This is a genomic window from Occallatibacter riparius, from assembly GCF_025264625.1.
GTDB classification, from domain to species: domain Bacteria; phylum Acidobacteriota; class Terriglobia; order Terriglobales; family Acidobacteriaceae; genus Telmatobacter; species Telmatobacter riparius.
The window spans coordinates 1,151,656-1,209,326 of sequence record NZ_CP093313.1; the positions used below are offsets into that span (position 1 = coordinate 1,151,656).

A 57,671-nucleotide genomic window follows, 5' to 3' on the forward strand; every position below is an offset into this window, starting at 1 on the left:
ATACGAAGGGCACGGAACTCAACATAAAGCCGAATACCATTCACGGTCCCCACACGACCAAGACGGGATGCTCCCTTCTGGTCACGTTCAGCTATCCATCCGTTGTTGACGATTTCAAGTTGGCTTAGCAGTCTGTAATTTCAAGAGGGATGATGAGAGCGGAAGCCGTCTGTTGAAGTTTCTCAGGCGGCATCCTCTCAACCATGCGACGACGTGTCATTGTCCTCTCGAGAGTTTGACCTTGAGTGGGCAGTTCCAGCTGCAACGCCAGGGCTCTTTTTAGAACCCGAGACAGCCATGACTAAATCAGAGCAGCAGACCCGCGGCTCGAATGATAGCGGCGAGAGGGAAAGGTATTGTGCTGGATTTCATAGGCAATCTGGAACGGACGCACATGTGCGGCACGCTCCGTGCCGCGGATGCAGGACAACCTGTTGTCGTAATGGGTTGGGTGAACCGGCGTCGTGTCCACGGCAGCCTGATCTTCCTCGATTTTCGCGACCGCTCAGGTATCTGCCAGGTGGTGCTGGACAAGGAAGTGACCCCGGAGGGTCACGCGAAAGGAGAGGCGGTGCGACCGGAGTATGTGGTGGCGGCGCTGGGGAAGGTCCGGCTGCGGGCTGCGGACGCCATCAATCGCAAGATGGAGACGGGCGAGATTGAGATTGAGGCGACGGAACTGCGGGTCTTGAACGACTCAAGATTGGCGCCGTTTTCGCCGGCAGAGGATGCGATCGAGAACGAGGAGACGCGGTTGAAGTATCGGTATTTAGATTTGCGGCGGGAGGAAATGCAGCGAAAGTTCCGGCTGCGGCACGAGATTACGCGGGCGATTCGCGAGAGCATGAGCGAGCAAGGATTTCTGGAGGTCGAGACGCCGCTTCTCTGCATGTCTACGCCGGAGGGGGCGCGCGATTTTCTGGTGCCGAGCCGGGTGCATCCGGGCCAGTTCTACGCGCTACCGCAGTCGCCGCAGCTTTTCAAGCAGATTCTGATGATTTCGGGAATTGATCGGTATTTCCAGATTGCGCGATGCTTTCGCGATGAAGATCAGAGAGCAGATCGTCAACTCGAGTTTACCCAGGTCGACCTGGAGATGAGCTTTCCGCGCCAGGAGCATGTGTTCGCGGTAGTGGAGAAGTTTCTGGTTGCGGCATTTGCGGCGGCGGGGATCGCGCTGCCGACGCCGTTTCCGAGGATCACCTATGACGAATCCTTGCGGAGGTTTGGGAGCGACAAGCCCGACATGCGGCTGCCGGAGATGACGGACGTGCGGGCGGCTTTTCCCGATGAGGCACTGGCCACGCTGCAGATCGATCCCGAGCTACCGGTGGTGGCATTCCGGATTGCGGCGGTGGGCTCGCTGAGCCGTGAGGAACGCGAAGACAATCACCCGATGTTCGACAAGCACAAGGGTGCGAAATTCATCGATGACTTCAAACGGCTCGCTAAGGGATTTTCGGGGGCTGCGGCGAAAGTGCGAGAGCTGGTTGGCGCGAGCGACAAGGATCTTGTGGTCATCGTGGCTGGCGATCCGACGCACCATGTCAAGGCGAGCGACACGAAGTTCGAAGGACGGCTGAGCGAGCGCGAGATCAACGTCTATGCTGCTGCAGGAAACTTCCGCTCGAAGCTGGCGAGGAAGTATGCGGAGCGCCACAAATGGTTCGAGGTGACCGAAAGCTGTGTAGAGGAAGCCGATCCGAAGAGCGGGATGGTCATCGACGGGTCGAAGGCGTTCCAACCGATGTGGATCGCGGATTTTCCGATGTTTGAGTATGACCTAGCGACGAAGCGCTGGGTGCCAGCACATCATCCCTTCACGGCTCCGCACGAGCATGACATGGCGAATCTGGAGAGCGATCCGCCAAGCGTGCGGGCAAATTACTATGACCTGGCGATGAACGGGCTTGAGTTGGGATCAGGGTCGATCCGTATCTACCGTAAGGACGTGCAGCAGGTGATATTCAAGGCGCTGGGCATCAGTGACGAGGAGGCTCACGAGCGATTTGGATTCTTCTTGGATGCTCTGGAGTACGGGGCGCCGCCGCACGGGGGGATCGCGCTGGGCCTAGACCGCATCGTGATGCTGGTGTCAGGGGCGGCGAACCTGCGCGAGGTAATTACATTCCCGAAGACGGCGAACGCGATTGATTTGATGGCACACGCTCCGGCTACGGTCCCGGAGCAGCAGTTGAAGGAACTGCATATCCAGGCGGCGAATGGCTAAAGGTGTGCGCGGCCGTCCTTGTTTCTGTAGGGAGGTTCAGGATGACTACTACCGGAACGGTTGCGCTACCCGCTGAAAACCACGGCGAAGGGAACAACATTTCCACGGGACTCGGCCAGAGGTGGGCCTCGGCACACCAGTGCACCTAAATGGATATGGACTGACGGATTCGGGGTCTCCGCGAAGGAACTGTTCGGACAAGTAAGTGCAGTCTGAAGCCAATTTCGCGTCGAGTCGCCTCGTGAGCGTGCTCCCTGGAGAGAATGGAGTGTACTAGTGTGAACAAGAATGATGTTAATGAGAGCTACTTAATTATTATTGGAGATTTGTTGTATACGAACCAGTTACTTCGGGACGCAAATGCCTCGAAGGACGAGGCGATCGAATTGATCATCAGTCATTTGAAAAATGCGGCTACAACCGCTTGCTCGTGTGGTGTTGCCGATCAACTAACTTTTATTCGGAATACGATCAAGGATCGGGATCTTGAGGTAGCACGTCGAAAGAGGTACTGCTTCAGCGAATTCTTCAATATCGCGAAATAACCGATCGAGAATGCAGCAAAATCCCTTGGGGCGCGGCGATCAGAGCTGCAGAAAAGTAGAGGTCAACTCCTATGATTTCGGGTGTTTCTGAATCATAATGCACGGCCTAACATAACCTATAACGCGCCCTCGTTTGACGGCGGTAGAGCGACCCATTAGGAGAAGACATTCCTATGAAACTGAGATGGGACGGCAACAAAGGACAGAGAGACTATCTTGAAGGCAAGAAATCGACACAGAGAGGTGACCGATGAAGGCAATGGTGGTGACAGATCAGGCCGCAGGAAGGGGCGGGGTAAAGCTGGTGGAACGACCCGAGCCGCAGGCATCGATAAACGATGTCCTCATCAAGATCCATGCGTCGGGATTCACAGGGGATGAGTTGACGTGGCCCTCGACCTGGACCGACCGCGTGGGCCGTGACCGTACCCCTTCAATTCCCGGACACGAACTAGCCGGAGTGGTCACCGCTCTCGGCTATGGAACGACGGGCCTGTCGATTGGACAAAGGGTTTTCGGTCTCACGGACTGGTATCGTGACGGCACACTGGCGGAGTACGTGGCCGTCGAGGCTCGCGACCTTGCGCCGCTGCCGAGCGACGTTGACTTCACTGTGGCAGCCGCCCTCGTGATGCCCGGCTTAACCGCGTGGCAGGGGCTGTTTGAGCACGGTCGACTTACGGCCGGGCAGAGCGTTCTCGTACACGGTGCAGCCGGTGTAGTGGGTTCGATGGCGAGCCAACTCGCGCGTGATGCCGGCGCGTACGTCATCGGGACCGGGCACGGGAGCGCTCGTCAGACAGCTCTCGACTTCGGCGCACAAGAATTCGTCGACCTCGATAAGGATGCCCTAGAAGACATCGGGGAAGTCGATCTGGTTTTCGATGTCCTCGGCGGCGATATCGCGAAACGGTCTGCAGGCGTCGTTCGCGCCGGAGGCACGCTGGTGACGGTCACCGGCCCGACCGAGGCGCGGCCCTCTCACGGCCAGGTTATCGACTTCGTCGTCGTATCTGATCGCGCTCAATTGGGTGAACTCGTCCAGCGGGTCCGGAATGGTCGGTTGCGGACGAATATCGGCAACCTAGCCTCCCTCGACGATGCCGTTGCCGCCTTCAACCGGACCGAACGGATCAGGGGAAAGACGATCATCCGCGTTCATCCATGAGGACTTGGGGATTCCCCATCTCCCACGGCTGTTATCTTCCGCGGATTTCTGCGAATGGTGCTTGAGCATCGTATATGCGTTAAGCACCTCGTCAGATCCTGTTTATGGATAATTGCGCCAAAAACTCGTGTTCAACATGCCAAGTGTCCTTGGGGGGGAACAGACTGCGATAGACCAGGATCTCCAAGGAATAGCCGACACCAATCCCTTGCGCACAGCGGCTACGAGATGGCGTTGCGGTTTCTACGGGTGAATCAAATGTTGATCGAATCCCCATTAACGAGTTGACATCCTAAGGCGCGATCGATGTCGTAGCCCAAGGCGAGCCAGCTCGCTTGCAATGAGTTGGGAACACGTCCCACGTACCACGAATGACGTTCCCCGGACGTGAAGCTTAGAGAAGGCAACTTAAGCGGTCAACGAGTACTGAGCGCACCCCGCTAATTAGCGGCCGACAACACTTGGCGGAAGTTCTGACGTTCACAGGAGATCAAACCATATCAACCTACCCGGAGACGACATGGATAGCACTATCACAAATAACACGGCGGAATCCGGAACCGGCGGAGGCTCCGCCAGACACGCACGAAAGCTTTACGCGGGCATTGCAGCTCTGGCCTTGGTTGCTGTGGCCATTGTGGCCTTCGGATCGAAATCATCTCGCGAAGCGCCTGTTGCGGCAGCCGTCCCCGCAAACGTAGTCACAGTCGCTCAGGCGCTGGAACGTGATCTTCACGGACGCCTGCAGTTCTTGGGACAGTTCTCGCCTGTGGACCAGGTCGAATTGCGAGCGCAGGTCGGGGGCATTCTCACCTATATCGGCTTCAAGGATGGGGATATAGTCCGAAAGGGCGCGCTCCTGTTCACAATTGATCCAACTCCTTACCGGATCAAATTTGACGAGAGCACCGCTCAAGTTGCCACGGCTCGGGCGAGACTCGAACTGGCAAAGACCGAACTCGCCCGCGCTCAGACCCTACAAAAAACAGATGCCGGAACTCTTGAGAATGTCGAGCAACGTTTTGCGGAGCAAAGATCCGCCGAGGCGGCATTGGACGAGGCCGAAGCGCGGTTCCGCGACGCGAAATTCGACCTCGATCGAACCCAGGTGTATGCACCATTCTCGGGGCGTATGGGAACGCACCTCATTTCAGTGGGGAATCTTGTCTCAGGAAACCGAGGCGGCGGAGGCTCCACCACGCCCCTAGCGACCATCGTCTCAATCGATCCGATCTATCTCAATTTCGACATGAGTGAGGGTGACTACCTCAATTTTCAGCGCGACAGGTCGTCGAAGAAAAGCGTGTTGGGGAACAGGGTTGATATCGCATTGAGCGATGAGGATCAGTTCGTGCGCAAGGGCACATTGAACTTCCTTGATAACAGCCTAAACCGTGCGAGTGGCACCATCCACGCCCGCGCCACTGTGCCCAATCCAGATTCGTTCTTGACTCCGGGGGAGTTCGGTCGTGTTCGAGTGAACCTCCAATCATCACACCGAGCGCTACTTGTTCCCGACGCCGCAGTATCTGTGGATCAGACGGATCGCGTGGTTCTAGTTGCTGGAGAGGATGGTGTACTGAAAGAAAAGAAGGTGCAAACAGGCGGTCTGCGTTACGGATTGCGTGTGATCTATTCGGGACTTGCTCCTTCGGACCGAGTTGTGATCGGAGGACCGCCGGTAACACCAGGGACAAAGGTATCGACCAAGATAGGCACGATTCTTGCTGGTTCAGATGAAGGGAGCAACTAGAACAGCCATGATGCTTGCTCATTTCTTCATCGAACATCCGCGTTTTGCGATTGTTCTCAATGTGTTCATTGTATTGGCCGGATTAGCGACCATGTTCTCGTTGCCCGTCACGCAGTATCCAAACATTGTTCCCCCGACGATCAAGGTCACGACACTATATCCCGGTGCTTCCGCGGATGTTATTGCTCGTACCGTTGCAACGCCGCTTGAACAGGCTATCAACGGTGTGGAAGGCATGGAGTATATCAGCAGCCAGTCCACAGGCAATGGGCAGCTTACGATCACCATTATCTTCACAATCGGAAGCAATGCTGACAATGACCTGCTGCTTACCCAAACACGCGTACAGAATACACTCGCGCGCTTGCCTCAGGAAGTTCAGCTTCAAGGCGTGCAGGTGAAGAAGACGATCGATGACCTCCTGCTAGCCGTACACGCCTATTCGCCGGATGGCTCGCGTTCGCCTCAATACATTTCTAATTACATGATCCACATTCGGGATGAAATTGCTCGCCTGCCCGGTGTCGCAGATTTTCTATTGTTCGGCGATCGGCAATACGCCATGCGTATCTGGATCGACCCGGATAAGGCCGCCGCATACAACATCAGTGCGACTGAGATTCTTGCAGCGCTTCGCGCACAGAATGCCCAAATATCGGCAGGCGTTTTGAATCAGCCGCCGGTAACGACGAAAGGCGCTTATCAATTTAACATCGAAGCGTTGGGACGTCTCCGCACTCCTCAGCAGTTCGAGGATGTGATTGTGAAAACGGACGCCCAAGGCCGCATTACCAGAATTCGCGACATTGGCCGTGCTGAAGTTGGCGCCGCGGACTACAACTCATTGGCGTATGCAGATAGATACCCGAGTGCCCAATGGGTGGTAGTTCCAACACCGGACGCAAATGCCGTGAGACTGGAAAACACGATCTGGAGGCGAATGGCCGAACTCAAGAAGACATTCCCGCCAGGTGTGGACTACTTGAAGATCTACGATCCCGCCACATTCGTGAGTCAGTCGATCAACGAAGTCATCGTAACGGTCTTTATTGCCATAATACTCGTTGTTTTGGTCGTCTATATCTTTCTTCAGAGTTGGCGCGCCACGATCATTCCTGTCGTAGCAATTCCGGTCTCACTGATAGGCACATTCTCGATGTTGACGATACTGGGCGGGTCAGTCAACAACCTGTCTCTGTTCGGATTGGTGCTTGCCGTCGGTATCGTCGTCGACGACGCCATAGTGGTGGTTGAGAATGTTGAGCGCAACATGGCGCGAGGCATATCGCCACGTGACGCCGCACACGAGACAATGACCGAGGTGTCAACCGCGCTCATTGCAATTGCCTTGACGCTCTGTGCAGTCTTCGTCCCAGTCGCCTTCATCTCGGGCATCCCGGGACTATTCTTCAAGCAGTTCGCAATCACGATCGCTGGTTCGACGATCATTTCCTGTTTTGTTTCGCTTACTCTCAGCCCGGCGCTTTGTGCAATCCTTTTGAAGCCACATGACGAGGGATGCCTGCACTGCGAGCCGACAGGGCTCACCTCACTGCTTCGCCCCTTTTTCGATAGATTCAACAGGGCATTCGATTGGTTGTCGAGAAGTTACGGCAATCTGACGAGCCGCTTTGTTCAGATAACCGGAGTAATGTTTCTGATCTACCTCGCTTTAATCGGCCTGACAGGTCTCCGCATGTTTCGGATGCCCACCGGTTTTATCCCCCAGCAGGACGTCGGGTATCTTGTACTCGTCTGCCAGCTACCTCCGGGATCGAGCCTGGAACGAACCGATGAAGTCGTTCGCCATGTGAATGAAATCGCGCTGAAGACATACGGAATCAAACACACGTCCGCAAACCCTGGATTAGATATAACGACGAATACAATCGCTCCGAACGTTGGCACGGTCTTCATCACGTTACCATCGCTTTTTGGAGAGCACCTGAAGGGCGTCAATGCCGCGTCCATGGTGGCGACCCTCCGCAAGGAGTTTGCTGGTTTCAAAGGCGCGAACATTCTTGTGGTGAACCCGCCAGCGGTAAAGGGACTTGGCACGGCCGGCGGATTCAAAATGATGCTTGAAGATCGCGCCGAATTGGGCCCTCAAGCCCTTGCGAACGCGACGAACAAACTCGTTGCCGCGGCTAGGAAGGATCCCGGATTTGCCGCCGTCTTCACACTCTACAACGCTGGGTCTCCGAGCGTTTATGCGGATATCGATCGCGAGAAAGCTGAGAAGGTCGGCCTTTCCACCGCCGATGTCTTCCCGACTCTTGAGCTGTATCTAGGATCACAGTATGTGAACGATTTCAATCTCCTGGGACGCACCTATCCGGTCTTTGTGCAGGGCGATCAACAATTTCGTCAGACCCCGGAGGAGATCGCACGATTGAAGGTTCGTAACGCAACGGGCGAAATGGTGCCAATAGGCACAGTGGCGACTTTCAAAGAGAGGACCACCCCTTACCGTATTCCTCGCTATAACCTCTATCCCGCCTCGGAAGTGATGGGAGAGGCCGCTCCGGGTGTGTCGTCCGGAGAAGCGCTCAAACGCATCGAGAAGTTCGCCAAGGAGAATCTTCCCCCCGGTATTACCTTCGAATGGACGGACCTAGCGTACCAGCAATCTAAGACAGGTATCCCAACAGCTGCAATCTTCGGTGCTTCGGCACTATTTGTGTTCCTGGTGCTTGCTGCACAGTACGAAAGTTGGAAGATCCCTCTGGCGATCGTGCTGATCGTACCGATGTGCCTTCTCGCGGCAACGACGGGGCTCAATCTTCGAACATTGCCGATTGACATTCTCGCGCAGATCGGCTTTGTTGTGCTGCTCGGCTTGGCTGCCAAAAACGCGATCCTGATCGTCGAATTCGCCAAACAGCGGCAAGATCATGATGGGGTGAATCCTCAGGAAGCGGCTGTGCATTCGGCCCATGTGCGTCTTCGGCCAATCCTGATGACATCTATTGCTTTCATCGCAGGCGTGGGGCCGCTTACAGCTGCCCATGGCGCCGGCGCGGAAATGAGGCAATCGCTTGGAACGACAGTATTTTTCGGAATGCTAGGCGTGACCATCTTTGGACTCCTATTTACCCCAGCCTTCTATGTGCTCGTGCGAAAAAGCAAGGTCAAGACAGAACGGGCGACCCAAGCAACCTCTCTGACGACCGCAGCGGGTCTCCTATTGTTGCTGACTACATTTCTCCAGGGCTGCTCCGTTGGCCCGAAGTACAAGGCTCCCCAGCCGCCCGGATCGGAGCTTGCTCTTTTTCACAACAAATTGGAAGTGCCGAATTCCCACGACACGCCCGCTCCATCGCTCGACCAGTGGTGGACCGGGTTCAAGGATCCGATGCTCGTGACGATCGTGCAGCGGACCTTGAGTCAGAACCTTGATCTCGCCGCATCGCTCGAACGAGTCAACCAGGCCCGGGCCATTGCTGCAGGGGCTGGGGCAAGACTGTTTCCGACTGGGGAACTCGACGCCTCCGCAACTGCCATCCATCAAAGCCTGGAGGGAAATCTAGGCAACATTGCCCGCAATGACCCAGCTTTTAGAAGGAACATTCACGAATACACAATTGGGACGGCCGCGAGTTGGGAACTCGATGTGGCGGGCGGGATTCGGCACAACGCCGCGGCGGCTCGAGACGAAGTGCAAGCTGCCGAGGCGAACCGGATCGGGAGCCGTATCATCATTGCCGCTGACGCTGCCGACGCCTATTTGCAGGTCCGTGGCTATCAGGCTCGAATCGCAATTGCAAAAGCCCAGATCGAAACGGACGAACATCTTCTAAAACTCGTGCAGGACCGCTTCGATGCCGGCGCTGCGACGAAGCGTGAGATCGAACAATCGCAAGCTCTCTTGCAGCAGGCCCGCTCCACGCTTCCGACGCTTCAATTGGCCCTCGAGAAGCAGTTGAATCGTCTAGACGTCTTGGAGGGTGTGCAGCCCGGCACTTACGCACACGAGCTCGATAGTTTGACGCCGGTACCATCCATTCCCGGAATCGCTAATCAGGAACCGACAGATGTTCTGCGCCGCCGGCCAGACATCATCGCAGCCGAGAGGCGGCTCGCCGCCTCGAACGAGCGCATAGGAGTAGCCATTGCTGAGTACTATCCGAAGATTTCTCTAGCGGGCGTCCTTGGCTTCGACAGTCTTAACTCGGGAAGTCTGTTCACTTCAGGTGGTTTCCAGCCTGCTGCTGTCGCGGGTTTGCGGTGGAGACTTTTCGACTTCGGCCGCGTGACTGCAGAAGTCAATCAAGCTCGGGGCATAAATGCGGAGGCACTTGTCGACTATAGGCAGGCTGTGCTGAAGGCCGCCGAGGATGTTGAAAACGCGCTTGCATCGCTCTCCGAGACCGAAGCTTACAGCGTGGAGGTTCAAGCCGAGGTGCTGTCGTTGAAACGCGCCCGCGATCTCTCACAAGATGCTTATCGGGCTGGGTCGATCACCCTTACTGATGTTTTAGATGCTGATCGTCAGCTGCTAACGGCGCAGGATCAATTGGCCGCAAGTCGAGCCGATGCAGCACGCGCTGCCGTAGGTGTGTTCCGTTCGTTCGGAGGTGGTTGGCAACCTCCGAAGTAGTGTTCGCGGTGATTTGGAGTTGACCTCATCCGTCTCGCCGTCTTTGTCTTACCGGAAGAGCTGAACTCTTCCCGGACCGCTGGAAGTTTAGCCATCCGCCAACTGCTCTGAGTCTGCAAGTTGCTGAAATCAGCAACTGCGTCGGATTTCTCATTTTCATACGGGAACTCCGCCACATCTCACAACGATCGGGAGAAGCGCATGACGAATCTTGATCGAAAGAGACGCATGGAAACGGGGCCCGACTCCGCGGGACAAGGTGGGGCGACCCAGCAAATTTCGGACACTCCGATGGCAGATTTCGAAAGTGTGGAGGAGTTGTTAGAAGAAGGTAATGCATTTGAAGCGAATGTCTTATACGGCGTCGAAACTGCGAGAGATCGAGGCATGTCAGAAGTGACCACTCACGAAGTTCCGGTGGACGATGTGCCAGGCGAATACCTGGGAAACGACGAGCATCCAAGGTAGGACTGCCATCCCCCCGTCTTCGGATGAAGGGGGTGGATGAATTATCTCGAGTGGTGCGGATCGCTTGTGAGGACGTGGATGCCGCCTGCCGCCGGGTAGAAAGGTGGAAATGTGGATACAAAATACCTTTCGGTTCTTTTCGCCGTCGTCCTTGTTGCCACAGGGATCATCGGTGAAGTCTCTGGTTTCCGGGCGTTCATCTGTTCCCGAAACGCTCATGGCCTCGGACGAAGATTAGTGCTGATTGTCGGCCCCTATCTGGCTGTGAGCGTTTTGCTCGCATTTCTCCTGACGCGGCTCATAACGTTAGCACACCCCAGATAAGTTGAGTGATGGCGGCAGCAGGCACCTCGTTTTGCTTCGCAGTCAGAGATTCGGAGGAACAAACGCGATGAAGGTCATTCACTGGAAGACATTAACGCTCCTTGTTGTCTTGATATTGACCGGGCTTTGGTGCGTTGGGCTAGTCAGGCATCTGGATGTCGAAGCACACGATACACAAAGCATTCTCGGCAGTTCACCGTTATACAGCTTGACTGGGGCCAATGGATGGATCAACTCCAAGCCGCTGTCACCGAGAGACCTAAAGGGGAAAGTTGTTCTGGTGGATTTTTGGGACTATTCCTGCATCAACTGTATACGAGCAATTCCGTATATTCGTGCTTGGGAAGACAAGTACAGGAACAGCGGTCTTGTAGTGATCGGAGTGCACACTCCCGAATTCGACGTTGAGAAGCAAATGGCTAACGTCGAAAAGGCGGTAAAGAGATTCGGAGTCACCTATCCAGTCGCTCTCGACAGTGACTACAGAATATGGAACGCTTTTCACAATCAATATTGGCCTGCAAATTATTTCATCGACTCCCGAGGGAAGGTTCGTTACGAACACTTCGGTGAGGGTGACTACGACCGATCGGAACGTTGGATCCAGGAGCTGCTGAAAGAGGCGAGCTCGACACCGCTGCCGGCAAGCCCCGTAACCGCCAATGGCCAGGGCGCTGAAGCAGCAGCCGACCTCAACGATGTCCGCTCTCAGGAAACCTACATTGGATATGCGCGAGCCGACAACTTCGTATCTCGTGGTGGGATTAGACGTGACACAGAATTCTCCTACACTGAACCGACTCACCTGCGACTCAATGAGTGGGGGTTTTCAGGGCAATGGCTCGATCAGAGGCAGGCCGCTGTACTCAAGGCTGCTGGAGGCAAGATCATCTTCCGATTCCATGCCCGTGACCTGCACCTTGTCCTCGGTCCCAGCACTCTAGGACGGGCCATACGTTTCCGAGTGACGGTCGATGGCCAGGCTCCAGGACCGAATCACGGATTCGATACTGATGCGCAAGGCAATGGAGTCGTGACAGATGACCGCCTCTACCAGTTAATCCGGCAGAAAGGTTCGGTGAGGGATCAGACCTTTGTCATCGAATTCCTCGACCCAGGAGTCCGTGCATTTTCCTTCACGTTCGGATAACGCCGGATCCCTGAGTGCGTGTCTCACTGTGTTGGTGGTCGATTTGAGCAGCGCATGGAGGGACGGGCAGGCATGATAGAGCCTCGATCAGTCGAACTGTCTGGAGAAATTCACAGGTGAACTGCCGTCTATTTCATTGGTTTCGATGAGCGCTGCTTGCCGTAGAGTCGAAGCTTACCGTTGGCGCATAAACATGGTTGAATTGTCGATTCCGAGGCAGACAAATTGACTGACTCCCAAAGCTCCAAATCGCTTCCGAAGGTCATCATCCTGGGCGCAGGATTTGCCGGGCTGAAAGCCGCCAAGACCCTGGGCTCCGCCCCCGTCGATGTCACGCTCATCGACCGCAATAACCATCACACGTTTCATCCGTTGCTTTACCAAGTCGCACTCGCCGTGTTAAGTCCCGGGGATATTGCACAGCCAATCCGTTCCATCCTCAGCAACCACCATAACGTCGAAGTCCTCATGGAGGAAGCGTGTCAGATTGATGTGGTCGCGCAAACTGTAGGCCTGAAGACCGGTATCACACTTCCTTACGATTTTCTAATCGTCGCCACTGGCTCAACCCACAGCTACTTCGGGAAGAATGAATGGGCCGTACTTGCCCCAGGCCTCAAAACCATCGAAGACGCTACTGAGATCCGCAGGAGGGTACTGCTAGCGTACGAACTCGCAGAGCGACAGATGGTGGAGACCGGCACGCATGCTCCGCTGAAGTTCGTCATTATCGGGGGTGGTCCGACGGGGGTTGAGCTCGCCGGAGCCATTTCCGATATTGCGAACCTGTATATGCTGCGAGACTTCCGGCACATCGATACATCCTCGACGGAGGTTTGCATCCTCGAAGGTTCGCCCTCTATTCTGGCGGCATATCCAGAGGAACTCCGCCAGAAAGCCGTACAGCAACTCGAAGCCTTAGGTGTTCAGGTTCGCGCTGGCTTTCGCGTTACTGATGTCCAACCTGGGTACGTGATGGTTGGGAGCGAGAAGATCGAAAGCGCCTGCACGCTTTGGGCTGCTGGAGTTGAAGGGTCACCTCTGGGAAGAATGCTGGGCGTTGATGTTGATAAGCGCGGTCGGGTTGCGGTAAACCAATTCCTAAATCCCAAGGGGTTGCCAAACGTATTCGTCTGCGGCGATCTCGCGTATCTGGAGCAAGATGGCGCTGCGATACCCGGTGTTGCGCAGCCTGCTATGCAGATGGGTGCATACGCGGGAAGACGCATCAAGTACCTTTTACAAGCTTCGGGAGTGATAGATAACTTCCCCGGCTTCCGCTACTTCGATAAAGGCGACATTGCGACGATCGGGAGAAAGGCGGCGGTTGCCAAGATTCTCTGGCCTTTTCGAGCAAACTGGAGCGGACTTGTCGCGTGGTTGGCATGGATGGGCGTCCACATATTCTTTCTCATTGGCTTCCGAAATCGTGTTTCGGTCTTCGCCTCCTGGGCGCGCACCTACATTCGCTTGCGCGACGGGGTAAGACTGATTGTTGGTTCTCGCGAGCTTCCCGGTTGGGATTCGCTCAGCAAAGAGGTAATGCCCGCAATCGAGCCTGGAGTGTGTCAGACTTCAACGCAAGTGATATCGAGAGCTCAAGAGGCAGAGCCCTCTCAGACTTAGCTCAGCTCGTAAAGGTCTGATCCAGAGACTCACACGAGGCAGCAGAAATGGCTTCCCCACCGCCTCGCCCCGGAAGGTCCTTTCAGCAGCACAGCTTCCGGGCCAGGATGCAAGAGGCCGCAAAAATAGAACGTACTGAATCGGCCTCACCGGCCAAATCGGGCTTGAGGTTTGGCTCACGCGAATGAGGCCGCCGGCAGCTGGCAAGAAAAGGAGCAAATCATGCATGAATACCGCAAGAATCCTGAAGTCATTTCCAAGTTGTCGCCCGAACAGTATCGCGTTACGCAAAAGGGTGGCACGGAGCGTCCTTTTGGGAACGAATACTGGGACAACAAACAGCCGGGCATATACGTGGACGTAGTTTCCGGCGAGCCCCTGTTTGCCTCGAAGGACAAGTTCGATAGTCACTCCGGATGGCCGAGTTTCACAAGACCGCTCGTCGCGAACAACGTAATCCAGCTTCATGATTCGACGCACGGGATGGAGCGCATTGAGGTCCGCTCCGCAAACGGTGATAGTCACCTTGGGCATCTGTTCGAGGACGGACCGAGAGAAGCGGGTGGGATGCGGTACTGCATCAACTCGGCCTCTCTTCGGTTCATCCCATTGGACCAACTCGAGCAAGAGGGCTACGGTGAGTTCTCCGAGCTCTTCGAATTACCTACAAAGAAGGAGGCAAGATGAACAACACGGAGAGGGCCGTCCTTGCGGGCGGCTGTTTTTGGGGGGTGCAGGATCTGATTCGCAAGCTTCCTGGCGTGATCTCGAGCCGAGTCGGATACACGGGAGGCGAAGTCGCTAATGCGACCTACAGGAATCATGGCACTCACGCCGAAGCGATTGAGGTCCTGTTCGATCCTTCCGTCTTAAGCTACCGGAAGTTGCTCGAAGTTTTCTTCCAGATTCATGACCCGACAACACTGAATCGTCAGGGCAACGACATCGGCACCAGCTACCGATCCGCCATCTTCTATGCAAGCGAGGAGCAAAAGCGCACCGCTGAAGAGACCATTCGTGATGTAGAAGCCTCCGGCAAATGGCCGGGCAAGGTCGTGACTCAAGTTGTGCCGGAAGGACCATTCTGGAATGCCGAGCCGGAACATCAGGATTATTTGGAAAGATTTCCAAATGGATATACGTGTCACTACATCCGACCAGGGTGGAAGATCCGATAGCGACACTTACGCTCTCGGGCTGGCGCGATCAACAAGACGACAGGTAACACCTGAGTGGAGGAAAAGACAATGCGAGCTACTGCCTTGCTCCGTGATCTGGGTCAGAGTCTATGGCTCGATAACATAACAAGGGATCTCATAGACAATGGAAAGCTGAAATATTATATCGATGAACTTTCAATTACCGGAGTGACATCAAATCCGACGATCTTCGATCACGCCATCAAGGGCAGCAACGCCTATGATGCTGCGATAGTTGAAGAGGCGAAGAAGTGTAAGACATGGGAAGATGTGTTTTTTGAGCTGGCGATCGCCGACGTTCAACGAGCTGCTGATCTTCTGAGCGAAACGCACACCACGACAAATGGCGTGGACGGCTGGGTATCTATTGAGGTCCCACCCTCGCTCGCCTATGAGACGGAAGGGACCATCGCGGCGGCACAGCTTCTGTCGCGTCGCGTTAACAGGCCCAATGTCTTCATCAAAATTCCGGGGACGCCAGAAGGTTTAGCGGCTGTCGAGGAGATGATCTTCTCCGGAATACCGATCAACATCACCTTGCTTTTCTCGCCAGAGCAGTACAGTGACGCCGCCGACGCATATCTCAAGGGCATTGAGCGCAGGATCGCGGCCGACATGCCGGCCGCGGTTCCCTCTGTTGCCTCTCTGTTCGTCAGTCGCTGGGATGTCGCGGTCCAGGAGCGCGTCTCGGAGGACCTTCGCGGAAAACTTGGCGTCTCAGTTGCTGCACGTGTGTATGCTCGGTACAGAGGAATACTGGCCGATCCTCGGTGGCAACGGGCCTTCAATTATGGCGCTCTACCGCAACGTCTGCTTTGGGCCAGCACCGGCACTAAACATCCGAACGCATCGCCTACCTATTACATCGACGCGCTGGCAGTGCCGTTCAGCATCAACACCATGCCAGATGTCACGCTGAACGCTCTTGCAGACAAAGATAGGGCGCCTCAGCTAATGAATACTGACACCACCGCAGCAGAAATGCTCTTGACTAGATTTGCGTACCTCGGCATCCAAGTCGAAACGCTCGGCCGCGAATTACAGGAGGCGGGAGCAACTTCCTTTCAGACATCGTGGGATGAGTTGATGGATCTGTTGGTGTCAAGACACTCGGAGTTGACCCGGAGCCGTTAAAGGTGGTCCTTCAACGCTAGGTCGTTGCGAGACGCGCGAGACGAACAAGTGCAAGGAGGAACTCCATCAACGCCGTGATCATTCAGTAAGGGAGCGAAATCCTCCCGATCACCTGTAGAAAGCTATGGCGGGGAAATCCCATTTCTTCCTTAATATCTGATCGGAAGTATCAATCATCGTACCCACCAGGAGATCCCAATGAACAAGCGTCTATGGATATCGTCGATCGTGGTCACGGCTGCCGCAACGATTGGGCTACTTAAGAACACGGGGAACGAGAGAGTGTTGGCGGCACAACATGTCTCAAAAGTAAACCCCTTACCATCCAGCACAACTGCCCAATTTACTCCCGATGGTAAGCTCAAGCTTCCAGTTGGATTCCGCAGATGGGTGTTTATCGGTGCGCCTCTGACACCTAACGCTCTGAACGGTGGAGAGGCAAACTTCCCTGAGTTTCATCATGTGTACGTGGAGGAAAAGAATCTAGACGTGTATTTAAAAACTGGCACTTTCCCGGAGGGTACGATCCTTATCAAGGAGTTGACCCGGGTCCTTAAGCCGACGTATCCCGACGGCTCACGCACAGAGCCCTCAGGCAGAGGGTACTTCAACGGGGAACTTAATGGGATTGATGCGTCCGTTAAGGATAGCAAGAGATTCGCAAAGACCAATGGATGGGGATACTTCACCTTCGGACATCATCCTATGCCATACGCGCAGACCGCTGCTGAATCATCCGTTAGCGAGTGTGCCGGGTGTCACCTAGGCAACGTAGCCAATACCGATATGACCTGGGTGCAATTCTATCCAATACTTCGCGACAAACCCAAGCCGTAAAGCCATCTCGTGTGAGAAGGAGTGTCTTATCGCTGCCGAAATCATACTCACGCACAGCCTGTGAGGCTTATGTCTCGCAGGCTGATGCGTGGGGGAATTTCCGGGCCAAATTCAGGGATAGCAGCGCGGATGCAAACACGAGCACGATGAGAGTGTGCATGGTGTCCCACCTGCGGAGTCGGATACGATCCGCGGTGTGATGTGATGCAGTTCGCCTGCGGCATCTCGATCGCTCCCCCGCTCTCGGACTAGGATCGCGAGTGGGCGGGACGCAATCCACCGGTGGGTGCTCCCTGGTGAAGAAGCCTCCATCATCACAGTGGCGTCGGTTCTACTCGACATCATGAGATCGGACATACCTGCAGCTTTGGAGGTGGAAGTGGGGCTGAAAGTTGTTTTGATGGCCTAGGGGCCTATGAGACGTAATCAATGCAGTCGCGAAGCTGGCCGAAACCTGATGAAAACGGCAACGCTCACTGGGTCGGATCCATAGATCGGTTTCAGAGGCGCGCCCACTCCATACGTGGACACTTGCGCACCGACGGCCGATGAGATGCCCGGCACCAGGCGAATCTCCCGGTCATACCCAAAGGTGTATGCCTGAACATGGGTAAGCGGCTCCTCCTTGAATCCAGGTGGCAGAGGATTCTCGCCCACAACCAGCTCGTTCGACCTGCCTGCATTCTCGAGCCGTACCCACGCGTAGTTCTTCTCAGCAAACTTCACCGTCGACTCGAACAGGTAGCTGTTTTCCTTGGCCGAGTCTTCCAGCGATCTCGTCCTGCCCCACACCGCGCTGCTGGCCCAGTTCCCATGCTGGAAAGGCTTGTTGTACATCACGGAGGCGGTGGTCCTGGCCTGGTCTTCGGAGGGAAACAATGCCTCTGGGCTCGTGATGCGGCCGTACGAAAACTGCCCGCTCCAGTTCTGGCCCGGTTGCACCGTCACCCGCGCCGACCAGGAATCGATCTTGCCATGGTCGATGTTCCACCGGAACTCATCCGGCTCCCTGCCGTGAAAGCCGCTCATTTCCACGCGAACCAGGTGATGCGTGAATCCGGCCGTAACCACATCGTTGGCAATATGGGTCGAGTCTTGCTGATGGTGCCCGAGCGTACCCACCGGGTTTTCTGAAGCTGAAGCGCGATGCGGGTAAGCAGTAGGGCCAATCGCCGGGTCACCCACAGGCGCTGCATAGAACGTCAGAAGACTGCGCTCACCGATCGGCACATCGTAGAGGGCGCCCAGCTCCATGAAGAAGTCGTGCGGATGCTGGGCATCTGCCAGCGGAACCCCGTATGCTGTCTCACCCTGCTGAAACAGCAGGGGGTACCGGCGATCCGTCACGGTGGCCGGCTCAAGGCTGAACATCGCGCGAATAGTCAGCTGTCCCGGGCCGAGCGAACGCTGCGCCATCGGCATAAACCAGTTCGTCGAAAACAACTTGTCACCGCCGCGCGGGCTTGTCTGCTGGGTGTCCAACACGAACGCGTTCGCATGGAACATCAGCATCCAGCTACCCTTCATCCACATAACCATCGGAGTCGGTGTGGAGTTTGGCTCCGCACTCGTCCCGGATGCTGCATGCTGCCTGACCTCCTGGATGAAGGTCTTCGGATGCATCTGGTACATCATTTCCGACATGCCGCTCATTTGCTCGTGAGACGTCATCTGAGCTGAAGGCATATCCATGCCGCCCATCGACTGATTAGGCGAGCCTTGCTGCGCACTAGAGTCTAATGATCCGAGCAGGAATGACAAAAAGAATACATATCGAGAGAGACTCATTCTCTGACCTCTGCCAGGTATTACTTGGCCCCGTCCAACGTCATCTTCAGTAGGTTGTGTTTGCTTCCAATTCATCGAAATTGAGGGGGGCCGCATTCTCGTCCAGCCACTTCCTGAGAACTTCGCCTTCCATGGTTCCCGTTGCGGCCAACTCTCGAGCGAGAGATTCGATCAGCTCCCGATCCATGCGCATAAGCCGCGATGCCAATTTGTACCCTGTATGCGCAAAAGGATTGGTGTCTGCCACTGCTTCGGAAACGCCCCACTGGACCGCGGTCTGCCGCGCGTCCAGGGCACTCGACATGTCGGATACAAGCTCTTTCCGTAATTCCTCCGAAATGGGCTCGCTGATTGCTTGATCCACGATCGACCCGATGTAAATGAAGGCGAAGGCCCTGCCTAGCAGTTTCACGTCATCGTGGAACGACTCCCGTAGCCCCCTCCAGTCGCACTTGATACAGGTGGTGCGATCGCTGCTACCAGCAACCGAGAGCCGCGGGACCGGAAATCCTGCCCGATAGGCAACCACCGCACGTGCGGCGAGGTGTTTTGCGCTTTGGTTTTGTGACTCTATGGTTTCTCGCATTCAATTAACCCCTTGATCTCCTTTTGACGATCACTTCTGCCTTTAACCAGTGTGGTGTGATCGGCAATTCCATAAGCTAAGACCCCCGCCTTCGCAGGCCGCGGTTCACCCGGAAGGATCAGTAGTGAATTGGCGACTTGACGGTCGTGGAAGGCTCAAAGACCTCGGACACTGATCAGACACGTCGCCGGAGATGCCCTGCGACGGCCGAGCAGATCGAATAGCTAAGCCGAGAAAAACCAACCCACCCATGGGGAATGAGGATGACCCCCATCACTACTTCCGGTCAGGGATAGTCAGGGGCTTGTCCTTGGAATCAACAACGAAAACGGCCAATAAGCTTGCAGGTTCTTTATCGCTGGCATTCTCGCTAATCCGATGATGTGCGCCGGGATATTCACAGAAACTCTCGCCCGCCCGGTACACTTTAGCCGCCTCATCGCCGACCTGGCTGCGAACGGCGCCGGATAGTACATAGGCGTAGATGAACGCAGACTGAGCATGATGATGTGCTGGCGATCTGCCGCCGGGAGGATAGTTCACGATAACGGCAATCATGCTCTTGCCTTGCGCGTTCGGGATTGCCTGCTCAAAAACGGGTTTCACCTGCTCCAAGTTCTGGGCAAGCGCCTGCAATGGCGCTAGTGAGATCGCAGCCAATAGTGGCCAGATATGATACGTTCGCATGGCTGTACTCCTTAACTTACACACCCTGGTGGATTCTCCTCATCCGGAACACTTCCCTTCGTCACAAGTGCGCGACTGAGGAAATCGCGCATCAGCGACCCAATCTGGTCCACTTCTTCTTCCAATGCGAAATGCCCGGTGTCAAGAAGATGAAGTTCCGCGGTGGGAATGTCTTTCTTGAAGAGTTCGGCACCCTCCACCGTAAAGATTCCGTCGTTCTTTCCTTATGTCACCAGCGTGGGGGGCTGATACTTTCGGAAATACTGCTGCCAATCCGTATATGCAGCCAAGTTTCCTTTTGCTTTGTAGAGGATTACAAGTTGAATATCCTTGTTCCCCGGCCTGTCCTGATACGCCTGATCGATTACCCAATTGTCGGGACTGATCCTCGATGGATCACGGACGCCATGCAGATAGTGCCACTTGGTTCCCTCAATCGTCAGAAGCCAGCCGAGGAGGACTTTAGCATGCGTTTCGTTCGGATCATCCCAATAGTCCGATAATCCCGTCTTCAGGAACTCCGCACCGTAGGACCTTCTGGGGGACCGGCTTCGCGATAGAAGATTTCCAGCCCATCCACGTTGAGCGTGCGGTAGAAAACAGTCGGCGGTTTCGCGTTCGACATCCAAATCTCTCCTTGGGCGTGCTTAAGTAGGTCGCGCCTTACTTAGACTAGTTCGCGACGTCACGCGATTCCCTACAGAAATATTCAGGTCTCGAACAATGCGAGTTGAGGCTGCAAAGACGATTAACTTACGAAAGATTCCTCAGCACATTTGTATTTCGCTAGTCCCGAAATCCTTTGTGGGTGGCTATTGGACATATATATAGCTTTTCGCAGGTGCTTCCCTGTGGTTTTCAGCAGTGAGCTTTCCGAGGCTTCTCGTTAATCTCAAATCCGCAGCCATTCTTCCAGGCTCGGAAGATCACTAGGACGTCGGGCGATCGAACCGAATCGAGGCATTGTTTGGCGGGAGGATAGTGGATGACTAGCAAAGCAGAGCTCGTGAACAGGCGGAAGGCACCTCTGGCGACGCCTTCCGACATCGAATCCGAAGCTGTAAAGCAGATATCGGGTGCACTAAATATTCTTCTTGCGGATGTATTTGTGTTGTATTTCAAGACAAAGAACTTTCATTGGCACATCTCGGGTCCTCATTTCCGTGATTATCATCTGATGCTGGACGAGCACGCTGATCAGATATTCGCGATGACAGACGAAGTTGCAGAACGTGTGCGTAAAATTGGGGGTACGACCTTGCGTTCGATAGGCCACGTTTGCAGATTGCGGCGTGTTCAGGACAACGAAGCAGAATTCGTAACACCTGCGGATATGCTCAGCGAACTCCACGAAGATGAAGCGCACCTCGTCTTGTCAATGAGGGCCATTCACAATCTTTGCGCTGAGAACAGCGATCTTGCGACAGCCAGCCTCCTCGAGAATTGGATTGATCAATCCCAACGAAGGAGTTGGTTTCTATTTGAATCCACGCGTCAACGTGGTCAGGAATAGCTCGACGGGTCTGCCCACTCCTCTTCTCGGTGAGTCGCAGCGACATTAACCTATTTAGACGAATCCACCGATTCGCCCCGTCACGGATATCCCGCTCGGGCGAATCGGCCGGGAGACTCGAGCGTCGTGGAGATCGCGCAGCGAACAAGTTAGGGCTACACGCACTGGAAGCAGGTCGCCTATCTGATAATGTTGGATACACAGCCCGCGCGATTTGAATCAGCCAAGCGTTTGTCTTCACATAGGGTGTGCTGGACTTAAGGGTGGTGGAATACTATTTCCGCTCACAGCGCGCAAGAAGTATTCCAAATGCTGCGATGAGCGCCAAGCCAATTATCGTAGATCCGTCCAAGTGCATTTCCGCCTCGAACAATTGCCTTCCCAAGAACCTGACTCCTGGAAATGTGATCCAGATGTTGTTTCGCATTGTTAGCATCAGACTCCACCACGTCACGGATGATTCCGCTATCGGCTGCTCGGAGTCGCTGAAACACGGATGCGATCGCGTATTGCCTGGAATCGATACGCGCCTCTCTTCAATTTCATCGAACACTAAAGAACATTCGACCAAGATCAATTGTCGGGTTGCAGCAGAGGGGCGATTTCGTTAGCAGCGACCGGCCGTCCGAATAGGTATCCTTGAAAGAGACCACAGCCCATATTCCTCAAGAGAGAGAATTGATCTTCGGTTTCGACCCCCTCTGCGATGCATCGGATATCCAGCGCCTGAGCCATTTCGATGATTGCGCGAACCACGAGGGCGCTCCTCTGCGAAATGCACATCCGGTCAACGAAAGATCGGTCGATCTTCAGAGCATCCAAGTCAAGCTCGTGCAAATAGCTCAAGCCCGAGTAGCCAGTTCCGAAATCGTCGACCGCAATTGTGATGCCCGACCCATGCAGTTCCGCTATCTGGTCGCGCGTATCTAGGAGGTTGGACATGATTGTAGATTCGGTCAGCTCCAGAACCACGCGATTCGGATCTACTCCTGCGGATCGAATCGTGTCTACGACTTGTGTAGCGAATCCAGGCTGCATGAACTCGATTGGGGAGACATTCACCGCAACTAAAGGAACGCAATTGTATTCGGTTTTCCAGACTCTCATCTGCGCGCACACGGTTTTGATGACCCAACGGCCGAGAGGAAGGATGAGACCGCGCTCTTCTGCAACAGAGATCACCTCGCTTGTGGGCAAGCCTTCCTGCTCCCCTCCCTTAATCCTCACCAGTGCTTCCAATCCATGCAGACGGCGATCTGTTCTAAACACCGGCTGATAAGCCAATGAGAGACCTTCGCCCGAATTCAATGCATCTGTAAGGGTCTCCGCAATCCGGGTCCGGCGTTGGTGCATCAGGATCAGGTTATTGTCACAAACCGTGGCAGTTCGGCCGCCGCCATGCTTCGCAACGCGAAGCGCTCGGGCCGCCTGCCTTCGAAAGCTTTCGGGATCGGGATATTCATCGAAGCAAACAGCGACGCCGGCCGAAACCGACAGGGGAACGTGACGCCGGTCAAAAACGGCCGGCCTTTCTAGCTGGCTGACGATATGACGCGCGAAATTGAGAGCGTCGGCTTGATTCATGCCGTGGATCAGAGCCATGAATTCGTCGTCGCCGACGCGGGCGACAAACAAGCCTCTATTGGAGGCGGCTTTTATCCTGTCGGCTGTGAGTTGAAGGACCTTGTCGGCGAGGTCTGTCCCAAAGATGTCATTTATGAGCTTGAAGTGATCTATATCGAAATGTAGGAGCGCCAATTCCATTCCCGAACGTCGCGCGCCATCGAGTACACGAGCCAAGGTTCGCTCCAGATGACGGCGGTTGGGCAGGCCAGTCAGATCATCGTGAGTAGCGAGTCTGTCGATCTCCCGCGCACGGCTCGCAAATAGAGGGGATAGGTTCCTCCATAACCGCGCGATAACAGCGACGATGACGAGTGTTCCAGCCAGGAGCAACGTGTCGACAGACAACCGGCTTACATTGCTATTCATGTGCGCCGAAGCAACTTTCGACTTTAAGGCCTAGAGAGCCAAGTAGGAGAGCCAAGTAACAGCTTAAGGATAGCCAATTCCGGCCGCAGCATCTGTAGGGGTTATACCGGCGAGTGTCGGGGAACGCCCCGACAGGCAAGACCGAGGGAGGTAGCTAGAATATGCAGAGCGGATTGCGGATCAGTCTTTCGCCCATGATCACGAACGGGTGCGTCTTTATTGCACAGTCGAACCCTTGCGGAGGTGCAACCCCGAAGGCACAAACGAGCACAGCGGGAATTTCGGAGCAAACACGTGTCCACAAACGCTCTGCAAGGCGAACCTGGCCCGAAGCGTGGTCGACGGAACTGTCCCCACAAGTAGTAAGTATTCGAACGATGCTGCTACCGACGTCCCGTGCGGCAATGATCTTTTGGAGGATCGCTGTAAGCGTGGTTATGTCCATGTTGTTTGCGGAAACAGCAGATATCGTTCCCTCTCGGATTGGCCTGTCTGCTTCTGGCACCATAAGCTTAAGCTTGGTGAGCAGCGCCTTGTTCTTCGAAGTAGGCCCAAGGATGAGGGCTGCCTCATGGGCCTCAGTGGCGGCTATGAATTGCGCCGGAAATTGCCAATCCCCAGGATGAGCCCCGAGATAAGCGATGTGAACGCCCGGTTCTACGCGCCCATAGCCAGAGCCCAGTTGAACGGCTCCTGCCGGCTTCGGAAACCGGCTTCTGGATAGCACAAGGAGAAAGCGAATCAGAGGTACCAGTTCTCTCGTGGCCATTTCAAGGTCGAGGTCAACTTGCGAGGAGGCGGTGGGCCATTCAGGAGGCAACTCGCGCGTTATGACAACAACCCGAATTGTCGAACTCCAGCACTGCAGCTCCGAAATGGCAGCCGACATGCGTGCATCAGGTCGATCGCTATACACGATTGCGACTTCCGGATCGGCGCCTTTCAGCAGGAAGTCGATCGTGATGTCTTCCACGTAAACAATGTCCACGTTGAGACGGCGCAGCGATCGGGCTGCGGGAGAGTTCATAAAGGTCGCGGGCCCGACGACCAGAAGTTGAGATCGGTCCTTGTGAATCATGCATTCAACAATTCGCGGTGCAGTGAGCAAACGAACGAGGGTTTCCCAGTCCTCATCACTATCCCCCGCTCTCTCTCAAGCGCTTGGTGAGAATTCGATGACCTGCGCGGCGGCAGCGTTGGCTGGAAGCCCCGCTGTTTCTTTATTATGGCAGCTATTTATGAGATTTGTTCGTCCTAACAGCCCGGCGGGTACGCTATGAAGGTAGCTGGACTGTTGGTTGTCAGCGATGAATCAATTCCACGCGTCGCGCTGAGGCATTGGCTATCAAGCGTGCCCGGAATCGAGATTCTGGGCGATACAACGGCCAAGAAGGCCTTACACTTAGCGCTGGAGACTGGGGCTCAAGTCATTGTCTACCACGTCCCCCACATCACAAATCACGTGCTCGTGACAATTGTTGCGATACGAAAGGGGCTACCCGAGGCGGGAATAGTCGTACTATCTCGAGAAACCAGTCCACTCCTCGTGAAGTCCGCCTTTTCGGCTGGGGCGACGGCATACCTCCTATTGTCCAGTGCCCCGACCGACCTGATCAGCGGTATTCGAGCTGCCCTGAACGGCCGGCGGCTTCTGGACCCAGACCTGAGCGAAGGCCTGCTCGATGCTCTTCTCGGGAGGAGTGATTCGGCAAGCACTCCTCTCAGCGAACGCGAGCAGCAAGTTCTACTATTGCGCTCGCTCGGTCATTCAGCGAGAGAAATTGGCGCAGCCCTTCGCATCAGCACGAAGTCTGTCGAGACGTACTACACTCGCATTCGTGAAAAGCTAAACCTCCGCACGCGTGCCGAGATGGTCCGATACGCGCTGGAGCGCGGGATCCTGCGTCCAAAAGGCCAACAATAGGCCCAAATTCGCTTCCCGCGCTGACAGAGCCATTTGAAGCTCATCCCGTCAGGCAACTTCGCGAAGTCCGGAGGTTGGATGTGAGGACAATGGAACGGATTGGAAGAAGGCCTCGGGTCTTCTCCAGCCTCTAAAGATGTCGTTCGTCCGACACCAGTTTGATTCACGACACCTAAGATCACGGCCAATGCGCAATACTTTCTCAGGGCACCTTCGACCTCACCCCAATTGGCCCTTCCCGTAGAGTAGTAGCCTCTTTACGGCCCCAAGCTCAAAGCCCCATCTCTGGCACCGTATTTGCATTCGTTAAGCTACGTGTGGCTCGCCACGAGGAGGGGACCTCACGAGCGGACCGAGTTCAGCGCGGGAGAGAGTATCACCGTCCTTCTCTGTGTGCCCTGGAGGTCTCGAATGCAACGGAAAAACGATGCAACCGCAACAGTTATCGGCTCCGGTCCCAATGGCCTATCCGCCGCAATTGTCCTAGCGGCCACAGGTATCCCAACAACGGTATTCGAAAGAAACCTTCAACCAGGCGGCGGTTGTTCCAGCGGCGAGACAACATTGCCGGGATTCATTCAAGACTTAGGCTCCGCCGCGTATCCCCTCGGCAAAGCAAGCCCATTCTTTCGCTCGCTCCCGATTGATATTCCATGGATCGAGTCGCCTGCCCCCTGTGCTCATCCGCTGGATGACGGAACTGCAATCGTGATTGAGCGATCAATCGAGGCGACCGTAGACTTCTTGGACGAATGCGACAGAAGCTCGTATCGATCTCTCTTTGAACCTTTGGTGATGAATTTTGGAGAGCTCGTTGAAGAGATCCTTGGGCCGATTCAACAGGTTCCTCAACACCCTTTGCTTCTCGCGATGTTCGGCTCGATGGCTGTCCTTCCAGCTGCAGCTTTGGCCCGTTATCATTTCAAAGGAAGACGAGCTCAGGCACTCTTCGGTGGTGTCGCGACTCACTCCTCTCTGTCTCTGGAGAGCACCGCGTCCTCTGCTGTAGGTCTCATTCTCCTGGCCGCTGGACACTCTGGTGGATGGCCCATACTCCGTGGCGGAGCCCAAACCCTTACAGACGCTCTGATCCGACACTTGACAGAGCTGGGTGGAACGATTGTCACTGCGCATGAGATTACTAGGATGCCGCAGACAGACCTCGTCCTTGCAGATCTCACACCTCACCAGTTGCTCAAATTGAAGAATCTTGAGCTGTCTCCTCGATACTTCGAGAAGCTTAAGCGATTCCGCTATGGACCTGGCGTCTTCAAGATCGACTACGCACTCAGTTGCCCGATACCGTGGACTGCTTCAGACTGTTCCCGCGCTGCCACAATCCACATCGGTGGCTCCCTCGAAGAGATTGTAGAGGCGGAGCATAGGCTTGACGTGGAACGCCCTTTTGTCCTTCTCGGGCAACCATCTCTCTTTGACTCCACTCGTGCTCCCGCGGGAGGTCACACCGCGTGGGCCTACTGCCATGTTCCGAATGCCAGCGAGACTGATTACACCGACGCTATAGAGAGGCAGATCTCGCGCTTTGCACCGGGTTTCCGTGATTGCATTCTGTCTCGATCTGTCTCCACGCCCGCTGCATTGGAACGATGGAATCCGAACCTCGTTGGCGGCGACATTCTGGGAGGGTCCATGAACCTTAGACAACTCATTTACCGCCCAACATCAGAGCTCTATCGCACGTCGAAGCCGGGTTTATACCTATGTGGGGCTTCCACTCCGCCAGGTGGCGGCGTGCATGGGATGGCTGGTTATCATGCAGCTCGCGTAGCGATCAACGATCTAGGAAGCTAAGGCGAGCTCCTTGAGGGCCGCTTCATGGGATGAAAGCCTAGGTTTTCATAGATCACAAAAACGTCTCTGGATCGCGACTGTATTTGTCTGGCGGATTCAGCCTTGGATCAACGCGTGCGCGGGCCGCCTTGCGAAGGACAAGCCTATCCGCTAGGAACAGTGAGTACCACACCACCGTCACCAGTACGTACCACGCCACAATTACAAATCCATTGATGATGTCCATCAGGAGCGTTTGCCACGGCTGGTCAAGTGGTTGAGGCCACGGGCCTGGTGGAATGCCTCTGAGGTCGCCACTAGGGTCTTCCTTATGCTCATTATCGGTTCGGATCTCTGGCATGTGATCGCTCGCGGGGTGTCGGCCGTATGAAACATCCTTATCAGAGGACGCTCGGTGTGCACGACCGAATGATTGCGACAACTGCCCTCACACGGTCCGTGCTTTGAATGCGGATGCACTCGATATGCCAACATCCGCGAAAATTCCGCTTATCTGTCCGAGCGCGCTGATTCCTTCGGTCTCGAGAGCTCACATAAATCGCTTCACATTCTTGTCGGACAAATAGCCGAGCTCTCAAGGGAGATCTCGGCAATGACACCGCGGTGAGCAAGAATCATGCGGGCATTCAACCCGGCCATCGCCGAACAATAAGCGGGAATCACTCTGGCAGTCCGGTCGGGCCGAATCGCTCTGTTTTGATCTTGTCTTGACGATTGCCGGCGCTACACAGAAGATCCGCGACGCTTTCAACGAACCCGGACGGGCCACAAACGTAACAAGTTGCGCCGACGCTTGCAGGCCAAGTCGCGCTCGCAATCAAGTCGCGGTCGATGCGGCCGGATGGACGTGGCCAATCGTTCGGAGCCACTCGCGTAAAGGCGTATTGTGTTGTAACAAACGGAGGTCTCGTGGACAGTGCCTCAAGTTCTGCTCGATAGTAGATAGCTCCAGGTTCCCTTACGGAATATAGCAATCGAAACGGCGCAGTGCTGTTCGCCAATGCTCGGGATCGAATCATGCACATAAGGGGAACGATCCCTGAACCACCGGCGATCAGTTGAACGGGCTCCGTTTGACCACTGCGCCACACGAACCATCCACCTATCGGACCTCGCAATTCTAGGTAATCACCAACCATCAGTTCCTGCGTCAAGTACGGCGATACTTCACCGGTCGGCAACCGCTCGACCGTTATTTCAATACGCCCCTCAGAAAAAGGCGCTGAAGCGATTGAGTAGGATCGGACCGCGGTATATCCGTCCCTAGCCCTCAACCGCAGGTCGATATGCTGGCCCGCGACGTGACCTGGCCAATCACGAACTTCAAGACAGATTGTCCGCGCCGTGGCCGTCTCATCGTGCACACCAAGAACCCGTGCGGCGTGCCACTTCAATCGCCTGAGTACCGCTGTTCGCGCCATGGGTCTCCGTAGGTGTGGTAGCCGAGGCTCTCCCAGAACCCAGCGTTGTCGTGCGACATCAGTCTCAGACCTCTTACCCATTTCGCGCTTTTCCAGAGATAGAGATGTGGGATTAGAAGTCTCGCTGGGCCACCGTGTTCAGGTGGCAGTTCTGCATCGTCATATTTGAATACAATCCAGGCTTGGTGATTGAGGACGTCCTTAAGGGGAACGTTTGTTGAGTAGTCACCGTAGGAATTGAACATTGCATAGCTGAACTCTGTCCTTACGTCAGCCATGAGAACATCAAGAGCGACGCCTTCCCAGGATGTTCCGAGCTTCGACCATCGTGTTACGCAGTGCAAGTCGACTGTGATGTTTTCGCTAGGCAAATCGCGGAAAGTCTTCCAGTCGAACCGTTTCAGCACCTTGATACCATCGCTGATCGCAAATTCCCATTGATCGAGAGGGATGTGCGGTGTCGGACCTGCGGACAAGACGGGAAAATCGTTCGTGAGGTATTGACCGGGAGGGAGCTTCGCATCTCTAGAACTACGCCGACCAGAGAAACCTCGCGAAACGATAGCCATATACGCTCCTGGGGATCCAGAGAGCAACTACCTTGCCAAACCGTATCGTCGCCGCGTTGAGCAATACTTTCGAGTGCGCGCGCTCTTTCTCGATAGCGCCTCTGACACTGCGCAGGTGCGGTGTCGTCCAGCAGACACCAGGAGCTAGGATGTCTCAATTCCGTCTCAGTTGGGATAGCGCAGCACCGTCGCTCGCACAGAGGTGTCCATCGACGCTCCGATTGGTGTTACATTTCGACGAGCTCCCAATGGCTGCTCACATCTGACGAGGGCGCGAGGACTATTGGAACCTCATTTGCATACTCGAATCATGCCGATCTTTATCGTGCACACATTCAGTGAAGACGGCGGCTACGGTAGGAGACCGAGGGGCAAGTTGTGGGAGCACGTTCATCCGCGCTATTTGCTTCTCGATAGCATTACAACACAGGTCGCAGCTGATTGCTTCGCTAGCGAGCGAATTCGGCTGCCGGGCGGAGTGAGTTTGGCAATGGGGCGGATGTGGCGGAAACAATGTCAAGCGAATAGACCATCCCACGATCGGCGAGAGTTACCCGCTCCAATATCGCGACTCCTCGACGACCATAAGGTCCTCGTAGGTCAGGCCAAGAGGCTCGTGCGAAGTGCGCTTCGGCTTTGTGACGAGAGCATAAATGATCTGCTTGCTAGTGAGATGCTCCGTATAAGTGAGTTGCAGGCGCGGTTCTTGAGTGGACATATCGTGAACGTACCCCGGCAACAGCATGGGTTCGAAGATCTGGAGCAACCGAGCGTATTGCTCCGGCCTCAATATCCGACTTCCCTGAAGACCCTGGGTATAGACGAGGCGATTGACCAAAGAACCAATGCACCGCGAACACGTCGTACGCATGACACACTGTCGCAGGGATGACAGCTCAAGCAAAGTCTATGCGGACTGGAGTTGTCATTTTATGGAATTCACTGTTAAACGGTCCGTACGCCGCCCGGCATCTTCTTTGTTCTTGACATTCGGATTCGATGTAGAACGTCGACAGAGAACACACCGTGGCCAGTTCCGCGGATTGAAGACCAAGTGTAACGACGCCCGATTCTGGGCCAGGTGACACTCAGCGGACCGGCGTACCCTCACGCAAGCTTGGGAAAGCAGTCGCGCTTTTAATTAATCACCGAAGAAGGCCAGTTGCGAAGAGTTGGCCCGCAAGTTGCTACCGTCTGTTCAGGAAGATGGTAGCCGGCCGCGATCGGACATACATGCGCGACGAACGCGCGGTTTTGTCGGTCGCCTAACCAATAACAGTGAACATCCGAGGCCATAGCGCCTGAAGGAGGATTTCAATCATGAAAAAACGTTCTCTTGTGACTCTCAGCGTCGCAGGCCTGTTGATTGTGTTCATAGCGCTCGCTCATTGGGCCCCGTCGAGCGTGGAGGCAGCCGAAGGCCAAAGGACGAATGCCGTTGTCGACACGAGCGGCAACTTGCGCGTACCGGCCAATTACCTTACGACTTACGAATTCCTGGGCAGCTGGGCAATAGCCGCTGACAAGGGCGTCGAGGGTTCAAAACAAATCCACAATGTATATGCATCGCCTGGTGCTATCGCCGCATATCGCAAGGATGGACACTTTCCCGATGGTACAGTTCTGGTGAAAGAGGTTTATCAAACGGCGACCCAGTCAATGACGACGGGGACTGTAAGCCATGCTGACAAATTAGCGGGTTGGTTTGTGATGGTGAAGGAAAGCAAAAACCTCCATCCCGATAATAAGTTGTGGGGTGATGGATGGGCATGGTCATGGTTTGACGCCGGGAACAGGTTGAAGACCACATCAACAGACTACAAGAAAGACTGCCTAGCCTGTCATCAGCCGGCGCGATCGACCGATTGGATTTACACCGATGGATATCCTCCCCTTAAACGCGAACAGTAAACAATTAACAAGGCCTCCTCGCGACAGGCCCCAATCGCGATCTAATTCGAGCACAAAGTCGGCGGCGAGCTTCACGGTTGCCGCTTAACAGCATGCTCACGCATCCGCATTCGAGCACCGGTCGATTCGCCAACTTTCTACACCGCGGTTGGCCGGTATTTCGGAATTGCAATGCAAGGGGAACGTATGCCAGAGGTTTCCTTCCGAACCGACATCATACTGCAGTTTCGCTCCATCGACAGTTCAGGCGTCGTACCGTTCGATGTAGTTGAAGGGCAGCGGCGCATGCTCTGTGTGGCACGCCACACGCACCACAACAGTCAAATCAAAGGGAGAGGACAGGAGATCGGCTGTCTCGGCGAAGCGATGGGACCAGTGCAGAAATGGATGTCGAGGATTTGGCTAAGTGTGGCAGTAGTAACGGTAGTTCTCTTTGCGTCTGGCTGTTCAGCAAATAAGAAACCTACGAAGCTCGAGACCGCCCTGGCAAACGCGGCGAAGGACGTTGTCATTCCGCTTGAGGCCAAAGGGTTGAAGAATCCATTTCCTGCCAGCGAAGCCAACATTCAAGCGGGAAAACAAATCTATTTGCAGCAATGCGCACTATGCCACGCAGCCGATGGACACGCGGAGACGAAGCTCGGCCTAGCCATGTACCCCCCTGCTATGGATTTGAACTCACCCCACGTGCAGCGATGGAGTGACGCTGAACTTTTATGGATCACCCAGAACGGAGTTCGGCTTACGGGGATGCCTGCATGGCAGACGATTATGTCCCAGGACGACACATGGAAGGTGGTCGACTTCATCCGCGCTCTTCCCAAGGAAGCGTCCATTCGAGCTGCGGCGAGCGGAAAAGAAGCTGTTGCGCCAAAGTCGCAGCCAGAACTCATCAACTATGGACGCGAGCTCTATCGCCAAGAAGGATGCATGGGATGTCATCAACTCGACGGGGAAGGCGGAAAGGTTGGCCCTGAACTAACGATCGAGGGCACGCGCGGGCGCAGCGACGACTGGCTTGTCGGCCACTTCAAGGATCCAAGTGCCTACACTCCCGGCTCCGTTATGCCGTCTTTCAACCGGCTCACCGATGATCAACTTCGCGCTCTAACCGTGTTCCTGCAGAGCGAGAAAGGTTCCGAGCCAAAATAATATGGCGCCCGCCAAGGAGAAAGCGATAAATACTCCGCTGCAAATATCGACACTGAACCGGCGGGTATTGAACCGACGAGCGGTGCGATGTCGAAGAATTCGAAGTGTTGAGTTGTGAGTCTCGGAGTCGGAGGTTTTCAGTTATCTCGCTTCGTGCCCATGGGACGTCCCAATGACGGACCACTAGATCCGCCTGCAGTGAACCCTCTCGAGAGCGCAGACGCAGAATCTCATATCACCCTTTGCGTTATGGTGTGCGGAGCTTTCACAGCCAAGATCTTAAAGAGGAGAATGGAGGGAATCATGAACCGCCGGCGGAGACTTCTTAGGCTGCTTGCAGCCTTCGGCTTAACCGTAGTTAGCTTTGCTTTCGTTGCGCTGTTCACTCGACTGTTGATGGAGTGGACGACGTAATCGCCGTCAATGGCGATCGAGTGTAAGTGCTCTATGCGGGCATTCTCTAGACGGTGCGAGGCACAGGTTTCGCTGGGTAACCAGCTCAATTGAGAGTCGAGAGCGATTCGATCTTGATCGCAACATTGGACACAGACCGTCTCGCCGAAGGCAATGCTTTTGGACAACTTGATCAAACTCGCCGGTTCCAATTACAACGATCCCCGCACGTGTTCTGCGAATTGCGTTACCGGTTTCACTTCTCATGTCCGTACTGGGTTTGAGCTATGAGAGGATCTTCGATGCCGGCAATCCGTGGATTGGCTTCCGGGAGAATTTATCCGGAATCCCGACTTGGCGAATTGTTCAAGGGGCTATCAGGCTCTGTAGTGTCGGAGTTTGAATCCCTCGCTCGAATTGAAACCTATTTCCCCGGCGAGATCCTGTATGAAGAGACACAGGAACCGTCTCACTTGCTAGCCCTATTAGAAGGCCGAGTGAAACTGAGTATGGCGTCGTGCTTAGGCAAACGTTTCGCTGTCCGCATAGTCAAGCGGGGCGAACTACTCGGCTTGACCGAGGTTCTTTCGGGCAATCGACTCGAGTTTACAGCGGAGGCGCTGTGCAAATGCAGAATTGCATTGGTTCACCGCAACGAGTTCCGCCGTATTCTCATGCACAATCCAAATGCCTATGGAAGCCTGGTGCACGACATTGGGCGGGATTACAAGTATGCATGCGACCGGCTGCGAATGGTCGGCCGTGCCTCCTCGGTGCAGATCAAGCTTGCTCGGTTTCTGCTGGATTCGTGTGAGACCGGCCTGCATACCAAGCGCGGCATACGGCTGTATCTCGCCTTTACTCAGCGGGAAATCGGCGAATTCCTTGGCGTCTCAAGGGAAACGATCTCGCGGGCGATGCGAGAGCTGCAACGCCTTCGGCTTGTCCATCTGTCCGGTCCGCTCCTGTTGATTCCCAATCGTATAGCGCTGGCGCATTACGCGGAGCTACATGGGTGCGTCGATGAGCATGGGCGGTTTCCGGCACAGGATCTATCCACTCACTCCCGAGCCGTTCGGTCAAGCAAAGCCAAATCAGCATCAGGGGGCCCTGCTGCCCGCATCGCTAGCGCGCTAAGATGAGCAGTTCTTCCAATTCGCAACGCCTGAAATCACGTTGTCTCAGCAATCGCCGTCAGACCGATTCCTGTCGGATGTCTCCTTGCTTCGGGTATTGACTGAGACCGCGCAATACTGCTACCCCGCGAACATCGGCGATCATGGTGCCCCATAAGCTCGAAGCCGACTGCGAAGCACATTGTAACTGAGAATCCGTCCGATCGTTCCTCCAACCACCAATGGGGCAGGCTCTTAAAGATTCGTACCGTTAAAGTGCGAATCGACAAAGCCCCGGCTGAAACCGGGGCTTCGGCCATTTCAGAGGAGCGACGATTAAGAAGGCAAGGCCGCTGTCTTCTTCGCCGGAATGGTCTTCTTAGAGCTTACTTTTGATGCTTCGGGCTTTTGCTTCCTCGCTGCGGCCCAGCGCTTCTTCTGAGCCTCTGCGATGCGCTTTCGCGCTTCTGGGCTCAGCGTCCGCTTTCCACCGCGCTTCTTGGCGGGCATGTGCTTCGTGGCTGTTGATGAACTGTCTCCGCCGCTCTGCGCCAGCACCGCTCGTGCCTGCTGAAGCCGCGCGATCTCAGAGTCGAGCGCGGTAACAATCGAAGGTATATCCATGAGTCTGTCTCCTTGCCTGATTCTAAGATGTCCAACCCCTCTTCTAGGGTCCGATGCTTGCATCGGACATCCGATAATCGAAATGAACTCTATGCAGCAATTAGCAGTAGACCGCCGGCCGTGCAGTAGGTCGTTTCCACTGCCGGGCGCACGCCGAACTCTCAGGCTTGGCAGAGCGTGGCCTACATCACACGTCTCTTGCCCGCCTAGCCGCAATGCCATTGCCCACTTGACATTCAGGTGATGGTCGTCTCCACTTGAATGCCAAATGAAGAGGATGCCCATCGCGATGGTTGAGAAGGGAGATCAAGGCTGAAGACGATGGATCTCCCCTGTTGACAGCGAGTCAACAACCTCACAGGTGCTAGGACTTTCTCCGTCGTGATTTGCCAGTTCCCAGCAGAGTCTTCAACCACGATCGTCGCGATTCTCCTGCATCTTGGAAGGCTATGCCACCCGGCACCACAACGCACACTTCCGTGCCACATCCCGCATTACCCGCGATCGTGAGCCTTGCGCCGATCCGGGAGGCCCGCTCTCGCATCCCTTTCAGTCCATAATGACCTTCTTTATCTTCGCTGAAGTTGGAAGCAGTGGCACTGGGACCGTCATCTGCTATGCGTAGGCTCAGATCGTCCATATATCGCAGTTGAACATCAAGATGTGTTCCGCCGGAATGGGCGTGGGCATTACGGATGGCCTCTTGCCCTATGCGGTATACCTCGTCGCGAACGATCGGATGGAGCTGGCGGATATTCCCGTGTACAGAAAACGTGGTTGCCAATGAATCATGTGGCGTAGCCTCAAGCGCACGTTTGAGGGCGTCACTGAGGTCGTCGGCACTTGTTACGGGACCTCGAAGGGAGTTTAGGGCTGCGCGGCCTTCCTGTCCAGCTTGTTGAAGCCATCGAGACAATTGTTCGAGCGCCTTCCGCATCCGTATCGGTTCGGACGGCATGTCTAATGCGTCGTCAGCAACCAGCTTGCTGCCCTGAATAGTCTGCAAGAGGGTGTCGTGTAAATCTCGTGCAATGCGAGTACGTTCTGCAAGCCGCTCATCAAAGCGGGCCGCAATTGACTTAGCAACATATCGCACACGAAGACGATAAATTAGCCAAACAATCAGCGCGGCCAAGACCACGCAAGCAGCCTGAAATGCCCGGGTTTGATACCAGGTCGGAGCGATGCTGAAGGCTAGCATCGCTCCTCGTTCGTTCCACACCCCATCATTGTTCGAAGCAATCACACGGAACTGATAATGGCCGGGCGGAAGATCATTGTAAAACGCCTGCCGACGAGCGCCGGCGCCCTGCCATGTCTTATCTCGACCCTCAAGCTTGTAGCGAAACGCTACCTTTTGTGGGTTTGCAAAGCTCAGCGCGGTATAGTCAATTTCCAAATCGATGGTATTCGCCGGAAGGGCAATAGTATCGCTGGCCGGGTAATTTCTATGATCGGCAATAACATTCTCAATATGTACGGGCGGCGGGATCGGATTACCCCTTATGTTGGCAGGGTTAATTGTCTGCAACCCGGAGTAATTGGCGAACCATAAACTTCCATCCGGTGACTTGGTTGCACCTTCAAACGGCACAAAGGCAGGCTGTGCACCATCAGCTGCACCTACACTGTACAACTGCAGACTGCTGTCACCTTCGCTCCACCACTTTTGAAGTTCCGCATTCGGAATTCCGACAAGGCCGCATTGCGTGTACAACCATAACGTGCCCTGGTTGTCGGCGATCAACGAATAAATGGCATTACAAGTAAGGCCATTCCTGGTCGTCAGAACTCGTTGTGTACCATTCTTCCATGCTATTAGGCCGAATGATGTAGCTCCGAACACGGCTCCATCCGAAGTTATAAATATCTCCTTTACCATCGACTCCATACTCGGAGTCGAGCTGTTCTTGAATCGAAAAATATCGAGCTCATTGGCCTTGAGCCGAGCCAGATCGCCACTCAGCAGTCCCAGCCAAAGGCTGCCGTCCTGCGCGACTGCAAGTTTGCGAGCGGCAGGCATCTGAGGTTCAGGAAACTCTTCCTGCACTTTGAGATTACTGATCCGAACCAGGCATCTGCGTGGGCCAGTGGTCTCCACCCAAACATTCTGGTTGCGATCCTCTGCAATACCCACAACAAATCCGACTTGGCTCCCATCCTGTTTCGTAACGATCCGGAACTTCCCCTCCTCGTAGATGAAGAGCGAATTGTCCACTCCGACCCAGAGTCTACCGGCATGATCTTCAAGCAGCGAGGTAACCTGATTGCCGGGGAGGCCCTTGTGCGATTGAATCGAACTGACGTGTCTTCCTCGAATGGACACTAAGTTTTCAGGACCTCCTGCCCATACAGTCCCGTCTCGCGAGGCTAGGACCGAATCCACTTCTTCCATGGGCAGTCCTTCACGGCCTGTAAAGCTAGCCACTCGAAGATCTCTAAAGCAATCAATGCCCCCGCTCGTCGCAATCCACAAATCACCTTCGTGGTCCTCATAGAACGCATCGACGAAATTGCTCGAAAGACCGTCTGAAACTCCGAAATGATCGACCGTGCGGCCGTGAATCCGATAGATTCCCTGCGATTCCGTTCCGATCCACAGGCAATTCTGCCTATCGAAAAACAGGGTGTTGACGATTAAGGTGCTGCTGTCCAGTTCAGGCGTAACGAACGGAGTTAGTACATCATTCACGACTCTTTGAAGTCCAAGGCCAGGTCCTCGGATCGCAAATCCCAGCCATACGGAGCCATCCGGCGCTCCAGCGATCGCAGTCACCCCATCGGACAGGTTGCCTTTGAGGGCCGGAGGAGAGAATGCGCGAAGTGAACTACCATTCCAGCGGACAACTATGCTTGAATCGCCAAACCAAAGATTTCCCGATGTATCTTCGGCGAGTGCGTTTGCGGTGTCGAGAGGGATTCCATCGGGCTTCCGATAGCACTTTATTCGCTCGCCCAGAACCTTGCAGATTCCACCACTTTGGTCGAAGCGTTGAACGCGCGAAAACCAGATCTCACCGTTCTGCCTTTCGATCATTGAATTTACGTGCCCGTCTACTTTCGGGAATGTAATTAGCTCAGGCTTGTTCCAGTGCGCGAGCCCGGAATCGGTCCCGATCCACAAGCTCCCGTCGCGAGAGGCCAAAAGTGTCCAGATTCTGGACTGGGGAAGTTGTGCGCCGGCAGGAGGTTCCCACTTTGAAAGTCGAACGCCGTCAAATCGCAGGAGTTCGTTCTGTGTCCCAATCCAGACATAACCATCCTTCGTCTGAGTGATGGCGTGTGGGGCACCGCTGAACAATCCATCCTGCAGTCTCCATGCTGAATGGGCGTACTGGGTGATTCGATTATTCGGATCAAGTGCCATCATCTTCGACGTGAAGGAGATGAGCAGCCACAACGGAAGCAGTCGCAACGCATTCAACGAGATGAGCCTTGGTAGCACGGCCTGCTCCGAACTCAACCAACCCTAATGTGCCTTCACCCGACCTTGTCATGCATCGTGCCTGCGATGCGGGGTTGCCGAGATAGTCAGGGTACACGCAATGGCAAATCATCACCCCGCCAGAATCTACGGCGACGAACTGAAGTTTTCTACAGGTGTCCCGGTCAGACCTCTAGCAGGCCTCGCCGAATTGCGATGGTGACGGCATGAGCTCTATCATTGGCACCGAGCTTAGCGATCAGATTCTTAATGTGGAAGTTCACTGTGGTCTCGGCAACGGAAAGACGGTCTGCAATCTGCTTGTTGCGGTTCCCGTCACGAATCAGCTGAAGCACCTGCAACTCGCGTTCCGTCAGCGACTCCTCGCCCATGTTCTCGGCAAGACGAGCTGCCACTTCAGCGGATACATATTTATGTCCGCGACGCACTGATCGAACGACACTGAGGAGCTCGTTCTTCGGCGTCGTCTTCAACACATACGCAGCGGCACCTGCCTTCATTGCTTTCTGGAGTTCTGCGTCGCTGCCGGATGACGTGAGGATGACGACCCTTGCGTCCGGAAACTCTGTTCGAATCGCGATAAGTGCGTCGGTACCACTTGAGCCTGACAACCTTAGATCCATCAGTGTGATGTCAGGTTTATGCCGGCGAAATTCGGCCACAGCCTCGGCGGCATTGGAGGCCTGCGAGATCAATTCCATGTCGGCCTGGGAGGAAATGATCGTAGCGAGCCCTTCGCGAAATACTGGGTGATCCTCGACGCTCAGGATGCGGATTCGCCTTGGTTCATTCATTCGGGTCATCCCAAAGCCGTGCGCCTTCATTTTACTCCCTTCGAAGTTCCCTTTACGCGACATCTGCGTCCCCAGGGTTGAGAGGGGACAGGCCTTTGGCCTCTTTTCCTCTCAATCCTGTGGCCATCGACAGTCGATGGCCGGCATCTTGGCGGGTGTTCGCAGCTTTTCGCTAAGCAAGAGTGCCTGGAAGCGATGACCCTATCGAAAAATGTAGGACGAATACTCGGTGAAATGGGGTTTTTGTGTGGCACGCATCAGTTCATGCTTGTAAGCGAGATGAAAGATACTCGATACCAAGTTTTACAAGAGGTCGGTTATGGCTTCTCTTTCGAATGCGTTCGAGGAACTTTCCTCATTTTCACCCGGCCAGGTCCTTTCCCACTCCGGTGAAGAGCGGTCCCCATACGACGAAGTTCCCGCCCGGGGAAGGCCACTAGAGCACGTTGAAGCGCGGGATTGGCCTGCCAAGATCGGGATCATCGGCTCCAGCCCAGCACTGCAGACTGTCTTGGACGAGGTACAAATCGTCGCGACGACAGACTCCACTGTGCTTATTCAGGGAGAAACCGGGACAGGGAAGGAACTGGTTGCGAGCGCCATCCACAAATTGAGCCTCCGCCGCGGAAAGAACTTTGTTCGAGTCAATTGCGCGGCGGTGCCCGCCGGCCTGCTAGAGAGCGAACTCTTCGGTCATGAAAAAGGTGCGTTTACTGGCGCGCTGATGCGCAAAATGGGGCGCTTCGAGCTTGCCGATAAAGGAACTCTGTTTCTCGACGAAATCGGAGACATGTCCCTTGAACTCCAGGCCAAGCTGCTGCGTGTCTTGCAGGAGAAGGAATTCGAGCGCCTCGGGAGTACTCAAACGCAGCGGGTCGACGTGCGTGTGATCGCTGCAACCAACTGCGACCTAAAAAAGATGATTGTCGACAGGACGTTTCGCGCCGATCTCTATTTCCGATTGAATGTATTTCCAATCACGATCCCGCCACTTCGCGATCGCCGCGAAGACATTCCCGAACTGGTGAAAGCGCTCGTGAGTCGATTTTCCTCGCGCATGAGCCGGCGAATTGAAAGTGTACCGAATGCGACGCTCGAGGCCCTTACACATTACGATTGGCCCGGAAACGTCCGTGAGCTGCAAAACTTTCTCGAACGCTCCGTTATCTTGTCGCCCGGACCTACCTTGAACGCGCCCGTCGAGAAGCTCGTTGGCAAGACGTCCCATGTCGTAAACACTGCGGCAGATGTCACTTTGGAAGAGGCGGAAACCAGGCACATTATCAGGATTCTGCAGCAGGCCAATTGGGTCATCGGTGGGTCCAAAGGAGCCGCAGAGAAGTTGGGGCTGAAACGCACGACGCTGATCACGAAGATGCGCCGGCTGGGAATCAGCCGCCCACCGCTGTGCACAGCGTAACTAACGTTATGGTTCCACCAGGCGGGAAGACGCTCCGCGGACATTTCTCGCCCGGAAACACCCCATGTGCCGTATACACCCGGTTGGGACCTGATCGGCATCGTGGATCAGATCGGCGAGGGCGTTTCAGGTTTCCAGCGCGGGCAAATCGTCGCGGCGATGCCGATCAGCGGCAGTTATGCACAATATGTCTGCCTGCCTCAACGCGAATGTATCCCGGTGCCCACAGGTCTAGAGCCAGCAGAAGCAGTTGCTGCGGTGTTGAACTAGATCACTGCATACCAGATGATGTACCGCTCAGCGAAGCTGAAGCCAGGTCAGCGCGTGCTGATTCACTGCGCCTCAGGAAACGTTGGCACTGCCTTCCTTCAACTGGGGCGGCTGGCCGGCCTGGAAATGTACGGGACAGGTTCGGCGCAGGCAGCAGGCATAGTTAACGAGCTTGGCGCTACGCCGATCGACTACCGCAATTCTGACTTCGTCCAGGAAATCCATCGACTCACTGGTGACGGTGTGGATGTTGTTTTCGACGGCATCGGTGGCGACAATCTATGGCGATCGCGTAAAGCGCTCCGCGAAGGCGGCCGGGTGGTGGTCTACGGATTCCAGGCCAAGCTGCACGGCGGAAGGATGGCTTCGGGCTCGCCAAGCGGACGGCACCCGCTCCGGGAATCTGCCATATTGGGGTGGTACATTCTCCGAAACCGGTTTCTGCCGGGCCGCAAAAGCATGGTGCCTTACAGCATCCCGTGGCTGATGCGGCTGAGACCGGCGTGTTTCGCCACGACCTGCTGACGCTATTCGACCTGCTGCAGCAGATGTGTCAAGCCTGGAGACCCGACCGGACAGAGCGACGGGGCATTCTCCGGCGAACCTCAAGTTATGTTGTGAATTAATATGCTATCTCGGACCAAACGGTGCTAAACTTCCGGTGCTTCTCTGAACATCTTTCATTGTTGCCGAGGTACCCATGGCCGTTGTATCAAACAGCGCACAGAACTTTGTTGTAAAGGCCTATCCGGGCGACAACAAGACTCTCCTGGCTTTCAACTTTAGCGACCCGGGCCTGGCCAAGGAGCTAGCCGGATTTAGCATCGCGTGTAAGCTACCTGGGAAACAGCCGGCCTTCTATCTTTTCAATTTTCTGGCCTTCCAGAACCCGACTGCCCACGTCCAGGTGAGCAGCGAGCCTGCGCACTCCACCCTCAACGCTCCGATTCAGAAGTACCGATGGGTGGACTTCGCTCATGCACCATCTTCAGGGGGAGCGCTTGTCGCCGGCAATTACACCTACACGGTGACTCCCCGCTACTTCGATGGCAATGGGCAGATGCTGGCTATCGACGCGACCAAGAGCGTATCGGTCACGGTTCCGGTCGGGCCGTCCTCGAGCGGCGCACTGAATCTTGGTTTCACTCGCGCTTACATGCAGTCGCAGGCTTACGCCCGCCATTTCGGGAGCAGCACCCCGGTGCAGCCGGCCAATCGACCCCTGCATTTCTCGACCTCCGCCCCGGCAGGAAAGAATGGTGACGGACAGGTCGTTACCTTCGAGCAGATCTACGAGTGGATGGGCGAGACAGCGCGCCTACAAATCTTTGACGTGTTGAATGAGGTCCTCAACGACGCTACGCTGCAGCTCGACGTATTCGCCTACGATCTCAATGAGCCGAAGATCGCCTCCGGGTTTCTCACCCTTGCCAAACAGGGCCGAATCCGCATCATCCTCGACAGCGCCACCCTTCATATCACTCACCCTGTAAAAAACAAGAAGACCGGCAAGACCACGATCGAAGTTCCATTAGAAGAAGATTTCGAAAAAGCCTGGAATCAGACGGCCAAGAATCAGGGCGATCTCAAACGCGGCTGCTTTGCCCGTTATGCCCACGACAAGATCTTCATCGTCTCGAAAGATGGAGTTGCAACCAAGGTCCTGACCGGCTCGACGAACTTCTCGGTCACTGGCCTTTACGTCAATGCCAACCATGTGCTGGTCTTTGACGAACCGACGATCGCCGAGTTCTACGCCAATGTGTTTCAAGAATCGTGGTCGGTATTGACTTCCGATAAACCAACGAAGCCTATCGCTGCCGCCTTCGCGGGAAGTGCTCTTGCGACCAAAATCTTCAGGAGTACTGCGGCAAATCTGCCCAAGATGACCATTCGAGTTTCGCCTCACACCACTGCAGACACGACGGCTATCCTCGGCGCCATTCAAAAAAGGATTCAATCCGAGGCCAAGACGCAGGACGGCAGCGTACTGTTCGCTGTGATGCAGTTGACGAACTCGCCTTCTCCGGTCTACAAGACGCTCGCGGGTGTGCATGGGACAACGACACTTTTCAGCTATGGCATCTCCGACTCTCCCGGAGGCATCAAGCTCTATGCGCCTGGCTCGAAGACCGGCGTGCTGGTCACCGGCAAGCCGAGCAATGTGATCCTGCCGCCTCCCTTCAACAAGGTTCCATCGCTTCCGGGTCATGAGATTCATGACAAATTTGTGGTGTGCGGTGTGAACGGTCCAGACCCGGTCGTCTGGTGCGGATCGTCGAATCTCGCGACCGGCGGCGAAGAATCGAACGGCGATAACCTTCTCGAGATCCAGGACCCGGAAATTGCAATGACCTTCGCCATCGAGGCGCTGCTCCTCGTTGATCACTACAACTTCCTCGATCGTTACGCCACGACTGCCAAAGCAAAAGCAGCCAAGAGGGGAGCGGCCAAGAAGTCGGCCAGTACGGCTGCAGTTCCGCGAGGGGCGCAAAAGAAAAGCACTCCTGCAAAGAAGACTTCGGGTACGAAAACGAAACGGAAGGCGGTGACACCTTCTAAGGCAGGCAAGGCGAAGACCAATAGAGCTGCCAAAAGGACGGCGGCCAAACGTGTCAGTGGCCGGACGGCTTCGTTCCGGATTCCGGATGGAGTTGCGCGAATGATGGCTCCCTCGAAACAATCCGCAAAGAAGCAGGTAAAGACCCGATCGACATCGAAGGTGTCGCGCAAAGTGACCCAGATGCCGCAGTCGCTTGAGAAAGCCGCCAAGCAGGCCGCGATGTTTCTCTATACCGACGACAAGTGGTCCCTGCGCTATTTCGACCCCAACGATCTTCACTTTGTCGAACGGAAATTGTTCGGCTGAGATTCGGGAAATGGGGGGACGAGCATCCTTCTTGTGTGGAGAACTCATGGACCCACCGGTAACTGCATGATTACAAGCAGCGTCGCCGTTGCGGATTTCTTCATCAGCAACTCTGCAGTTGACGCAGTTCGTGATGGGTGAGGCCGTCTCCAAGCTCGCTCCTACTAATCCGAAGAAGATCGCTGTGAACACTCAGCTTGCAGCGTCCTCAGGTAAGGTTGCAATTGAACTCTGATCTGAACAGAGCGAGGTCCCGGCTCGTTGGATAGTGCCTCTACGAGTGAAGAATGCAACCCAAGTTGCCAGCGATGTGAAGGCCTCCAGCCATTCATTTGGATTTTGCAGAGCTCTTGGTCTGATCCGCAGATGAGGGCCCCGCCATTCGCGGCGCGGTCCAGAACATCGGCACCCGTTGGTCTCGGGCCATATACCACCGCAGCGCAACAGAAAACGTGCGGATCTGTTCGTGAACTGCACTCAGTTGCGGCTGATAGAAGAACACGTTGTAGGTCGGGCCAAAACTCAAGTTCCCCCACAGCGGCACGTTCAGGGAAGAATTCCAGGTCACTGCGTAATTGGTTTGAGTCGGTAGTTGGGCGCTCGCCGGACGCCCGAAGAACCAGTCGCCTTGACTTTCGCTCACCAGGGTCAACGCCGGCTTCAGGTTCTTCAGCGCTCCCATGTCCAGACCGCGGCTCAGATGGACATCCCAATATGCGCCCGGGGTGTGCAGCGATTGTGTGGCGGGGTGGCCAACCACCGTCGTCGACGGCCCAATCGGGAATGAGCTCTTCTTGAAGCAGGTTGCAATATCCACCTCCGCCTTTGCCGTGCATGTGAAAGTGGTCGTCCCATTCGCCAGCGTCACTGACTCTAGAATGTCGTTCTGGAAACTGTATTCGAAGCCGCCTTCGCCGTAGCTCCCCGCGTCCATTGCACCGGGGTTCAATGAGCCCGTCTTGCGGACACCCCATTCGTGCCGGTATCCCAGTCTGTCGTTGAAACTGCTTACAATGGGCAGGGCCACGGCCAGCTGTCCAGGAATTGTTTTACCGCTTGCGTCCTTCGCAGTAAATCCGATGAACAGCCGCTGCTTGTTCACCTGCGTCTGGAATTGGTGCGGAGTCAGCGTGAGCAGGTCACGAGGTAACGCCCTGGTCCGCGTCATCGGATGCCGCAACAGCGTATATTGCAGAAATCCCCCGAACGTCGCGTTGTTCTGCGGATACGAAACAGATTCCGGTGAACCACTCAGATTCCCTTTCACTGACCGCTCGTACACCGAAGATGTCTGGGTCCCGAGCGACATCGGCTTGAAATACGCATGATTCGATGTCAGGCGCAGGGCTCCTTCCAAGTCCACGTCTTGGCTGTGCGGCACGGCTGCTCTCGAGTCCGCCACTCCCTGCAACGACGCGGGAATCTGGTCGGTCGGTCCAAGCGCATGATTGTTGTTGAAGCTCAGAACCACCTTGTTGAAATCAATCTGAAACAACCGCTGCTGCTGGAATGCCGCATTTACAAATGCGATCTCATCTTCGTCGGAAGAGTACGTGTTGTCGCGGCCCGCTTTGCGCATACCTTCCAGCGCCAGGGCTGCGATTTTAGTTTGAAAGTCGGACGTCACACCTCGGTTCTGCGCGGGCAGCGCTCCAAGCTGCGGGTAGACGTTCTTGTCTTCCGCCAAGTCGTCGTTGGTTGCTACCCAGTAGATCTGATCCGACGCTATTGGCCGCCCGTTAATGCAGTAGACGGTCTTTGACGAGTCACTCTGGTCTATCCTCTTGCACTCCTTGTCCGCAGGAATCCACTGCGGCTCCGAGTCAGTGAACAATTGTGTCAGATTGGTTAAAGCCGGCTGGGTCAATCCGTAGGTAACCAGCCATTGCCGGTACAGATCGGTAACCCGGAGATCGCTGTCTTCCGCTGCCCGCGCTGACGACGCTGCAACGATCTTCATCAGGTCTGCGCCGGTTACTGCAACCCGCTCCACGTAATCGCCCTTCCAGAGTATGCGGTCCAGCGCCACCCGCAGCAGGCAGTGCCGAAGATCCTTTTCCGCAAGCCCAGGGCAGTAATGCAACGTGTCATAATCGTCGCCACCACCATACCCTTCCGGTATCTTGCCGAGATAGATATCTCGCCGCTCCATCAGCACCACGTCAGCGGGTGGGCTTGCCCGCTGCAACGAACTCAGGATGGCCAGCACCGTCGCAAAGGGGCAATCGTCAACACTCGCCTCGTTGGCCGTCCGAATTGGGCACGGAATCACCTTATCCGCTTCCAGCTTCGACTTCTGCATCAGTCGTCTTACCTCATACGTGGTGGTGATCTCCTTACCGCTGACCCGACGGGGAAATCTCGCCGCGTGGACGATAGAGTTTTGGTAAGTGCCAAAATTGATCGAAAGCATTGCGGCACTGCCATACATCTCCGGCTGTTTGCGGCTTGCCGCGACATCGTCCGGGTTCAGCACTGGAGGTGTGAAAACCGGCGTCATTGATTTAGTCTCAACACCCGCCAGTGTCACGTTTCCGGTCTGGTAGTCGGGCTGCGCCTCGGCTAGCACCGCATCGACCGCCGGCAAATTCGGAACCTCCTTCATTCGGTAGCGAACCATCGAAGCCATAACCTCGGCCTCGGGCGCGGGCATCTGTGCCATCACGATTACCTTCGAGAATGGCCCATACATTAAAGAGGCGGCACGCACCGCCATCACCACCGCTTCGGCCGGATTGAATACCTTAACCGTTCTCTCGCCCTTCAAGGGCTTTCCCGAGCACTCCTCGGGGCCGGCACTGCCTAGGCACACGCGCAAATTAGATTGCGAAATTGCGCTCATCGTGTCCTTCCCCACCACGCCCACAATCAGAACCCGGTGGCCTGCAGGCCCCGCAACCGTATATCCGGTCTCACATAGCTCGTGGCCGATGTCCCGCAAAATCTGCCGCTGCGCGGCGTCAATCGCCTTGCGGGAAATCAGCAGATACCTGTAAGGATGGCCATTCAAATCGATGGTCTTGCATTCTGGAATGGACGCGCACGCCGCGATCCTTTCTGGGCCGTCCTTCCCAAATACCACCACTAGCCGGTTCTTGAACTCTTGCCAGTAGTCTTTTAGGTCGTCCGATTCCTCCCGGACTGGTTGGCGGCCCTTCTCGGGCACGCACACCGGGTCCTTCAAGTTTTCAGGATCTGTGGTCGCCCTCTGGTCGATCTTGCCCAGATCGCATTTTCCCCATGCCGCTTTCAGGATCGAGAATTCGTTCTTCACGGCCCTCGCGCTCACCGAATCCGATTCAGGTTGAAAAGCCTCCCCTTCCTCTCCCTTCAACGCGCCAACGATCCCGGCTTGCATTCCCTCTGTCTTGGCTTTGTCCAGCCGATCCATCCAGTCGAAGCTTGTCGGCGTCGGTGCGGCTTCGTCAGTGGTGCAAGGCGTCGCGTCCAGTGACAAGGGAAACTGGGCAAACAAGAGCGGGCACGTGGGGCTGCTCCCTTTCACAGGACTGCCGCCGCCGCTCAAGCGCAGGTTCGCCGCCAGAAATTCCAGTCGCCCTTCGGGGTTGGCGACCAGACCACGCTCATCTGCGATCCGAACTTCTCCCGCCATCCTGATCAGCCAACTGGCGGAATAAATGAAGTCCTCGCGCCCCGGAACCAAGGCACGATACCCCGCCTGCATGAGGAAGTTCATCACGTTATCGCATTCGGCCGCCGGCGCATAGCGGCCGTCCGCCTTGTAGAGCGTCTCCGGGGCCGTCCGCTGGCGGTTTGGTACCACCGGCGCCGGACAATGTTCGTTCGGTGACTCGGACAAGATACTCGCGCCGAACTCGGGCCCAAAGTTATCGCCCATTCCCAAGAGCAGACCCTTGCGTCCGTACTCATGGGCGAGAAATGCCTTCACTGGGATCAGATGGTCCGATTCGCCCGGCTCAATGCGGTAATAGCCGAATAGCTTGCCGGTGTAGTAGATGTCCTGCGCTGGGGACTCAGCGCAGACATAAGCCAAGGCCACCAGGACGCACACCCTCCACGTCAAATGCGTAGGCATCATGCGCAGTTTTCCTCCGGAGATCGTGAACGCCAGAATCGGGGAAAGGTGATGCACCCGCACACACGCCCGGGTGGCAAGGGAACGGATAATTCACATGTTGAGCTTTTCTGTTCTTATCTCACGTTTCGGGGAGTTTGTCGACCGCGAAATCTACGCCCCGCTGGTTCAGTGCTCAATAGCGCGCGGTGACCTTGAGCCACAATTCGCGAGTACCAAGTTGAGCCGTCAGATCCATCGCGCAACAAGCTTGGGTTCGCAGTCATGTCCGCAGCATGCTGTTCGACGGCCAATTGCGGTCGGTGGAGCTGAACACGTCAATTCCAAAGTACAGTGAGCACGCGATTGAACGCAGCCGTCCAGTGTTTTCGGCGGCTGCGGCGGGCTCGGTAGTGGAGGGTAATCGGTCACCCAGGTTTTGGCGCACTCGGCGTGAGGAGCGCGGAATGAAACTGGCGGAGGCAAGCGCAGCCCTCGGCGAGGGAGCCGGAGAATACCCGCCGCACAAGCGACTTTCCCTTCAATTGCAGTAACACTGCATAGGCCCAGCTTCGAGCCCATCGAGGTTTCTCCGGAACACACCTTGGCCCCATCCCGCGTGTCGGAGTCACATCACTAGGTGACGGCGGTCACAGCTCCATTCGTTACTCAACCTGTAACATATGGAGCTCTAGTCGGGCTCGCCTCGCTTAGTGCGCAGGGCCGGTTCGCAATCAGGCGCTAGCAAAGTGAGTCTCCATCCACCTGCTATCGCGGGCAGGTTGCCGATCGGAGGTTCGACATGTTCGACGATGATTCCACGTTTCTGCTGATTCTCATGGGGCTTATGGTAGTGGCCGTCCCCGTGGTATTTGTCATCAGAATGATGCTGCTCGGGTACGCCATTAAGAAGACCATTGAAGCTTACGCGGCCCAGCAGCAGGCCATCCGCAGCGATCTGGCGCAGTTGGAGCAGTTCGCTGCACAATCCGGAGACTACGCGCAATGGGCGGGCGTGCTGGAGGCGGCGCGCCAGATGCAATCCGTGGTTAACATCTATGCACGCCAGCAGCCAGGCGCTGCGATAGCCGCTCCCTACGCCGCGCAGTTCAATGCCAGCTGGATGAAGGCCCAACGGGAGATGAACCAGTTGGACGCCATACGCCGAGAACGCGCCGACCTATATCTGACGGACATGAAATCCCAAGCGTGTTCGGCCGGACTCATCCTCTGACGCCTACACGGAGCGAATAGGCGGTTGCAGGTCGCGATCAACCGAGAACGGCGTAAGTCGTCGTTGAGGTTCGAACAGCCAAGTCACATTAGCGCTTGCCAACGGTCTCCCGCCCGGGACGTCAGCCAGGAATCTCAACGCAAGGGAGGAGACCGATGGCTCCATTCACAGCAATAGTCGACGGAGAACATATCTTGGAGGTCTTGAAAAACGGGACTCCGAATGATCGCAGACAACTCGTCGAGGCCTTGCCAGATAACAAAATGAGAGATGCGTCTCTCGGACTAGTGTGCTCCGATAATCCGAGCATCGTTGTCTTGGGTCTGACGTCAATGATCATTCCGTACTGCGCGGGTCAGAACCTGGCCGTTGGTGCGGCGCTTGCTCATGCTGTCCACTCCTATGCCCTTGAGATTTTCGAAAAGGGCGGGAGCCATGGCCTTCTTCCCATGACCATGAGCAACTTGGCGTATCAATATGTCAATGCTCTAAACTCGCTGGGTCGATTTGACGAAGTCCTCGCATTTACCGATCAATACATTCCTTACTATGAGAAGTTGAACGAAGCCCAGAACCTTCCGAGCATAAAAGCAGCTCGCATCAATGCGCTGATAAATGTCCGCCGGATCGATGAGGCCGACGAGATGTTGAAGGATTCGCATCTACGCGGCAACTGGGCCACCGACATTGAGATCAAAAGGCTTGAAACTCAGGTGGCGCTGTTGAAAGACTCGATAACCAACGTCCGCCGTGCCATTACCCCGGAACAATCACGAGCAGCCAGTCTGGATACCATGCTTCGCGCCGTTCAGAGCGCGATAGGACAAACTGTAGAGCTAAAAGACGATCGCGAAAACCTGCTAAAAGCTCTGGACAGTTTTGATAAGAACAAGAAGCTCGATGTATCGAGTCCCACGGGGTTCCGCGCGCTCTCCGAACTTCTTGACGAAGGCGAAGCATTCCTCGCCGGCGGGCGCCAGGAGGCAGGTGAATGGGCGATCAAGAAGAAGATTCGTGACGCGTCGGCAATTTTTGTTCTTGAGGCAAGTCCGGCGGTCGACAAGCTTGAACGCTCTTTGACGAGTTTGACCGAGGCGTTGCGCATGGCTGAAGTTGGCAACTTGATTGCCGAACAAAATGACGCTCTGTGGGGTATCTATTTGTGTCATAGCCGATTGAAGGAACCATCCGAAGCTGCCGATGCGCTACTGAGGCTTCAAAAGAACCTTGAGGCAGTACGAGGTGGGATCAAGAATCCGGTGGAGAGAGGCGGAATCTTTGCGAACTACCCGCACCTTTTCGATGCCCTTTGCGATCACCTTCAACAAGCTGCGCGCGCTGAAGAACTATTGAGCGCGATCGAAGCATCGAAGGGGCGGGGTATTGCGGACATTCTTACTGAAAGGTCCGAGGGAGTAATTACTGATTCGAGCATCTATACTGCCGTTCGTGCACTGCCAACGCTGGCCCGTCGTCACACATTCCATTATCTGACATACTACGTCGACACCGACCGCACATATGCTGTACTCGTGAGCAAGGACGGGGACATTTACCAACTCGGCCCGATTCCGATTTCGAAACAGTACATTCGAGATGCATCGCGATTTGTTGACCCGCGGACTTGGGGACAAGCGGTCGAATATGATCCGTCACTTTTGGTTGAGGACACCTCTGAGACCCTGGCGCCCCTCGTTGAGGTTCTCACGCCTTTGCTGGAGAAGGGCATGGTCTCCGTCGGAGATCACATAAGCTATTCGGCAGATGACAGCTTTAGCAATATTCCGTTGCATTATTTGAAATTCAGAGATAAACGCTTGATCGACTTCTTTTCGGTGTCGCGAGTCCACAACGCTTTCCATCTTCGGCAGGTGCTGACAAAGGACGCCGTGAAGCGGCCCTCACGGTGTGCAGCCTTTGTCGTACCGCTGCAAGCTGACCTGACTAGCGACGTGGGAAGAATGCGCCGCGAGAACCAACTTCGACCAGCGGCATGGCTCACCAGACATCTCAAAGGAGTATTGCTGGAGAACACCAATGTGTCATTGATGCAATTGGCGTCGATGGATATGCAAAACAAAGTCGTCCAATTCTCGACTCACGGAATCTTTCCGCGAGATGATGAGGCGCAGAATCCGTTTAGAAAATCGGGGCTTGTTTTGTCTGACGGGAAGGCCTTGCCAGATCCAGACGATGTGGCAGAAGGCGCAACAGACTGCCTGCTAACCCCGTCGAACATTTTTGAGATGAAGCTGAAGTTTACGAACAGCCACGTATCCCTTATGGCTTGTGTAAGCGGCCTCTCTCGTGAGGGCCTCGGAGGTGACGCGCTCGGCATGGATTGGGCGTTCATTCAAGCTGGCGCTGCAAGCTTGCTTTCGAGCCATTGGTATGTAAGCGCAAGTCTGGCTGCTGACTTCTTTATCCGCTTTTACGAACGCTGGATCACTGGCAGTGAAAGCCGTGCGCAGGCATTTCGGAATACCGCGCTCAGCCTTTGCGCCGAAAAAGGCCCCAAAGCCGAACTGCGCAGTTGGGCTGCGTTCAGCCTGACCGGTGATTGGCGGTGACACATTCAGAATGAAAGGAATTAGCTATGCAGACAGCCGTCGAAATTGTGCAACGCTTGGATGGCGTGCAAAGTATTTCGTTGTTAAAACGCCTCAATCAGAAGCTTTTTGGAGCTGTAACCTATACCGAAGTTCAAGCTCACCTTCCTACCGGCTCAAGCGAACTGAACATTCTTCAAAACCTCGATGGTCAGACAAAAAGGGAGAGCCTTGATTCTAATACTTCTGTCGAACTCGCGCGCCAGGTCTTAATCGCCTTCGCGTGCGACAAGGCACTTGCGCCAGTTCTTGTTCAAGCCTGGGAAGAAATCAAGAGCGACGACTCGCTGTTTGTGGAAACAATCATAACTCTTGGGCTCATTGCCAACTTGACTCTGTTCATGGCGACCACGCAATTGGAATTCAAGGTCGGAAATCTCGCTATAAAGAAGGAAACAGCCAATGAGGGGTTGGTGACCGCGGTGCTGAACCCGCTCAAAGTTCTGGTCAGCAAGGTGAAACTCGCTAGCTGAGACGTCGGGATCATCTGATACGGAGCGTCCAATAGGTCGTGCAATCTTGCTTGCGAGATGTTCGTGGAGGGAGCTGCCAGAGGGCTCGTTTATCGCTCCTCCGCGATTCAGCGGCGGGTTCAGGAAGAAGCGCAAGCTGCTCAGCCTCGAAGGCAAATCGACCAGCTGGTCACGGCGCAGCTGGGGATGATTGGCATCTTTCCAACACCTTCGTGCGGCGCGTCGAGAATTAGGCGCAGAACTCGCGATGTTCCCGAAATGTCGTACTTGAAGGTTTCGAACATCTCGATGCTCCTGTCGACAGCATTCAATTCACGGAGATCGACTGCGTTCCCGACGAGCAGGTGCTGGCGGTCTCCTGGGTTGCGGACTGGCACACCCGCACGTAGATGGTGTCGGCGCTGCTGCCGGGGTTGATGCCGATCGTCATCTGGCTCGGCGGTGAGATGCTCGGCGGGTTGCCGCGGGCATCGACCCAGCCACCGCTGCCGGTGTAGTTGACCTGCACCACGTTGCCGGCAGCGAAGTTGCTGCCATAGATCGTCAGCTGGTGAGTCGTGTTGTCGGCCGCCATGGAGGTCGGCGAGATCGAACTCACCGAGGGAGCCGCCGCCGTCACGGAGATCGACTGCGTTCCCGACGAGCAGGTGCTGGCGGTCTCCTGGGTTGCGGACTGGCACACCCGCACGTAGATGGTGTCGGCGCTGCTGCCGGGGTTGATGCCGATCGTCATCTGGCTCGGCGGTGAGATGCTCGGCGGGTTGCCGCGGGCATCGACCCAGCCACCGCTGCCGGTGTAGTTGACCTGCACCACGTTGCCGGCAGCGAAGTTGCTGCCATAGATCGTCAGCTGGTGAGTCGTGTTGTCGGCCGCCATGGAGGTCGGCGAGATCGAACTCACCGAGGGAGCCGCCGCCGTCACGGAGATCGACTGCGTTCCCGACGAGCAGGTGCTGGCGGTCTCCTGGGTTGCGGACTGGCACACCCGCACGTAGATGGTGTCGGCGCTGCTGCCGGGGTTGATGCCGATCGTCATCTGGCTCGGCGGTGAGATGCTCGGCGGGTTGCCGCGGGCATCGACCCAGCCACCGCTGCCGGTGTAGTTGACCTGCACCACGTTGCCGGCAGCGAAGTTGCTGCCATAGATCGTCAGTTGGTGAGTGGTGTTGTCAGGATTCATCGTTGTAGGTGAGAGCGCTGTAACTGCTGGAACGGACGTCGAGGATATTGTCCACGAGAACGCGACGGTCGAATTCCCCGATTGATCATCGACATCGACTTCTGAGTAAATCCCTGCTGCTGGTTCGGTGAATGGGCCAAAAGAGAAATTGCCTTTGCCATCAGCAGTTGTGTGTGCAGAAGTCTTCGTTGTGTCTGGTGCAGTAATCGTTGCAGTTACTCCTCCATTTGGAGTCGCACCGGTTCCATTAACCGTAAACTCCGTCACACCTAGTGTCCCTGTGGTCGGCGAGACGGCGGCTCTGATGGAATTCGAAATTACAGTTAGATTGATCGAACGTGAGTCGGTCGAGCCATTGGTATCAGACACAGAACAGGTCGTCGAATATGTCCCCGGATCGTTCGGGGCAGTCCACGTCACGGACGATCCAGATCCGCTAATGGAGCCGAGAGATGCGTTCCAGGAATACGTGAGAGGCCCATCGGAACCGTTGTGGGCTGTACAAAGCAGGGTGGCGCTCGCTAATGACGCAACCGTGTACGGTGTCGCCGTCAAAGACTGGATTTGCGTCGGAGACTCAGGGTCGAATACATCGATTGATAATTTTTGACTTGCTTTTAGCCCAGCTTGATCTACCACATCAACTTCGAAGGTTGAGTGTCCAGCCTGGGTCGGCGTACCGCTCAAAATACCATCTGAACTCACATTCAATCCCGCGGGCAAGGCCGAGGACGATGCTGACCAAAGATATGGCGCCTGGCCTCCAGATGCTGTCAGTGACTGCTGATAAACAGATCCAACGGCCCCGCTGGGTAAATCCTGAGGTGCTGTGATTGTAACCGCAGAGGTGCTCGAGCTGACGGTAATCGAAACCAGGGCATCAGCGCTTGCCGCTGTCCCATCCGAGACCTGCAGTATGAACGGAAAGATGCCCGCCTGACTCGGCATCCCGCTAAAGCCGCCGCTACTGGGATCCATTGTCAGCCCCGGCGGGAGGCCCGTTCCATCTGATCCATCCGTGGTTCTGGTCGAAAAGATATAAGGCGTCGTGCCAAAAGCCGCAGCCACGGTCGCGCTGTAATATGCATTGACTTGGGCGTTGGAGAGCACAAGGCTGTTCGCGACTAGACTCACCGGGGCGTTTGCTTTGCTCGGACGAACAACCAGGAAATATCTGTTTCGACTGCTCCACGATGCCAAGAAGTCCTGTTTTGGGTAAGCAATGTATTCTCCCGACCACGGGCTGTCAGAATCAACTCCCGGAAATGGATCGTTGACGTATACATTTCCAGTTACGTCATCGGGGCTTCCATCCATTCCGACCAATACCATATAATGCCCGCCGACTTTGACTCCCATCTGGTATCTCACCAGCACAATCACGGGGAACCCATTCGCAAGTTCGTGGTATAGCGTTTTCAGGCCTTCTGTTTCTGATGTTGCATGTCCAACTTGCGAAAGAGCAAATCCCTCGCGTACCGCGATTTCCCTCAACGTGCTGAGGGCGAATCCATTGTTGGGGCCGAAATATGTGTCAATATCATTCTTACCTGAATAGTAGAGACATGCCGAACTCGGATATATCTCTCCATCTGTCTTCGTATAATTTCCTTCTTTGCATTCGACGGATTTGCCGTCGTCTCCCTCTGTGAATGGCACAGAATTCAAGAGCGGCATAGCCGGAGCAGGGTTGCAGGTTAGAGATACCGGAGTAGGATCAAGGTTCTGAAGAAGATTAGTTATGTGTTGTGCGGACAGGGTGCAAGTGCTTCCGTTGCTCGTTCTTCTGTCCCAATCAGGGTAGTCGAAGCATGTGCTGCTGTCTTCCTGGCATGAGGTACTGTTTCGATTGCTCTCGTAATAGCTGCGGACCATGAGATATGATGCAGTCCCGCAATTTGCCGTGTCAGTATCGCTATCATTGATCCTGCCGGGCGCCATTTGGAACATCCATGGCACGTGGCCTATGCATGCACCGTTCGTGCCTTGAGATGCTCCACTGTAGCTGAAATTGCACCATGCTACTCCACCTTGCGAGCTTAGGGGCAGAATTGACTTTGAGCTTTGTGATCCATTCGTATTTGAAGTCGATGGGGTACCAATGATGTAAACGACCGAATTGGAACTTGGAGGCTGTGCTGCATCCTTCGGTGGCTCCGCACCTATGCCGGACGAATCGCTTACCACCTCAATCGTCGCCGGATCTGATGTGCCCCCCCCGGGCCCCGGATTCACTACGGTGGGTGAAAGCGTTGATAACGTCGCCAGATTCGCCTCTGGGACGGTTGCGAGCAGCTGATTAGACGAAATGAACGTGGAATTTATAGATCCTGTGCCGAACCGTACGGAAGACGCGGGCAGGAAGTTTGAGCCTGAAAGCAGGATCTGAGTGTCCGGGGAACCAACTGTGATGGTGGAAGGAGAAACGGAAGCCAAAACCGGAGCGAGGTTGTTGACCGTGAGCGTGGACGCCCCCGATGTCCCGCCCCCGGGGGCGGGATTGACGACGGTAACACTGTGAGATCCGGCCACCGTCGCTTGGCTAGCCGGCAGTATTACCGAAATTTCGCCGGTCGATACCAAGGTAACTGTGAGCGAACTTCCGTCCACCATGATTGACGAAGCCTTACTAAATGCTGATCCCGCGAGCGTCAGGGTCGTGTTGGGAGAGCCGACTGGGATGCTGGTTGGGCTTAAGCTTGTCAGGGAAGGTGCCGGGTAGGTCAGGGAAACCTGAGCGGAATTGCTTTTAGATGTGTCGGCTTGGCTCACCGCACCGACGGTCATTGCGCTCCCGCTGGAAGGTATAGGATCCGGTGCTGTATAGAGCCCCGTGCTAGAGATCGTGCCAACAGTGCTGTTTCCTCCGGCCGTGCCATTTACTGACCAAGTCACGGCTTGGCTGGGGTTATTTGTGCCTTGAACAGTGGCACTGCACTGGTCAGTACCTTCTACATTGACGCTGGAAGAGGTGCATGACACTGTAACGGAAGTGACCGTGGGCTGCCCGCCTCCTCCACCGCTCGGGCTTTTGCTGCCACCATTGCATCCAGCGACAAGCCAACATATGACTGCAAACGCAACTACAAGCCATCGCACCATGGAACTGGCTGAAGCCCCTTCAAATTGAGCGGGATCGAAACTCGATTTCTGCACCACGGCTAGCCTCCCACATATTCGCTGACCCACACACAAAAGTCCTCTGCGCCCTAGACATGCCGAGCGCGCGCTCACCTTTACTTCCTGGAGGTGCTGACTTGCCCATGGCATCCGAACGGGCTATCATTTGCAATACGCATGAATAGGCGGGAATTGGTATTTCGCAGTTTTGCGAACGATGCCGCCTTTTGGGCCACACCTCTCCCACAAAAATCTCGCAATCGGCGGCGAGTAACATGCCGGAAGTCACTGTCTCGGGCGAAAGACTGGATCAGTGGAAGGCGATTGCCTCCTACCTGGGCAAGGATGTCTCAACCGTAATCCGCTGGGCCAAAGAGAACGGCTTACCGGTTCACCGAGTGCCCGGAAAGCAGAAGCGACGCCCTGTCTTTGCGTACCGATGCGAGATCGATGCCTGGATGGCCTCCTCGGTTGATAGGGGAGATAAAGCAGTCGGTGGCGACCTCCAGCAACAAGTGGAGCGCACACCCGCTTCGAAGGATTCTCCAGAGACAAGCCTGGACCGCGCCTCGCCGCCCTCCGCTCCACAAGAATTCCTAGTATCCAGGCGTCAGGTCGCTCACAAGCTCATGGTCGTCTGGGTCTTAGCCGGGGCCGTTATCGCCGTGATGGGCGTTTTGGGCTTGCTGCGCCGATTCTTTTATCAACAATTCCATAGTGGTGGCGAAAGCCTCCTTATGAGCGAGGGGTTCCCCGTGGACGGACCACTCGTTGCCGCCGGCGGCAATCTATATTTTGCGGCTTGGCGTGGAGGGCGAATCGTTCCTTTCACTATTTCCGAGAGTGGCGGTACTGCACGTGAGATACCGGTACCCTTCGTCCAATCGCAGCCACTGGATGTGAGTATCGACGGCCGCCGCTTGCTCCTTCTCGTTGGAATGGGGCAAGAGAAAGAGCGAAAGCTCTGGTGGTTTCCTCTAAACGGAGGGGAGCCTACGAGAGTGGGCGAAATTGCTTGTCATACGGCAGCCCTATCGCCGAGCGGTCGTTCCTTGGCCTACGCCTATGGAAACTCGATCTACGTCACCCAAGATAACGGCCTGAGTTCTCGGCTGCTCCACAACTTCACAGGCCTTCCAACGACGCTCAGGTGGTCGAAAGATGGGACGAGAATTCTGTCGCTTGTGCGTGATGACGCCGAGTTCTCAGTCGTCTGGAGGCTGCTCATCGATACTCACGAAGCCTTGACGCTGACATCGCTCGCGCCTCTTACGCGAGTTTCGCATCGCTTTAGTTCGCTTTCACCAGTTTTGGACGACAATGACGACGTTTTCTTGGGAGGGGATGATTCCGATCCTTCCATTTACCTCCTTAAGAATCCTACGATCACTGCATTTTCAGCGACGCAGCTTCAACGTTTTGCGGCGACTCGCAGCGGAGTTTCAGACATCGCGCTGGACAGGAGGTCCCATGCACTTTACTACGGTAGGCCCACTGCCCGACGAGATGAATTGGACATTTATCATCCCCGGTCTGGGAACATTCAACCATTCATGCCTGGCATATCGGCTCATGATGTGGACTTTTCGCGCGACGGCCGGGCAATCGTCTATGTCACGGATCCTGCGAGCCCTACTAATACGCTCTGGGTTGCTCGCTCGGATGGCAACAACCCGAGACAGCTCGATACCCGCGGACTC

The 57,671-nt window shown here is 55.4% G+C and carries 40 protein-coding genes and 1 pseudogene (2 of these 41 only partly in view); 26 read left to right on the forward strand and 15 right to left on the reverse strand.

The window, feature by feature from the left end:
* The 12 genes from MOP44_RS04565 to MOP44_RS04620 all read left to right on the forward strand — a co-directional run.
* Positions 1 to 128: the final stretch of a cupin domain-containing protein gene (locus MOP44_RS04565; RefSeq protein ID WP_260794731.1), read on the forward strand. It extends 232 nt beyond the left edge of the window; only the last 128 of its 360 coding nucleotides appear in the window; its start codon lies off the left edge, out of view; it ends in the stop codon at positions 126 to 128.
* A 230-nt stretch (positions 129 to 358) separates the two neighbouring features.
* The gene (gene aspS, locus MOP44_RS04570; RefSeq protein WP_260794732.1) at positions 359 to 2,230 is read left to right on the forward strand and encodes an aspartate--tRNA ligase; all 1,872 of its coding nucleotides are present in this window, start codon (positions 359 to 361) and stop codon (positions 2,228 to 2,230) included.
* Positions 2,231 to 3,025: 795 nt separating this feature from the next.
* A complete protein-coding gene (locus MOP44_RS04575) occupies positions 3,026 to 3,943 on the forward strand; it encodes an NADP-dependent oxidoreductase (RefSeq protein ID WP_260794733.1) in 918 nt (305 codons plus the stop codon).
* Positions 3,944 to 4,571: 628 nt separating this feature from the next.
* Positions 4,572 to 5,696 (forward strand): efflux RND transporter periplasmic adaptor subunit, encoded by a 1,125-nt coding sequence (locus MOP44_RS04580; RefSeq protein WP_260794734.1) that lies wholly within the window; start codon positions 4,572 to 4,574, stop codon positions 5,694 to 5,696.
* Between the two features lie 7 nt (positions 5,697 to 5,703).
* Complete coding sequence (locus tag MOP44_RS04585) at positions 5,704 to 10,296, forward strand: efflux RND transporter permease subunit (protein WP_260794735.1); 4,593 nt, start codon at positions 5,704 to 5,706, stop codon at positions 10,294 to 10,296.
* A 201-nt stretch (positions 10,297 to 10,497) separates the two neighbouring features.
* Positions 10,498 to 10,764: a hypothetical protein gene (locus tag MOP44_RS04590; RefSeq protein WP_260794736.1), complete on the forward strand. Its 267-nt coding sequence runs from the start codon at positions 10,498 to 10,500 to the stop codon at positions 10,762 to 10,764.
* A gap of 391 nt (positions 10,765 to 11,155) precedes the next feature.
* Positions 11,156 to 12,238, forward strand: coding sequence for a thioredoxin family protein (locus tag MOP44_RS04595; RefSeq protein WP_260794737.1), 1,083 nt, complete (start codon positions 11,156 to 11,158; stop codon positions 12,236 to 12,238).
* A 225-nt stretch (positions 12,239 to 12,463) separates the two neighbouring features.
* Positions 12,464 to 13,864 (forward strand): NAD(P)/FAD-dependent oxidoreductase, encoded by a 1,401-nt coding sequence (locus MOP44_RS04600; RefSeq protein ID WP_260794738.1) that lies wholly within the window; start codon positions 12,464 to 12,466, stop codon positions 13,862 to 13,864.
* Between the two features lie 222 nt (positions 13,865 to 14,086).
* Positions 14,087 to 14,551 carry a peptide-methionine (R)-S-oxide reductase MsrB gene (msrB, locus tag MOP44_RS04605; protein ID WP_260794739.1) on the forward strand — a complete coding sequence of 155 codons (465 nt, stop codon included), beginning with the start codon at positions 14,087 to 14,089 and terminating at the stop codon, positions 14,549 to 14,551.
* Entirely contained in the window at positions 14,548 to 15,042 is a 495-nt protein-coding gene (msrA, locus tag MOP44_RS04610) for a peptide-methionine (S)-S-oxide reductase MsrA (RefSeq protein WP_260794740.1), read from the forward strand. Before msrB ends, msrA begins: the two co-directional genes overlap by 4 nt.
* A 69-nt stretch (positions 15,043 to 15,111) precedes the next feature.
* Complete coding sequence (tal, locus tag MOP44_RS04615) at positions 15,112 to 16,197, forward strand: transaldolase (protein WP_260794741.1); 1,086 nt, start codon at positions 15,112 to 15,114, stop codon at positions 16,195 to 16,197.
* 198 nt (positions 16,198 to 16,395) lie between these two features.
* Positions 16,396 to 17,034: a cytochrome P460 family protein gene (locus MOP44_RS04620; protein WP_260794742.1), complete on the forward strand. Its 639-nt coding sequence runs from the start codon at positions 16,396 to 16,398 to the stop codon at positions 17,032 to 17,034.
* Between the two features lie 426 nt (positions 17,035 to 17,460).
* Here the strand turns inward: MOP44_RS04620 and MOP44_RS04625 are convergent, their stop codons facing one another.
* The 3 genes from MOP44_RS04625 to MOP44_RS04635 all read right to left on the reverse strand — a co-directional run bounded on the left by MOP44_RS04625 (position 17,461) and on the right by MOP44_RS04635 (position 20,095).
* Positions 17,461 to 18,822, reverse strand: coding sequence for a hypothetical protein (locus MOP44_RS04625; protein ID WP_260794743.1), 1,362 nt, complete (start codon positions 18,820 to 18,822; stop codon positions 17,461 to 17,463).
* A 46-nt stretch (positions 18,823 to 18,868) separates the two neighbouring features.
* Positions 18,869 to 19,234 carry a hypothetical protein gene (locus MOP44_RS04630; protein ID WP_260794744.1) on the reverse strand — a complete coding sequence of 122 codons (366 nt, stop codon included), beginning with the start codon at positions 19,232 to 19,234 and terminating at the stop codon, positions 18,869 to 18,871.
* A 450-nt stretch (positions 19,235 to 19,684) separates the two neighbouring features.
* Complete coding sequence (locus MOP44_RS04635) at positions 19,685 to 20,095, reverse strand: cupin domain-containing protein (protein WP_260794745.1); 411 nt, start codon at positions 20,093 to 20,095, stop codon at positions 19,685 to 19,687.
* A 985-nt stretch (positions 20,096 to 21,080) separates the two neighbouring features.
* Between MOP44_RS04635 and MOP44_RS04640 the strand changes: the two genes are divergently transcribed.
* Complete coding sequence (locus MOP44_RS04640) at positions 21,081 to 21,608, forward strand: Dps family protein (protein ID WP_260794746.1); 528 nt, start codon at positions 21,081 to 21,083, stop codon at positions 21,606 to 21,608.
* Positions 21,609 to 22,181: 573 nt separating this feature from the next.
* Here MOP44_RS04640 and MOP44_RS04645 read toward each other — a convergent pair.
* Positions 22,182 to 23,600 carry a putative bifunctional diguanylate cyclase/phosphodiesterase gene (locus MOP44_RS04645; RefSeq protein WP_260794747.1) on the reverse strand — a complete coding sequence of 473 codons (1,419 nt, stop codon included), beginning with the start codon at positions 23,598 to 23,600 and terminating at the stop codon, positions 22,182 to 22,184.
* Between the two features lie 154 nt (positions 23,601 to 23,754).
* Positions 23,755 to 24,678 (reverse strand): hypothetical protein, encoded by a 924-nt coding sequence (locus tag MOP44_RS04650; protein WP_260794748.1) that lies wholly within the window; start codon positions 24,676 to 24,678, stop codon positions 23,755 to 23,757.
* 198 nt (positions 24,679 to 24,876) lie between these two features.
* On the opposite strand from MOP44_RS04650, the gene MOP44_RS04655 reads away from it, so the two are divergent.
* A complete protein-coding gene (locus MOP44_RS04655) occupies positions 24,877 to 25,524 on the forward strand; it encodes a LuxR C-terminal-related transcriptional regulator (protein ID WP_260794749.1) in 648 nt (215 codons plus the stop codon).
* A gap of 411 nt (positions 25,525 to 25,935) precedes the next feature.
* Entirely contained in the window at positions 25,936 to 27,336 is a 1,401-nt protein-coding gene (locus MOP44_RS04660) for a phytoene desaturase family protein (RefSeq protein ID WP_260794750.1), read from the forward strand.
* 52 nt (positions 27,337 to 27,388) lie between these two features.
* Here MOP44_RS04660 and MOP44_RS04665 read toward each other — a convergent pair whose 3' ends face one another.
* From MOP44_RS04665 to MOP44_RS04680, 4 genes are all read right to left on the reverse strand, one after another.
* A complete protein-coding gene (locus tag MOP44_RS04665; protein WP_260794751.1) occupies positions 27,389 to 27,676 on the reverse strand; it encodes a hypothetical protein in 288 nt (95 codons plus the stop codon).
* Between the two features lie 319 nt (positions 27,677 to 27,995).
* On the reverse strand, positions 27,996 to 28,838 hold the full coding sequence (locus MOP44_RS04670; protein ID WP_313901048.1) for a ferredoxin reductase: 843 nt from the start codon (positions 28,836 to 28,838) through the stop codon (positions 27,996 to 27,998).
* A complete protein-coding gene (locus MOP44_RS04675; protein ID WP_260794753.1) occupies positions 28,727 to 29,326 on the reverse strand; it encodes a molybdopterin-dependent oxidoreductase in 600 nt (199 codons plus the stop codon). The genes MOP44_RS04670 and MOP44_RS04675 overlap by 112 nt, the downstream gene beginning before the upstream one ends.
* A 550-nt stretch (positions 29,327 to 29,876) precedes the next feature.
* Complete coding sequence (locus MOP44_RS04680) at positions 29,877 to 30,044, reverse strand: hypothetical protein (protein WP_260794754.1); 168 nt, start codon at positions 30,042 to 30,044, stop codon at positions 29,877 to 29,879.
* Between the two features lie 602 nt (positions 30,045 to 30,646).
* Between MOP44_RS04680 and MOP44_RS04685 the strand changes: the two genes are divergently transcribed.
* The 3 genes from MOP44_RS04685 (at position 30,647) to MOP44_RS04695 (ending at position 33,924) form a co-directional block, all read left to right on the forward strand.
* Entirely contained in the window at positions 30,647 to 31,237 is a 591-nt protein-coding gene (locus tag MOP44_RS04685; protein WP_260794755.1) for a cytochrome P460 family protein, read from the forward strand.
* Positions 31,238 to 31,423: 186 nt separating this feature from the next.
* On the forward strand, positions 31,424 to 32,389 hold the full coding sequence (locus tag MOP44_RS04690; protein WP_260794756.1) for a cytochrome c: 966 nt from the start codon (positions 31,424 to 31,426) through the stop codon (positions 32,387 to 32,389).
* A 695-nt stretch (positions 32,390 to 33,084) separates the two neighbouring features.
* Entirely contained in the window at positions 33,085 to 33,924 is an 840-nt protein-coding gene (locus MOP44_RS04695) for a Crp/Fnr family transcriptional regulator (protein WP_260794757.1), read from the forward strand.
* Positions 33,925 to 34,233: 309 nt separating this feature from the next.
* On the opposite strand, the gene MOP44_RS04700 is transcribed toward MOP44_RS04695, so the two are convergent.
* The 3 genes from MOP44_RS04700 to MOP44_RS04710 all read right to left on the reverse strand — a co-directional run bounded on the left by MOP44_RS04700 (position 34,234) and on the right by MOP44_RS04710 (position 38,790).
* Positions 34,234 to 34,521 carry a hypothetical protein gene (locus MOP44_RS04700; RefSeq protein WP_260794758.1) on the reverse strand — a complete coding sequence of 96 codons (288 nt, stop codon included), beginning with the start codon at positions 34,519 to 34,521 and terminating at the stop codon, positions 34,234 to 34,236.
* Positions 34,522 to 34,885: 364 nt separating this feature from the next.
* Entirely contained in the window at positions 34,886 to 37,921 is a 3,036-nt protein-coding gene (locus MOP44_RS04705) for a sensor histidine kinase (protein WP_260794759.1), read from the reverse strand.
* Between the two features lie 209 nt (positions 37,922 to 38,130).
* Positions 38,131 to 38,790, reverse strand: coding sequence for a response regulator (locus tag MOP44_RS04710; RefSeq protein WP_260794760.1), 660 nt, complete (start codon positions 38,788 to 38,790; stop codon positions 38,131 to 38,133).
* Positions 38,791 to 39,271: 481 nt separating this feature from the next.
* Between MOP44_RS04710 and MOP44_RS27835 the strand changes: the two genes are divergently transcribed.
* The 4 genes from MOP44_RS27835 (at position 39,272) to MOP44_RS04735 (ending at position 43,319) form a co-directional block, all read left to right on the forward strand.
* Positions 39,272 to 40,180 (forward strand): sigma-54 interaction domain-containing protein, encoded by a 909-nt coding sequence (locus MOP44_RS27835; RefSeq protein ID WP_390905481.1) that lies wholly within the window; start codon positions 39,272 to 39,274, stop codon positions 40,178 to 40,180.
* Between the two features lie 66 nt (positions 40,181 to 40,246).
* The gene (locus MOP44_RS04725; RefSeq protein ID WP_260794761.1) at positions 40,247 to 40,450 is read left to right on the forward strand and encodes an alcohol dehydrogenase catalytic domain-containing protein; all 204 of its coding nucleotides are present in this window, start codon (positions 40,247 to 40,249) and stop codon (positions 40,448 to 40,450) included.
* A 15-nt stretch (positions 40,451 to 40,465) separates the two neighbouring features.
* Positions 40,466 to 40,975 carry a zinc-binding dehydrogenase gene (locus MOP44_RS04730; protein ID WP_260794762.1) on the forward strand — a complete coding sequence of 170 codons (510 nt, stop codon included), beginning with the start codon at positions 40,466 to 40,468 and terminating at the stop codon, positions 40,973 to 40,975.
* Positions 40,976 to 41,150: 175 nt separating this feature from the next.
* On the forward strand, positions 41,151 to 43,319 hold the full coding sequence (locus MOP44_RS04735) for a phospholipase D-like domain-containing protein (RefSeq protein ID WP_260794763.1): 2,169 nt from the start codon (positions 41,151 to 41,153) through the stop codon (positions 43,317 to 43,319).
* 328 nt (positions 43,320 to 43,647) lie between these two features.
* Here the strand turns inward: MOP44_RS04735 and MOP44_RS04740 are convergent, their stop codons facing one another.
* The gene (locus tag MOP44_RS04740) at positions 43,648 to 47,379 is read right to left on the reverse strand and encodes a hypothetical protein (RefSeq protein ID WP_260794764.1); all 3,732 of its coding nucleotides are present in this window, start codon (positions 47,377 to 47,379) and stop codon (positions 43,648 to 43,650) included.
* A 778-nt stretch (positions 47,380 to 48,157) separates the two neighbouring features.
* On the opposite strand from MOP44_RS04740, the gene MOP44_RS04745 reads away from it, so the two are divergent.
* From MOP44_RS04745 to MOP44_RS04755, 3 genes are all read left to right on the forward strand, one after another.
* The gene (locus MOP44_RS04745) at positions 48,158 to 48,589 is read left to right on the forward strand and encodes a hypothetical protein (protein ID WP_260794765.1); all 432 of its coding nucleotides are present in this window, start codon (positions 48,158 to 48,160) and stop codon (positions 48,587 to 48,589) included.
* 155 nt (positions 48,590 to 48,744) lie between these two features.
* Positions 48,745 to 51,159 carry a CHAT domain-containing protein gene (locus MOP44_RS04750; protein WP_260794766.1) on the forward strand — a complete coding sequence of 805 codons (2,415 nt, stop codon included), beginning with the start codon at positions 48,745 to 48,747 and terminating at the stop codon, positions 51,157 to 51,159.
* 26 nt (positions 51,160 to 51,185) lie between these two features.
* Positions 51,186 to 51,671, forward strand: a complete 486-nt coding sequence (locus MOP44_RS04755; RefSeq protein ID WP_260794767.1) for a hypothetical protein — start codon at positions 51,186 to 51,188, stop codon at positions 51,669 to 51,671.
* A gap of 307 nt (positions 51,672 to 51,978) precedes the next feature.
* Here the strand turns inward: MOP44_RS04755 and MOP44_RS04760 are convergent, their stop codons facing one another.
* Together MOP44_RS04760 and MOP44_RS28010 are read right to left on the reverse strand one after the other, a co-directional pair.
* Positions 51,979 to 53,118, reverse strand: a complete 1,140-nt coding sequence (locus tag MOP44_RS04760) for a hypothetical protein (RefSeq protein ID WP_260794768.1) — start codon at positions 53,116 to 53,118, stop codon at positions 51,979 to 51,981.
* Between the two features lie 333 nt (positions 53,119 to 53,451).
* A pseudogene (locus tag MOP44_RS28010) lies at positions 53,452 to 56,121 on the reverse strand (putative Ig domain-containing protein); the annotation flags it as partial.
* Between the two features lie 125 nt (positions 56,122 to 56,246).
* Between MOP44_RS28010 and MOP44_RS04765 the strand changes: the two are divergent.
* Positions 56,247 to 57,671, forward strand: the 5' portion of a protein-coding gene (locus MOP44_RS04765) for a hypothetical protein (RefSeq protein ID WP_260794769.1). The gene runs 648 nt beyond the window's last position; 1,425 of the gene's 2,073 nt are visible here — the first part of the coding sequence; it begins with the start codon at positions 56,247 to 56,249; its stop codon lies beyond the right edge, outside the window.

Coding starts and splice junctions, on each gene's coding strand:
- MOP44_RS04575 (WP_260794733.1), top strand. CDS start 3,026: ATGAAGGCAATGGTGGTGACAGATCAGGCCGCAGGAAGGGGCGGGGTA.
- MOP44_RS04585 (WP_260794735.1), top strand. CDS start 5,704: ATGATGCTTGCTCATTTCTTCATCGAACATCCGCGTTTTGCGATTGTT.
- MOP44_RS04590 (WP_260794736.1), top strand. CDS start 10,498: ATGACGAATCTTGATCGAAAGAGACGCATGGAAACGGGGCCCGACTCC.
- MOP44_RS04595 (WP_260794737.1), top strand. CDS start 11,156: ATGAAGGTCATTCACTGGAAGACATTAACGCTCCTTGTTGTCTTGATA.
- msrB (WP_260794739.1), top strand. CDS start 14,087: ATGCATGAATACCGCAAGAATCCTGAAGTCATTTCCAAGTTGTCGCCC.
- msrA (WP_260794740.1), top strand. CDS start 14,548: ATGAACAACACGGAGAGGGCCGTCCTTGCGGGCGGCTGTTTTTGGGGG.
- tal (WP_260794741.1), top strand. CDS start 15,112: ATGCGAGCTACTGCCTTGCTCCGTGATCTGGGTCAGAGTCTATGGCTC.
- MOP44_RS04620 (WP_260794742.1), top strand. CDS start 16,396: ATGAACAAGCGTCTATGGATATCGTCGATCGTGGTCACGGCTGCCGCA.
- MOP44_RS04625 (WP_260794743.1), bottom strand. CDS start 18,822: ATGAGTCTCTCTCGATATGTATTCTTTTTGTCATTCCTGCTCGGATCA.
- MOP44_RS04635 (WP_260794745.1), bottom strand. CDS start 20,095: ATGCGAACGTATCATATCTGGCCACTATTGGCTGCGATCTCACTAGCG.
- MOP44_RS04640 (WP_260794746.1), top strand. CDS start 21,081: ATGACTAGCAAAGCAGAGCTCGTGAACAGGCGGAAGGCACCTCTGGCG.
- MOP44_RS04645 (WP_260794747.1), bottom strand. CDS start 23,600: ATGAATAGCAATGTAAGCCGGTTGTCTGTCGACACGTTGCTCCTGGCT.
- MOP44_RS04650 (WP_260794748.1), bottom strand. CDS start 24,678: ATGATTCACAAGGACCGATCTCAACTTCTGGTCGTCGGGCCCGCGACC.
- MOP44_RS04655 (WP_260794749.1), top strand. CDS start 24,877: ATGAAGGTAGCTGGACTGTTGGTTGTCAGCGATGAATCAATTCCACGC.
- MOP44_RS04660 (WP_260794750.1), top strand. CDS start 25,936: ATGCAACGGAAAAACGATGCAACCGCAACAGTTATCGGCTCCGGTCCC.
- MOP44_RS04665 (WP_260794751.1), bottom strand. CDS start 27,676: ATGCCAGAGATCCGAACCGATAATGAGCATAAGGAAGACCCTAGTGGC.
- MOP44_RS04670 (WP_313901048.1), bottom strand. CDS start 28,838: ATGGGTAAGAGGTCTGAGACTGATGTCGCACGACAACGCTGGGTTCTG.
- MOP44_RS04675 (WP_260794753.1), bottom strand. CDS start 29,326: ATGGCTATCGTTTCGCGAGGTTTCTCTGGTCGGCGTAGTTCTAGAGAT.
- MOP44_RS04680 (WP_260794754.1), bottom strand. CDS start 30,044: ATGTCCACTCAAGAACCGCGCCTGCAACTCACTTATACGGAGCATCTC.
- MOP44_RS04685 (WP_260794755.1), top strand. CDS start 30,647: ATGAAAAAACGTTCTCTTGTGACTCTCAGCGTCGCAGGCCTGTTGATT.
- MOP44_RS04690 (WP_260794756.1), top strand. CDS start 31,424: ATGCCAGAGGTTTCCTTCCGAACCGACATCATACTGCAGTTTCGCTCC.
- MOP44_RS04695 (WP_260794757.1), top strand. CDS start 33,085: ATGCCGGCAATCCGTGGATTGGCTTCCGGGAGAATTTATCCGGAATCC.
- MOP44_RS04700 (WP_260794758.1), bottom strand. CDS start 34,521: ATGGATATACCTTCGATTGTTACCGCGCTCGACTCTGAGATCGCGCGG.
- MOP44_RS04710 (WP_260794760.1), bottom strand. CDS start 38,790: ATGAAGGCGCACGGCTTTGGGATGACCCGAATGAATGAACCAAGGCGA.
- MOP44_RS04730 (WP_260794762.1), top strand. CDS start 40,466: ATGATGTACCGCTCAGCGAAGCTGAAGCCAGGTCAGCGCGTGCTGATT.
- MOP44_RS04735 (WP_260794763.1), top strand. CDS start 41,151: ATGGCCGTTGTATCAAACAGCGCACAGAACTTTGTTGTAAAGGCCTAT.
- MOP44_RS04740 (WP_260794764.1), bottom strand. CDS start 47,379: ATGATGCCTACGCATTTGACGTGGAGGGTGTGCGTCCTGGTGGCCTTG.
- MOP44_RS04745 (WP_260794765.1), top strand. CDS start 48,158: ATGTTCGACGATGATTCCACGTTTCTGCTGATTCTCATGGGGCTTATG.
- MOP44_RS04750 (WP_260794766.1), top strand. CDS start 48,745: ATGGCTCCATTCACAGCAATAGTCGACGGAGAACATATCTTGGAGGTC.
- MOP44_RS04755 (WP_260794767.1), top strand. CDS start 51,186: ATGCAGACAGCCGTCGAAATTGTGCAACGCTTGGATGGCGTGCAAAGT.